Source organism: Agrobacterium sp. MCAB5 (genome assembly GCF_052114365.1).
Lineage (GTDB): Bacteria > Pseudomonadota > Alphaproteobacteria > Rhizobiales > Rhizobiaceae > Agrobacterium > Agrobacterium tumefaciens.
In genome coordinates this window covers 57,672-115,342 of sequence record NZ_JBFREP010000013.1, presented here as the reverse complement: position 1 = coordinate 115,342, position 57,671 = coordinate 57,672, and the positions used below count along the sequence as shown (strand labels likewise).

The 57,671-nt window shown below is 59.2% G+C and carries 49 protein-coding genes (1 of these 49 only partly in view); 22 read left to right on the top strand and 27 right to left on the bottom strand.

The features are described from left to right. Positions 1-213: 213 nt before the first annotated feature. From aztC to aztA, 3 genes are read right to left on the bottom strand one after another with little or no spacing between them, the layout of a single operon-like run. Entirely contained in the window at positions 214-1,197 is a 984-nt protein-coding gene (aztC, locus tag AB4Z23_RS23895; protein ID WP_065661668.1) for a zinc ABC transporter substrate-binding protein AztC, read from the bottom strand. Positions 1,198-1,227: 30 nt separating this feature from the next. Beyond that, the gene (aztB, locus tag AB4Z23_RS23890) at positions 1,228-2,094 is read right to left on the bottom strand and encodes a zinc ABC transporter permease AztB (RefSeq protein ID WP_441360856.1); all 867 of its coding nucleotides are present in this window, start codon (positions 2,092-2,094) and stop codon (positions 1,228-1,230) included. Further along, positions 2,087-2,902 carry a zinc ABC transporter ATP-binding protein AztA gene (gene aztA / locus AB4Z23_RS23885; RefSeq protein WP_076845920.1) on the bottom strand — a complete coding sequence of 272 codons (816 nt, stop codon included), beginning with the start codon at positions 2,900-2,902 and terminating at the stop codon, positions 2,087-2,089. The genes aztB and aztA overlap by 8 nt, the downstream gene beginning before the upstream one ends. A gap of 358 nt (positions 2,903-3,260) precedes the next feature. Here aztA and zigA point away from each other — a divergent pair, with 358 nt between their 5' ends. Then, complete coding sequence (gene zigA, locus AB4Z23_RS23880) at positions 3,261-4,466, top strand: zinc metallochaperone GTPase ZigA (RefSeq protein ID WP_003510636.1); 1,206 nt, start codon at positions 3,261-3,263, stop codon at positions 4,464-4,466. 83 nt (positions 4,467-4,549) lie between these two features. Here the strand turns inward: zigA and AB4Z23_RS23875 are convergent, their stop codons facing one another. The 3 genes from AB4Z23_RS23875 to AB4Z23_RS23865 form a co-directional block, all read right to left on the bottom strand. Continuing rightward, positions 4,550-4,987, bottom strand: a complete 438-nt coding sequence (locus AB4Z23_RS23875) for a YqaA family protein (RefSeq protein ID WP_076845918.1) — start codon at positions 4,985-4,987, stop codon at positions 4,550-4,552. Positions 4,988-5,081: 94 nt separating this feature from the next. Continuing rightward, positions 5,082-5,360, bottom strand: a complete 279-nt coding sequence (locus tag AB4Z23_RS23870) for a hypothetical protein (protein WP_076845917.1) — start codon at positions 5,358-5,360, stop codon at positions 5,082-5,084. Beyond that, the gene (locus tag AB4Z23_RS23865) at positions 5,357-6,463 is read right to left on the bottom strand and encodes a CobW family GTP-binding protein (RefSeq protein ID WP_413373138.1); all 1,107 of its coding nucleotides are present in this window, start codon (positions 6,461-6,463) and stop codon (positions 5,357-5,359) included. The genes AB4Z23_RS23870 and AB4Z23_RS23865 overlap by 4 nt, the downstream gene beginning before the upstream one ends. Positions 6,464-6,818: 355 nt before the next feature. On the opposite strand from AB4Z23_RS23865, the gene ugpB reads away from it, so the two are divergent. The 4 genes from ugpB (at position 6,819) to AB4Z23_RS23845 (ending at position 10,999) form a co-directional block, all read left to right on the top strand. Further along, on the top strand, positions 6,819-8,129 hold the full coding sequence (ugpB, locus tag AB4Z23_RS23860) for a sn-glycerol-3-phosphate ABC transporter substrate-binding protein UgpB (RefSeq protein ID WP_025595901.1): 1,311 nt from the start codon (positions 6,819-6,821) through the stop codon (positions 8,127-8,129). A 68-nt stretch (positions 8,130-8,197) separates the two neighbouring features. Next, positions 8,198-9,079 carry a sn-glycerol-3-phosphate ABC transporter permease UgpA gene (ugpA, locus tag AB4Z23_RS23855; protein WP_003510646.1) on the top strand — a complete coding sequence of 294 codons (882 nt, stop codon included), beginning with the start codon at positions 8,198-8,200 and terminating at the stop codon, positions 9,077-9,079. 10 nt (positions 9,080-9,089) lie between these two features. Further along, a complete protein-coding gene (ugpE, locus tag AB4Z23_RS23850; protein ID WP_003510648.1) occupies positions 9,090-9,938 on the top strand; it encodes a sn-glycerol-3-phosphate ABC transporter permease UgpE in 849 nt (282 codons plus the stop codon). Then, positions 9,938-10,999, top strand: coding sequence for a sn-glycerol-3-phosphate import ATP-binding protein UgpC (locus AB4Z23_RS23845; RefSeq protein WP_013761452.1), 1,062 nt, complete (start codon positions 9,938-9,940; stop codon positions 10,997-10,999). Before ugpE ends, AB4Z23_RS23845 begins: the two co-directional genes overlap by 1 nt. Before the next feature lie 48 nt (positions 11,000-11,047). On the opposite strand, the gene AB4Z23_RS23840 is transcribed toward AB4Z23_RS23845, so the two are convergent. The 7 genes from AB4Z23_RS23840 to odc2 form a co-directional block, all read right to left on the bottom strand. Further along, entirely contained in the window at positions 11,048-11,491 is a 444-nt protein-coding gene (locus AB4Z23_RS23840; protein WP_003510652.1) for a glyoxalase superfamily protein, read from the bottom strand. A 212-nt stretch (positions 11,492-11,703) separates the two neighbouring features. Further along, positions 11,704-12,402, bottom strand: a complete 699-nt coding sequence (locus AB4Z23_RS23835; RefSeq protein ID WP_019564584.1) for an OmpW/AlkL family protein — start codon at positions 12,400-12,402, stop codon at positions 11,704-11,706. A gap of 281 nt (positions 12,403-12,683) precedes the next feature. Beyond that, positions 12,684-13,979 carry an MFS transporter gene (locus tag AB4Z23_RS23830; RefSeq protein ID WP_441360855.1) on the bottom strand — a complete coding sequence of 432 codons (1,296 nt, stop codon included), beginning with the start codon at positions 13,977-13,979 and terminating at the stop codon, positions 12,684-12,686. 91 nt (positions 13,980-14,070) lie between these two features. Continuing rightward, positions 14,071-14,472 (bottom strand): MarR family winged helix-turn-helix transcriptional regulator, encoded by a 402-nt coding sequence (locus AB4Z23_RS23825; protein ID WP_003510658.1) that lies wholly within the window; start codon positions 14,470-14,472, stop codon positions 14,071-14,073. An 88-nt stretch (positions 14,473-14,560) separates the two neighbouring features. Next, positions 14,561-15,802, bottom strand: a complete 1,242-nt coding sequence (locus AB4Z23_RS23820; RefSeq protein WP_111828847.1) for an MFS transporter — start codon at positions 15,800-15,802, stop codon at positions 14,561-14,563. Positions 15,803-16,003: 201 nt separating this feature from the next. Further along, positions 16,004-16,573: a GNAT family N-acetyltransferase gene (locus tag AB4Z23_RS23815; protein ID WP_013761478.1), complete on the bottom strand. Its 570-nt coding sequence runs from the start codon at positions 16,571-16,573 to the stop codon at positions 16,004-16,006. Positions 16,574-16,766: 193 nt separating this feature from the next. After that, complete coding sequence (gene odc2 / locus AB4Z23_RS23810) at positions 16,767-17,900, bottom strand: ornithine/lysine decarboxylase (RefSeq protein WP_003510663.1); 1,134 nt, start codon at positions 17,898-17,900, stop codon at positions 16,767-16,769. A gap of 537 nt (positions 17,901-18,437) precedes the next feature. Between odc2 and AB4Z23_RS23805 the strand changes: the two genes are divergently transcribed. Further along, entirely contained in the window at positions 18,438-19,331 is an 894-nt protein-coding gene (locus AB4Z23_RS23805; RefSeq protein WP_003510664.1) for a LysR family transcriptional regulator, read from the top strand. 207 nt (positions 19,332-19,538) lie between these two features. Here the strand turns inward: AB4Z23_RS23805 and AB4Z23_RS23800 are convergent, their stop codons facing one another. The 6 genes from AB4Z23_RS23800 to AB4Z23_RS23775 form a co-directional block, all read right to left on the bottom strand. After that, the gene (locus AB4Z23_RS23800) at positions 19,539-20,492 is read right to left on the bottom strand and encodes a substrate-binding domain-containing protein (RefSeq protein WP_003510665.1); all 954 of its coding nucleotides are present in this window, start codon (positions 20,490-20,492) and stop codon (positions 19,539-19,541) included. An 89-nt stretch (positions 20,493-20,581) separates the two neighbouring features. Then, a complete protein-coding gene (locus AB4Z23_RS23795) occupies positions 20,582-21,583 on the bottom strand; it encodes an ABC transporter permease (RefSeq protein ID WP_025595778.1) in 1,002 nt (333 codons plus the stop codon). A gap of 51 nt (positions 21,584-21,634) precedes the next feature. Continuing rightward, on the bottom strand, positions 21,635-23,158 hold the full coding sequence (locus tag AB4Z23_RS23790; protein WP_003510667.1) for a sugar ABC transporter ATP-binding protein: 1,524 nt from the start codon (positions 23,156-23,158) through the stop codon (positions 21,635-21,637). A gap of 263 nt (positions 23,159-23,421) precedes the next feature. After that, positions 23,422-24,927, bottom strand: coding sequence for a sensor domain-containing diguanylate cyclase (locus AB4Z23_RS23785; protein ID WP_112674603.1), 1,506 nt, complete (start codon positions 24,925-24,927; stop codon positions 23,422-23,424). A gap of 174 nt (positions 24,928-25,101) precedes the next feature. After that, positions 25,102-25,926, bottom strand: a complete 825-nt coding sequence (locus AB4Z23_RS23780) for a bifunctional allantoicase/(S)-ureidoglycine aminohydrolase (RefSeq protein ID WP_065659479.1) — start codon at positions 25,924-25,926, stop codon at positions 25,102-25,104. A 143-nt stretch (positions 25,927-26,069) separates the two neighbouring features. Next, positions 26,070-27,116 (bottom strand): class I SAM-dependent methyltransferase, encoded by a 1,047-nt coding sequence (locus tag AB4Z23_RS23775; RefSeq protein WP_013761484.1) that lies wholly within the window; start codon positions 27,114-27,116, stop codon positions 26,070-26,072. Between the two features lie 316 nt (positions 27,117-27,432). Between AB4Z23_RS23775 and AB4Z23_RS23770 the strand changes: the two genes are divergently transcribed. Then, complete coding sequence (locus tag AB4Z23_RS23770) at positions 27,433-29,427, top strand: putative bifunctional diguanylate cyclase/phosphodiesterase (protein WP_013761485.1); 1,995 nt, start codon at positions 27,433-27,435, stop codon at positions 29,425-29,427. Positions 29,428-29,471: 44 nt separating this feature from the next. Here the strand turns inward: AB4Z23_RS23770 and AB4Z23_RS23765 are convergent, their stop codons facing one another. Further along, positions 29,472-30,548, bottom strand: coding sequence for an Ldh family oxidoreductase (locus AB4Z23_RS23765; RefSeq protein WP_441360854.1), 1,077 nt, complete (start codon positions 30,546-30,548; stop codon positions 29,472-29,474). Between the two features lie 91 nt (positions 30,549-30,639). Next, complete coding sequence (locus AB4Z23_RS23760; protein ID WP_441360853.1) at positions 30,640-33,348, bottom strand: DNA translocase FtsK; 2,709 nt, start codon at positions 33,346-33,348, stop codon at positions 30,640-30,642. Between the two features lie 375 nt (positions 33,349-33,723). Here AB4Z23_RS23760 and AB4Z23_RS23755 point away from each other — a divergent pair, with 375 nt between their 5' ends. The 7 genes from AB4Z23_RS23755 (at position 33,724) to AB4Z23_RS23725 (ending at position 40,217) form a co-directional block, all read left to right on the top strand. Beyond that, complete coding sequence (locus tag AB4Z23_RS23755) at positions 33,724-35,334, top strand: ABC transporter substrate-binding protein (RefSeq protein WP_065661658.1); 1,611 nt, start codon at positions 33,724-33,726, stop codon at positions 35,332-35,334. A 9-nt stretch (positions 35,335-35,343) separates the two neighbouring features. After that, a complete protein-coding gene (locus tag AB4Z23_RS23750) occupies positions 35,344-36,333 on the top strand; it encodes an ABC transporter permease (protein WP_013761489.1) in 990 nt (329 codons plus the stop codon). Continuing rightward, on the top strand, positions 36,330-37,160 hold the full coding sequence (locus AB4Z23_RS23745; protein ID WP_441360852.1) for an ABC transporter permease: 831 nt from the start codon (positions 36,330-36,332) through the stop codon (positions 37,158-37,160). Before AB4Z23_RS23750 ends, AB4Z23_RS23745 begins: the two co-directional genes overlap by 4 nt. Next, positions 37,157-37,960: an ATP-binding cassette domain-containing protein gene (locus AB4Z23_RS23740; RefSeq protein WP_441360851.1), complete on the top strand. Its 804-nt coding sequence runs from the start codon at positions 37,157-37,159 to the stop codon at positions 37,958-37,960. Before AB4Z23_RS23745 ends, AB4Z23_RS23740 begins: the two co-directional genes overlap by 4 nt. Next, positions 37,957-38,742 carry an ABC transporter ATP-binding protein gene (locus AB4Z23_RS23735; RefSeq protein WP_127966221.1) on the top strand — a complete coding sequence of 262 codons (786 nt, stop codon included), beginning with the start codon at positions 37,957-37,959 and terminating at the stop codon, positions 38,740-38,742. Before AB4Z23_RS23740 ends, AB4Z23_RS23735 begins: the two co-directional genes overlap by 4 nt. A gap of 3 nt (positions 38,743-38,745) precedes the next feature. Further along, complete coding sequence (locus AB4Z23_RS23730; RefSeq protein ID WP_441360850.1) at positions 38,746-39,864, top strand: pyridoxal-phosphate-dependent aminotransferase family protein; 1,119 nt, start codon at positions 38,746-38,748, stop codon at positions 39,862-39,864. 158 nt (positions 39,865-40,022) lie between these two features. Then, positions 40,023-40,217, top strand: coding sequence for a hypothetical protein (locus tag AB4Z23_RS23725; protein ID WP_013761494.1), 195 nt, complete (start codon positions 40,023-40,025; stop codon positions 40,215-40,217). A gap of 270 nt (positions 40,218-40,487) precedes the next feature. On the opposite strand, the gene AB4Z23_RS23720 is transcribed toward AB4Z23_RS23725, so the two are convergent. Further along, on the bottom strand, positions 40,488-42,299 hold the full coding sequence (locus AB4Z23_RS23720) for an IlvD/Edd family dehydratase (RefSeq protein ID WP_003510695.1): 1,812 nt from the start codon (positions 42,297-42,299) through the stop codon (positions 40,488-40,490). Positions 42,300-42,819: 520 nt separating this feature from the next. Here AB4Z23_RS23720 and ytfQ point away from each other — a divergent pair. The 5 genes from ytfQ (at position 42,820) to AB4Z23_RS23695 (ending at position 48,153) form a co-directional block, all read left to right on the top strand. Then, entirely contained in the window at positions 42,820-43,779 is a 960-nt protein-coding gene (gene ytfQ / locus AB4Z23_RS23715; RefSeq protein WP_076845906.1) for a galactofuranose ABC transporter, galactofuranose-binding protein YtfQ, read from the top strand. 78 nt (positions 43,780-43,857) lie between these two features. Next, positions 43,858-45,381: a sugar ABC transporter ATP-binding protein gene (locus tag AB4Z23_RS23710; RefSeq protein WP_013761495.1), complete on the top strand. Its 1,524-nt coding sequence runs from the start codon at positions 43,858-43,860 to the stop codon at positions 45,379-45,381. Then, entirely contained in the window at positions 45,381-46,424 is a 1,044-nt protein-coding gene (locus AB4Z23_RS23705; protein ID WP_162694307.1) for an ABC transporter permease, read from the top strand. The genes AB4Z23_RS23710 and AB4Z23_RS23705 overlap by 1 nt, the downstream gene beginning before the upstream one ends. Next, positions 46,421-47,401: a galactofuranose ABC transporter, permease protein YjfF gene (yjfF, locus tag AB4Z23_RS23700; protein WP_441360849.1), complete on the top strand. Its 981-nt coding sequence runs from the start codon at positions 46,421-46,423 to the stop codon at positions 47,399-47,401. The genes AB4Z23_RS23705 and yjfF overlap by 4 nt, the downstream gene beginning before the upstream one ends. A 17-nt stretch (positions 47,402-47,418) precedes the next feature. Beyond that, entirely contained in the window at positions 47,419-48,153 is a 735-nt protein-coding gene (locus AB4Z23_RS23695; protein WP_013761497.1) for a FadR/GntR family transcriptional regulator, read from the top strand. 131 nt (positions 48,154-48,284) lie between these two features. Here the strand turns inward: AB4Z23_RS23695 and AB4Z23_RS23690 are convergent, their stop codons facing one another. After that, entirely contained in the window at positions 48,285-49,502 is a 1,218-nt protein-coding gene (locus AB4Z23_RS23690) for an MFS transporter (RefSeq protein ID WP_003510707.1), read from the bottom strand. Positions 49,503-49,684: 182 nt separating this feature from the next. On the opposite strand from AB4Z23_RS23690, the gene AB4Z23_RS23685 reads away from it, so the two are divergent. Next, on the top strand, positions 49,685-50,623 hold the full coding sequence (locus tag AB4Z23_RS23685) for an AraC family transcriptional regulator (RefSeq protein WP_013761499.1): 939 nt from the start codon (positions 49,685-49,687) through the stop codon (positions 50,621-50,623). Positions 50,624-50,735: 112 nt separating this feature from the next. On the opposite strand, the gene AB4Z23_RS23680 is transcribed toward AB4Z23_RS23685, so the two are convergent. The 4 genes from AB4Z23_RS23680 to AB4Z23_RS23665 form a co-directional block, all read right to left on the bottom strand. Then, the gene (locus AB4Z23_RS23680) at positions 50,736-54,011 is read right to left on the bottom strand and encodes an error-prone DNA polymerase (protein ID WP_441360848.1); all 3,276 of its coding nucleotides are present in this window, start codon (positions 54,009-54,011) and stop codon (positions 50,736-50,738) included. After that, a complete protein-coding gene (locus tag AB4Z23_RS23675; RefSeq protein ID WP_333711408.1) occupies positions 54,008-55,525 on the bottom strand; it encodes a Y-family DNA polymerase in 1,518 nt (505 codons plus the stop codon). The genes AB4Z23_RS23680 and AB4Z23_RS23675 overlap by 4 nt, the downstream gene beginning before the upstream one ends. Further along, positions 55,440-56,204: an ImuA family protein gene (locus AB4Z23_RS23670; protein WP_035199388.1), complete on the bottom strand. Its 765-nt coding sequence runs from the start codon at positions 56,202-56,204 to the stop codon at positions 55,440-55,442. Before AB4Z23_RS23670 ends, AB4Z23_RS23675 begins: the two co-directional genes overlap by 86 nt. A gap of 69 nt (positions 56,205-56,273) precedes the next feature. After that, positions 56,274-56,447, bottom strand: a complete 174-nt coding sequence (locus AB4Z23_RS23665; protein ID WP_003510714.1) for a hypothetical protein — start codon at positions 56,445-56,447, stop codon at positions 56,274-56,276. On the opposite strand from AB4Z23_RS23665, the gene AB4Z23_RS23660 reads away from it, so the two are divergent. Then, complete coding sequence (locus tag AB4Z23_RS23660; protein WP_076845901.1) at positions 56,434-56,787, top strand: DUF1304 domain-containing protein; 354 nt, start codon at positions 56,434-56,436, stop codon at positions 56,785-56,787. The two genes, AB4Z23_RS23665 and AB4Z23_RS23660, sit on opposite strands and share 14 nt — an antisense overlap. A 4-nt stretch (positions 56,788-56,791) precedes the next feature. Beyond that, positions 56,792-57,671 carry the 5' portion of a glycerate kinase type-2 family protein gene (locus tag AB4Z23_RS23655; RefSeq protein WP_441360847.1) on the top strand. The gene runs 392 nt beyond the window's last position, so only the first 880 of its 1,272 coding nucleotides appear in the window; the start codon lies at positions 56,792-56,794; the stop codon falls past the right edge of the window.

Here is a 57,671-nt window from a genome sequence, read left to right as displayed (position 1 = left end):
TTTGCGAGACGGCACAATCGACCGTGGGGCCTAGGACAGAAGGAAAAAACTTCTCCTCCGTCGCGCTCGGGCCTATCGCGAGCATCTGCCAGCTATTGATTTTACGATACGTGACTGGATCCCCGGAACGGGCCCGAGGATGACATCGAGTGTGGGGATACGTTAGTCAGGTGTCTGAGGGTGGCTGGTGCCACCCTCGCCCGTTTTGTCTTCTTACTGGCTAAGCACGGCCGCCTTGATGGTATCGATGTTGTGGTTGACCATATCGATATAGGTTGCGGCCGGGCCGTCGGCTGTCGAGAGCGCGTCGGAATAAAGCGTTCCGCCAACTTTCAGGCCGGTTTCCTTGGCAATCTGGTCCATCAACCGCTTGTCGGTGATGTTTTCGACGAAGATCGCCGAGGCGTTGTCGTGCTTGATCTGATCCACCAGCTTGGCGACGTCGGCGGCAGACGCTTCGGAATCCGTCGAGATACCTTCCGGCGCCAGGAATTCGAGACCATAGGCATGCTCGAAATAACCGAAGGCATCATGTGAGGTGATGATGTTGCGTTTTTCCGGCGGAATGGCGGCGATCTCGGTCTTCACCTTCTCGTTCAAAGCCGCGAGCTTGGCGATATAGGCCTGTGAATTGGCGGTGTAAGTTGCGCAACCGGCCTTGTCGACCTCGCAAAATGCGCCGGCGATGTTCTTCACGTATATTTCCGCATTCTTGATTGACTGCCAGGCATGCGGATCGAATTCACCGTGATTGTGTCCCTCATGGTCATGCGCTTCCTCTGCCTTGTGGTCGTGACCCGCCTCTTCCTCGGCTTCCGGATGTGCGTGACCGGCTGGCTCGTCGGAAATCCTGAGGGGTTTCACGCCCTTGGTCAGTTCCACCACCGGCGCCTTTGTGCCGCTGGTATCGATCAGCCGCTTCAGGAAGCCTTCGAATGCAAGGCCGTTCACCAGCACAACATCCGCCTTGCTGACAGCAACGGCGTCGGCCGGGCGCGGCTCGTAGACATGCGCGTCGCCGTCAGGTCCGACGATCGTGGTGATTTCGACGCGRTTGCCGCCGACATTCTTCGCGAAGTCGGCAATGATCGAGAAGCTGGCCACGACCTTGAGTTCAGCCGCAGAAGCCTGCGCCATCAGGACCGGGGAAAGGGAGAGAAGGCTTACGCAGGTAGCAAGACGTAGGGTTTGGAACATGAAGGGTTCTCCTTTTTTCAAACGCTGTTTTCAGGCCGTTCTGTGACGACCGGAACCGAGAAGATCGCGAAGCACACCGCGTGTGCCGACGACGATGGACAGGACATAGATGACGCCTGCGGACAGGATGATCGCCGGACCTGATGGCAACGACGCGTGATAGGACAGAAGCAGGCCTGCAAAACACGAGACCATGCCGATGCCGATCGAGATGAAGCACATTGGCGCGACGCGATTGGACCAGAAGCGGCTGGCGGCAGCGGGCAGCATCATCAGGCCAACCGAAAGCAGGGTTCCGAGCGCCTGAAACCCGCCGACCAGATTGAGGACGACGATGGCGAGGAAGAGGAAGTGCACGGGGCTCCCCCAGTTGCTGACCGAGCGCAGAAACAGGGGATCGAGGCATTCCGCCAGCAGCGCGCGCCAGAAAACCATCATCACCGTCAGCGTTACGACGCAGATACCGCCGATGAGGCCGAGCGCTYCATTGTTCAGTGCCAGCACCGTGCCGAAAAGCACATGCATGAGATCGACACTGGAGCCGCGCCAGGAGACGAGCAGCACGCCGAGCGCCAGAGAAATGAGGTAAAAGGCTGCAAGCGAGGCGTCCTCCTTCTGGATGGTGAAGCGCGAAACCGCACCGGCACCCAGTGCCACCAGAAGACCGACGACCAGCCCGCCGATGGTCATCGGCAAAATCTCCAACCCGTAAAACAGAAAGCCCACCGCCGCCCCCGGCAAAATGGCGTGCGACATGGCATCACCCGTCAGGCTCATGCGGCGCAGCATCAGAAACACCCCGACCGGCCCGCAACTGACAGCAAGGATCAAGGCACCGGCAAGCGCACGCTGCATGAAGACATACTGGATGAATGGCTCGATGAAGAAATCAGACATGGATATGCGAATGCGCCTGCGGGTGTTTGGGGAAATCCTGCGGCTTTTCCGCCAGGTCGGCGTTCACCGTCGCTGCTGCGGGTTCGCACCATGGGGCGTCGCCGTCCCATGCCTCGTGAAACCGTCGTGCCTGCTGCATCATTTCGGGCCTTAGAACCTCCCGTGTCGGGCCAAAGCCCACCAACCGTCTGGCAAGCAGAAGTGTTTGTGGAAAATGCTGACGCACCAGCTCGTAGTCATGAAGAACGGCCAGAACCGTGCGCCCCTCGGCAACCCATGCTTTGATCAGCACCATGAGGTCGGCGACGGTGCGCTCATCGACAGCGTTGAAGGGCTCATCCAGCAAAATCAGTTGCGCATCCTGCAACATGGCGCGGGCAAAAAGGGCGCGTTGCATCTGGCCGCCGGAGAGTGAATCGATATTGCGTTTTTCAAAGCCAGAAAGTCCGACCGCTTCCAGCACATGGGCCATGGCCGCCCGGTCCGACTGGCGATGGCGAGCGAGCAGGCCGCGTTTGGGCCAGAGACCAAGCGCGACCAGATCGCGCACCTGTGCCGGAAAGGAACGGTCGAGTTCAGACTGCTGCGGTAGATAGGCGACGGAAACGCCTGGAGTAACCCGGCATTCACCGCCAAGTGGCTTCAAAATGCCGGCGACGCCCTTCATCAGCGTCGATTTTCCCGACCCATTGGCGCCGATCACCGCCGTGAGCGACCCTTTGGCAATATCGCCATCCAGATGATGCACCGCCGCGCGGCCGGCATATCCGAGTGTCAGATTTTTAAAGGCAAGGCACGGATCGTTCATCGATCCCTCCGGGGCATGATGTCATTTGATGACCCCCTCATATGTAATGTTATTACATTCGTCAAACGAATATGTAATGAAATAACATTAACTATCGGAAAGGTAGGTTCCATCTCACATTGGACGAAACCTCCAGGATCACCTCGGGGGTATGGTCGTGCCAGGTTCTGGATTCCCGGGACAAGCCGAAGGAAGCATCCGGCAAGCAATTTTTCTAAAGCCAGTTGACACGCTGCGCTTATGTAATGTTATTACGTTACAAGCAACAAGCGATGTGACCACTAGCCCCGTCGTTCTCTACCGCAAGTCGTGACGACGATGACTCCCACGCTACCACCGCTAATAAAACGAGGCCCGCATGTCGAAAAAACTTCCCGTCACTGTCCTCTCCGGCTTTCTTGGTGCCGGAAAAACAACGCTTCTCAACCATATTCTCGCCAACCGCGACGGTCTGCGGGTCGCGTTGATCGTTAACGACATGAGCGAGATCAATATCGATGCGGCACTTGTGCGAGATGGCGGCGCCAATCTTTCGCGCACCGAGGAACAGCTTGTGGAAATGACCAATGGCTGCATCTGTTGCACGCTGCGCGACGACCTTCTGAATGAGGTACGCGCGCTCGCCGAGCAGGGCCGGTTTGATTATCTGCTGATCGAATCCACCGGCATTGCCGAGCCGCTGCCAGTGGCCGCCACTTTCGATTTTCGCGATGAAAACGGTCGCAGCCTTTCCGATGTCGCGCATCTGGACACGATGGTGACGGTGGTGGATGCCGCCAATCTTCTCAACGACTACGGTTCCTCTGACTTTCTTGCCGACCGTGGTGAGACGGCGGGCGAAGGGGACAACCGAACCATCGTAGACCTCCTGGTCGAGCAGATCGAATTTGCCGATGTCGTCGTCCTCAACAAGATCGGCACTGCCACGCCGGATGAGCGGGACGCCGCCCGCAAGATCATCGTCGGGCTGAACCCGGATGCGAAACTCATTGAGGCCGATTTCGGCAAGGTGGAACTGAAGGAGGTGCTGGGCACCGGCCGCTTCGATTTCGCCAAGGCCGAAGAACACCCGCTGTGGTTCAAGGAGTTGCACGGTTTCAAGGACCACATTCCCGAGACCGAGGAATATGGCATCCGCTCCTTCGTTTACCGCGCCAGGAAGCCTTTCGATCCCGTGCTGTTCCAACGTTTTATCGACCGCGCCTGGCCCGGTGTGGTGCGCGCCAAAGGCTTCTTCTGGCTGGCCACGCGGCCAGCTTATGTCGGGGAGATAAGCCAGGCCGGCGCACTGGTGCGCACCGGCAAGATGGGCCTTTGGTGGTCCGCCGTGCCGAGCGAGCAATGGCCGCGCGAGCAGCAGTTCCTCGACATGATGAAGCCCTATCTCGACCCGGTCTTTGGCGACCGCCGGCAGGAAATCGTCTTCATCGGTTCCGATCCCATGAGCGAAGCGCGCATCCGCGCGCAACTCGATGCGTGCCTGATCGACACAGATGCCTTCACCCCGGACGCATGGCGACACCTGCCCGACCCCTTCGCCAGCTGGGACCGGCAGGCGGCTTGATTGGTTCTCAACTCCGACCTTTTTGACGAGTGGATGCCTCTTTCGCCTTCTCCCCGTCGGGGAGAAGGTATCGGCAACGCAATTCAAAGAAAATTCAGCGTCACCAGCGTCAGCACGAGATAACGCCCAACCTTGGCAATGGTAACAAGCAGAAGAAAAACCGGCAGCGGCTCCTTCATGATGCCGGCCGCAACCGTCAGCGGATCGCCGATCAGCGGCGCCCAGCTGAGCAGCAGCGACCACTTGCCGTAACGCCTGTACCAGTTCTGGGCACGTTGCAGCGCGGCTTCCCCCACAGGAAACCACCGCCGATGCCGGAAGCGTTCGATGCCACGGCCGAGCAGCCAGTTGGCGAGGGATCCGGCGACATTGCCGGCACTGGCAACAGTAACCAACAGCCAGACCGGCTGGGACTTCAAAATAATCAGGCCGGCAAGTGCGGCCTCCGACTGCATGGGCAGGATGGTTGCCGCGACAAAAGCCGTCAGAAACAAACCCGCATATACCGCCAGATCGGCCATTCCGTACCCTTCACATTTAGCGAATCCCGCTGCTCCTGAAGTGCCGGATGACGGCACCTGTCGTCAAGCGCCACGGCGTTCGATACAGATGGCCTTACGGCGGATTGGCGGCGACGGATCTGACGATATCATCACGCTCTATATCCAGCAGCGCCTGGTGAACTGAGAATTGCCGGGTTTCGCCGGATGCGGACAAAACGAGGATTACCGTTTCCTTCGGCGGGCAATCCGGCTGTACGCAGGCAATCTCGTTGACGGAAACGATCTCGTCTTCGCGGAGGGCAAGCAGTTCCCGCGTCCAGTGTTTCACAAGACGGGCCTTAGAGACTATCGCAGAGCCGCTGCGTGCAAGCGGATTTGCTCTTGCCGTCATCGGAAAACCCTTCTTGCTGCCTGCGAGGCCAATGCCTCAAAAAGATCGCGGATCGGCTGCTGCGGCATATCCATGCCGATGAGGACAACACGTGTTGCACGGTTGCCATCCGGCCAGCTTTCCAGACGGCTCAGCGGATAAAGCCGGTGCTGCACGGCATGGGCGACCACTGGACGGTCCGGATCATCCGTCGCACCGAAAATTCCCTTGAGCCGCAGCAGGCCGGAATGCACGTTGCTGGTGACGAGTTCGAGAAAGGTGACGATCGCCTGCGGATCGAAAGCGCCTTCGAACGTCAAATCGAACGCCTCGACCCCCGCACCATGACGATTGATATCGTGCACGTGCGCCGCATGCAGGCTCAGCCTGTCGGCGGCAAGCCAACCCGTTACGTCTTCCGGCTTGTTACGCAAGGAATAATCCGCCGGCGCAAACAGCGACATCAGATTGAAGTCGCGCGCGTTGCGGTCATGCAGACGCGCGGCAGGATTGAGATCGGAGAGGCTCTCACAGCCCCTCGCCGCCCCGTCAGTGAGATCGGTTTTGGTCAAAACAATGTGATCGGCAAAGGCAAGCTGTTTCCAGCCCTCGATGAAACTGTCGAGCATCGCCTGGCCGGAGGTAATGTCGAAAACAGTAACGACACCGGAGAGATGAAAGTGGCGGGCGACGATATGGTCGCGCAGGCCGGCGGCAGGCGTACCACCGGGAATCAGGCTGTTGATGATCGGCGCAGGATCGGCAAGGCCAGTGGTTTCGATGACGACACGCGATATTTCCGGCACCAACCCTTCCAGAAAGGCCAGATGCAACTCGTAAAGCGAGGTGCGGATATCGCTGGTGGCGGTGCAGCAGATGCAGCCGGTCGTGGTCCTGAAATAACGCTCCGAACCGGTGCGGACCAAGCCGTGATCGATGGGCACCGAACCGAATTCGTTGACGATGACGGCGGCACCACGCATTTCCGGTTCGCTCAGAAGCTCGTTYAGAAGCGTGGTCTTGCCCGCCCCCAGAAAGCCGGTAAGCAGTGTGACAGGCACCGTTCCGGTGGATGGGGTGACGGACGAGATGTCTTCTGGTGCAACCGCCTTCTTCCGCTTCATTCCGAACACATCCGCACCTTCAAGCAGCAAATCTTGGAGAGATTTAATACGTAATGTAATAACATATCAATACTTCTTGTTAGAAATTGCTCTTGAACATGGCATCCGCAGACTGCTTCCGGTATCCCGTCCCGAGCCATGCCCACAAGCACACGAAAAAACCAAAGCGGACCCAAAATGGAATAATAAAACCGTTTCGTTCACTTTCGTTTTTTTCGTTCCACCATCTATTGCATTTTCATTAGAGTTCGCTTTAAATCAGGCCGCTAATACAGAAAAGCTCGCCCGCAGCTATATCGAGGAGGATAGGCTGCAATAAGGGGCTGTATCTTTTACTGTTTTTAAAATGGGAGGAATCGCCTTGAAAAAACTCAGCTACCGTCTTGCTGCGGCATCTGCGCTTTCGTTTTTTGTCACATCGAACGCATTCGCCGCGACGGAAATTCAGTGGTGGCATGCCATGACCGGCGCCAATAACGAGGTCGTGGACGCGCTCGCGAAAGAGTTCAACGATAGCCAGACAAACTACAAGATCATGCCCGTCTTCAAGGGCACCTATCCGGAAACCCTGAATGCCGGCATTGCGGCCTTCCGCGCCAAGCAGCCGCCGGCGATCATTCAGGTCTTCGACGCCGGTTCCGGCGTGATGATGGGTGCTGCCGGCGCAATCAAACCGGTGGCGGAAGTACTGAAGGAGGGCGGCTACACCTTCAACAAGGACGAATATCTGGCCGGCATCGTCGCCTATTATTCCAAGCCTGACGGCACCATGCTGTCCTTCCCCTATAATTCGTCCTCACCGATCCTGTATTACAACAAGGACACCTTCCAGAAGGCAGGCCTTGACCCGGCAAATCCGCCGAAGACCTGGCCGGAGGTTTTCGAAGCTGCCAAGAAGATCAAGACAAGCGGCGCTGCCCAATGCGGATTCACCTCAACATGGTTGACCTGGATCCAGACCGAAAACTTTGCCGCATGGAACAACGTCTCCTATGGCAGCAATGAAAACGGGCTGGGCGGCACCGATGTGAAGCTTGCCGTCAACGCGCCGCTCTTCGTCGAACACTTCCAGGCCATTGCCGACCTTGCGAAAGACGGCACCTTCCGTTACGGCGGGCGCACTTCGGAAGCCAAGCAGCTGTTCATGTCCGGCGAATGCGGCATCCTTACCGAATCCTCCGGCGGCCTTGGGGATATCATCAAGACCGGCATGAATTACGGTATCGGCCAGCTTCCCTATTACGAGGGTCATGGTCCGCAGAACACCATTCCCGGTGGCGCGAGCCTCTGGGTCTTCGGCGGCAAGAGCGATGCCGAATATAAAGGTGTGGCCGAGTTCTTCCATTTCCTTTCCCAGACCAAGATCCAGTCTCGTCTGCATCAGGTCTCCGGATACATGCCGGTAACGATCGCGGCCTATGAGGAAACCAAGAAATCCGGCTTCTATGACAAGAATCCCGGCCGCGAAACGCCACTTCTGCAGATGATGGGCAAGCCACCGACAGAAAACTCCAAGGGCGTGCGCCTCGTGAACCTGCCGCAGGTCCGCGACATCATGAACGAAGAGTTCGAGGCGATGCTGGCCGGCAAGCAGGACGCGAAATCCGCACTCGACAAGATTGTCACGCGCGGTGATGCGGCCATCAAGCAGGCAACCGGCAACTAAACGATCCCTGCCCCCGCCCGCATCCTCACCCGGTGCGGGCGGTATTCCCATTTCATCAGGAGATCGCCGTGCAAAGCGTCGTATTCCCCAACAAGATCCTGCCCTATCTGCTGGTCGCGCCACAGATCATCCTGACGGTGATCTTTTTCTTCTGGCCCGCAAGTCAGGCGCTCTACCAGTCGACCATGCGCGAGGATGCCTTCGGGCTGAACAGCAATTTCGTCGGGCTGGCCAATTTTTCCGCCGTACTTTCGGATGAAAGCTATCTGAACGCGCTGCACGTCACGGTCATTTTCAGCGTCCTGACCGCACTCGTCTCGATGGGGCTGGCATTGCTTCTGGCAACGGCGGCAGACCGCGTGGTGCGCGGCAAGGGTTTTTACCGCACCATGATGATCATGCCCTATGCTGTGGCACCCGCCGTCGCTGGCATGCTCTGGCTGTTCATGTTCAATCCGGCCATGGGAACCTTCTCCTATATCCTGCGCCGCAACGGCATCATGTGGGACCCGCTGCTCAACGGCAATCAGGCCATGCTGCTCGTGGTCGCAGCCGCCGCATGGAAGCAGATCAGCTACAATTTCCTGTTTTTTGTCGCAGGCTTGCAGGCAATTCCGAAATCATTGCTGGAGGCGGCCTCCATTGACGGCGCACGCGGTTCGCGGCGCTTCTGGACCATCGTTTTCCCGCTGCTGGCGCCGACAACATTCTTCCTGCTGGTCGTCAACACCGTCTATGCCTTCTTCGATACGTTCGGCATCATCCACGCAGTTACTGGCGGCGGCCCTGCCAAGGCGACAGAAACACTGGTCTACAAGGTCTACAATGATGGCTTCGTTAACCTGAACCTCGGCTCTTCCGCCGCGCAATCCGTCATCCTGATGGTGATCGTCATTGCGTTGACCGCCTTCCAGTTCCGCTTCGTCGAGAAGCGCGTGCACTACGGCTGAGGATTTCCTGATGATTGAAAATCGCCCGGTCGCCCGCGTGATCGCCCATCTGATGCTGGTTCTCGGCATCATCATCGTGGCCTTCCCGATCTACTACACCTTCATCGCGTCATCCATGACGTCGAATGACATCATTCGCCCACCGATGTCGCTGCTGCCCGGCGACCATCTTGGTGAAAACTATACAGATGCCATGGTCGGCGGCGTCGAAAGAGTGGTCGGCGTCAGCCTTGAACGGCTGCTGTTCAACAGCTTCGTGGTGGCGCTCGCCATTGCCATCGGCAAGATCGTCATTTCTTTCCTGTCGGCTTTCGCAATCGTATTTTTCCGTTTTCCATTTCGCATGGGCTTCTTCTGGATGATCTTCATCACGCTCATGCTGCCGGTCGAGGTGCGCATCCTGCCCACATACAAGGTCATCGTCGACCTCGGGCTTATCGATACCTATGCGGGACTGACGCTTCCGCTGATGGCGTCCGCGACGGCGACGTTCCTGTTCCGGCAGTTTTTCCTGACCATTCCCGGCGAAATGGTCGAGGCGGCTCGTATCGACAATGCAGGGCCGTTCCGCTTCATGCGCGATATTCTGCTGCCGCTGTCGAAAACCAATATCGCCGCTCTCTTCGTGATCCTGTTCATCTATGGCTGGACCCAGTATCTCTGGCCGCTGCTCGTGACCAACGACGCCAAGATGAACACGATCATCATCGGCCTCAAGCGCATGGTGGATTTCACCGACGCTTCGACGCCCTGGAATTATGTGATGGTGACGGCGATCCTCGCCATCATCCCCCCGATTATCGTTGTGGTGCTGATGCAGCGCTGGTTCGTCAAAGGTTTGGTGGAGACCGAGAAGTAATGGCAAAAATTGCGCTGAAAGACGTCCGCAAGGTTTACGGCGGCAATGTCGACGCCATCAAGGGCGTATCGATGGATATAGCMGATGGCGAGATGATCGTATTGGTCGGCCCCTCCGGCTGCGGAAAATCAACATTGCTGCGCATGATCGCCGGGCTGGAAAGCATATCGGGCGGTGAGATCGTCATCGGCGACCGCGTCGTCAACGATCTCGAACCGTCAGACCGAGATATTGCCATGGTGTTCCAGAACTACGCGCTTTACCCGCATATGACAGTGCGGCAGAACCTCGCCTATGGCCTCAAGAACCGCAACACGCCGAAGGACGAGATCGACCGGCGTATCACCGAGGCAGCCAAGGCGCTGGAAATCGAACAATATCTGGAGCGCAGGCCGCGCCAGCTCTCGGGTGGCCAGCGCCAGCGCGTGGCGATGGGCCGTGCCATCGTGCGCAAGCCCGCCGCATTCCTGTTCGATGAGCCGCTGTCCAACCTCGATGCCAAGCTGCGCGTGCAGATGCGCGTCGAAATCCGCCGCCTGCAACGTTCTCTCGCCACCACCAGCGTCTACGTAACCCATGATCAGATGGAAGCCATGACGCTGGCCGACCGCCTCGTGGTGCTGAATGCCGGCCGCATCGAGCAGATCGGCACTCCGATCGAGCTTTACGAAAAACCGGCCACCACCTTCGTCGCCACCTTCATCGGTTCGCCCTCCATGAACCTCCTGCCCTACGGCACCCCATCGGCTAACGGTGCATCCGGGTGGTCGGTGAATGGATCAGGCGCGCTGCCGCAAACCACCGCAACACTGGGCATCCGTCCGGAAGACATCACGCTCGCGGAAACAGAAGCTCCCGATGCCGCTTTCACTGGCACCGTGCGGGTGGACGCCGTGGAACTGGTGGGCGCGGAAAGCTACGTGCATGGCTCCTTCACAGACGGCACCACCATCGTCTTCCGCGTTCCCGGCCGCTCGCAGCTTGGTATCGGCGAGAACCTGCGGATTGCCGCCCAGACGAAGGACTTCCATCTGTTCGATGCGGCGGGGAAGCGGATTTAGGGTCTTACGAAGGACAAGGAGACACCCGCCTCTCGGCGGGTGCTCGGACTACCAGACCAGCTCAACCTGTGGCCTACCGTTGGAGGTTTTCTCCACCGTGCGTCCGGACGTATCGATATTGCAGTGGATACGCTGCCTGAAAGCCGAGAAGCTTTCGAAGGTCACCACATCCACGGGATCGTCGAGATGCAGGGTCAGCCGGTAGCGTTCCGGGTCGCCGCCTAGCGTTTGCACGCCCAGAACGGAGGCCACGAAGGGCTGGCCTAGATAGAGGCCTTCCACCCGCGAACCAAGAAGATAGGGATTGAATGCGGGACGGTTTCCCGCCGTGGCATGCAGGGTGTTCCAGTCGCGGAAGCCATATTGCGCGGCGATGAGTTCAAGCGCCTTTGAATGGGTGATTGCCTGCCCCTGCCCTTCAAGGGCGGCGCGCAGCCGTTTTGCCTGCTCTTTCAATCCCTCAAGCGCGGGAAGCGGTTTGGACACGTTCATAACGGTTCTCCAACATGCGCATGCCGTATTTTTCCGAAGGGGTCCGCGTTGCCATCGACGACATGCAAAACATGGGGATGACCGTTATTCCAAAAAGAGCTTCACCAAGGGCGTAAACGCCTGCGGACGGCCGGGGCTCTTCTGCCCGTGGCCGTCCATATAGCTCAGAAAGCGCCGCCCGTCAAAGGCAGCGACGGCGCGAGGCCAAGGGGTCAGAAGCGATAGGTGATACCCGCACCGATCAACCAGGGATCGAGTTTCGCTTTGCCACTGATTGGCGTGCCGCCAAGTTCTGCGGTCCAGTCGGTCTTCAGGAAAATCTTCTTCACGTCGAAGTTCACGCCCCAATGTTCGTCCAGCATATAGTCGAAACCCACCTGCACGGCCGCGCCGAACTTGTTCTTGACATCAAGATTGCTGAAGCCGGGTTTTTCGGACTGGTTGTAGAACATCGAATAGTTCACGCCCGCGCCGATATAGGGCTTGAAGGCGCCGAAATCAGTAAAGTGATATTGCAGGGTCAGCGTCGGCGGCAGCAACCATGTCTTGCCCACCGGCGTGCCGGCCAGCACACCCTCGCCGTTGATCTTGGCGTATGTGGTGCCGAGGATGAGTTCGGCAGCGATATTCGGGGTGAAGAAATAGCTGATGTCGAGTTCAGGAATGACCGTATCCGAATAGGAGAGACCTGCACCCGGCACACCGTCAACGCTGCCGCTGTCATGGGTAATGACCCCGAGACCACGCACGCGCAGCATCCATGGGCTCGCCGCCGCAATCGCCTCTTCAGCGGTGGGGGCTGGTGCCGGCGGGGCCAGATCTGCCGCCATCGCGTTGGCCGACATCAGCATCGCCGCGACGCTCACCGTCACACTGGCAAGCAAGGCGGTTTTTTTCTTCCTGTTCGTCATTCCATCTCTCCTATCGCGCGCCGCAGCCGGGCAAGCCCGGGAAACCGGCTGATGGCGGCGGGCATTCGCGAATCCTCGCTTGCCGCAGCCGCTACGGCCACTATCGCCAAGGGAGAGGTGAGCGGATTGAGATGGATCAAACCGAAAGGCGAACGATAAGCCAGGGCAGCTAGCCGGTGCTTGGTGTGACAAATACGCAACGGATAGCCATGACAACGGTCAAAATAGCGGGCCCGGCAGTCGGAAGTTGGCCTGTTTCACAAGCCTTCTCCTTTGCAATCTCAGGCGGCCTGCGGTGCCAAAGTCGCGGAACCAGGCTTTTTGAGAAGCAGTACCGAGACAGCAGCGATCATGCACATCACGCCGGCAATCTGCAGTGCGGGCATGTATGTGTCGAAGTCGCTCTTGAAGAAACCTGCGCCAAAGGCAGCGGTGGCGGCCCCCAACTGATGCCCCGCAAACACCCAGCCGAAAACCAGGCCCGCTTTTTCGCGGCCGAAACTCTCAGCGGCAAGCTTCACCGTTGGCGGCACGGTTGCCACCCAGTCCAGCCCGTAAAACACGGCGAAGACCGAAAGCTCCACGAAGCTGAAGCCCGAGAAGGAGAGATAGATCAGGGACAGCCCGCGCAGACCGTAAAACCAGAAGAGCAGGAAGCGATTGTCGAAACGGTCAGAGAGCCAGCCGGCAAAAATGGTGCCGAAGAAATCGAAAATGCCGATCACCGCCAGCGTGCCGGCCGCCGTGACCGCCGCCATACCGAAATCACCGCAAATGGAAATCCAGTGTGTCTGGATAAGGCCGTTGGTGGAAAGTCCACAGACGAAGAACGTTCCGAAAAGCACCCAGAAAACCGGGTTTCCGGACACGCTCTTCAACGTCAGTATCGGGGATGCCAGTGTTGCAAGAAACTTGTGGTCCTGTTTCGGCGGTTTTACCACCACCGTCTCGCCATAGGCTGGCAGGCCGACWTCGGCGGGATGGTCACGCATCAAGAGCAGCACGAGAATCATGGCGATCGCAATCACCGCAACGGATAGCGTCAGCGCGGTGCGCCAGCCATAGGCCTCCGTCAGTGCCGCGAGCAAAGGCAGAAAAACCAGCTGGCCGGTAGCGTTACTGGCCGTCATCAGGCCGATCACCAGTCCCCGGCGCTTTGAAAACCAGCGCGATGCCACGGTCGCGCCCAGCACCAGTGCCGTCATGCCGGTGCCAACACCGATCACCACGCCCCATAACAGCAACAGCTGCCACACCTCAGTCATGAAGAACGAGGCGACGATGCCGCCCATGATCAGCGCAAGGGCCGTCGACACGACCTGGCGAATACCGAAATGGTTCATGAAGGCAGCGGCAAAGGGCCCGAGCAGGCCGAAGAGCACCAGCCTGACCGCCATGGCAGATGAAATATCGGCAATATCCCAGCCGAACTCCTGATGCAGCGGCTGGATCATCACCCCGGCCGATCCCATCGCGCCGGCGGTTGCCAGCATCGTCAAAAAGGTGGTTGCGGCAACAAGCCAGCCATAATGTATGTTTCTGTTGGCCATCCAGCTGGCAAGGCGTGTGGAGAGCATGTTCAAAATCCCTTTCCAGCGGCCAGCGGCCGAAATTTTACGGGTATATACCCTATATTGCGGGCAGATACCCGTTTTATCATCAAAAAAATTACAGGGCTGCGAGTAGTTCCTGCAATTGAGCGGTCTTTTCCGGGCCAAGCCTGGCCTCGATTTCGTCCTGTACTCCGTCCCAGAGGGGCGCGCCTGTTTTCAGTATCTCCTGCCCCTGCTCCGTCACGGTCAGCATCGCTTCGCGCTGATCCTCGCCATGGCCGATGGCCACCAGCCCCATCCGGGCCAGCACCTTGGTATTGCGGCCAACGGTAGAGCGGTCCAGTTCCACCCGCGCGGCGAGATCGGTGAGCGACACCGGCGCCATGCGGTTGATGTTCCGCAACAGGCTGAACTGGCCGATATTGACGCCAAGCGGCGCCAGCGCCTCATCGTAGTAGGACGAGACCTTACGGGATGCTTTGCGCAGCAGGATGCAGTGACAACTATCGTTTGGCATTTTCCGGGTATATACCCGCAAAATGCCAAATGCAAGAGGCACTATAAGATCATGCAGGGACAATGACCGACTACAGCGCCGCGGCACCTCAGAAACGCAGCCGGAGAAGACCGTAGACCGCCAGAACCGCACAAACAGCGGCTCCAATCAGATAGGGCATATGCAGCGCCTCGATGCGGCCGAAGGCCGGTTCGGCAATGGTGACCAGAACGCCAGCGGCAAATGCGCCGAACGACATCGCACCCCAACCGAAAAACCGATAGACGGAATTGACGCGTCCAAGCAACTCGTCCGGAATGAGCCGTTGCCTGTAGCTCACGGTCACCACATTCCACAACATACCCGCCGCAGCCTCGAGAAATAGGCCGACTGCTACCAGTGGCGCGGAACTCGAAAGGCCGAGCACCAGATTGAACAGCGCAAATGTGCATAGCGCCAGAACGAGGCTTGTCCTCGCGCCCAGTCTACGGGCGAACCACGGCGAAGCCAGCCCGCCAAGAACACCGCCAACCGCGCCGCACGTCAACAGCACGCCATAGGCTGTCGCGGAAAGATCGAGCACCTCCTGCGCATAGAGAACGAGGACCGTCATTCCTCCAACGAATACGGCGTTGACTGCCCCCAGCATGATGGCAAGCCGCAGGATCATCGTATTGCGCCGCATCCAGCCAAACCCCTCTCGCAATGCGGGCCAGAAAGAGGCTATGCTGGACGGTTTGCGTGGAGGCAGCACGATAAGCCAAACCAATGCCGCCGAAACCGCGTAAAAACTGGCATCCAGACCAAAGGGAATGGCAATGCCCGCGGCAATCAGCAAGCCTGCCAGTGGCGGGCCGATGAATTGGCCAGTGACCTCTTCGGCGCTCCACATCTGACCATTAGCATGTTCGAGATCGCTCGGTGCGACAAGTGAAGGCAATATCGTCTGGGCTGCATTGTCCCGCACGACCTCAGCGCAACCGAGAAGGAAAGCGATTACCGCCAGTGAAAAAATAGCCGCCGATCCCGATTCTGCCGGTGACGGCAGGTTTGCAGTGGTGGAGATCATGCCGACCGCGCAGATCATCAGCGCAAGCCGAACCACATCGGCCCGCACCATAAGCAGGCGCCGGTCACTTCGATCCGTCCAGACACCGACGGGAAGCGCGAACAGCAGCCAGGGCAGCCGTTGCGCCACCGCAATCATAGAGATCAAGAGCGGATCGCTGGTCAGCAGGGTTGCAAGCCAAGGTATCGCCACCATCGAAATGCCATCGGCAAGATTGGATACGGCGCTCGCGGAAAACAGAAGACGGTAGTCACGGTTCGTTCTGAGTAAAGCTGCCTGCATAGCTGATCTCCGCTTTTGAAATCACGCGGGTGCAGACATATCCGATGCAATGTCCAAAAAAGCCAAATGCAACTTTGTCGCCGCCCGAACCGGTATCACGTCCGAACCCGCAGCTTTGCATAAAAGAACATTTTGCAGCAATCCAATTTCAGCCGGATCAACCCCGGCCGTTCAGCCGGGGCATTAGATACGGATATCGTCTCAGGCAGAGAGCCTGCGGCCGCTTGCAACCAGCATACCAGCCGCACCTTCCAGCCAGCCGGCTTTGAGTTCAAGCGCCAGAAAACGGCTGCGCTCGAACGGGCCGGGCATGATCAGGTGCTGGGCCTTATCGGCAAAAAAGCCGAAGCGCTCATAATAGGCGGCGTCGCCCACCAGAAGAATGCCACCATGGCCACGTTTGGTTGCCTCGGAGATTGCCGCACGCATCAGCGCCGAACCGATGCCCTTGCCTTCATGGGCAGCATCAACCGCAAGCGGGCCAAGCAACAGCGCTTCGACAGCGCGGCCTTCGCGCGAAATGCCAGCTTCGACATTCCACAGGCGCACCGTGCCGATGACATGGCCGTCCTCGTCACGGGCAACGAGCGCCAGACCTTCCGCTGGGACGCGGCCGGCGCGCAGCTTTTCGGAAGACTTGCGGCGGCGGCCAGCGCCCATGGCGCGATCGAGCAGGTTTTCACGGGCAACGACATCGCCCGGATTTTCCTGATCGACATGAAATGTCTGCGGGGTGAAAAATGCACGTACCGAATTCAGAAGAGCGGCCATCTCTCGGCCCTCCATCACACAACCGCCCACACGCGGCCCTTGATCAAAAATGGTGGAGCCGTTCCGGCCCGCCGACACGCTTTCCTCGGCTGGAAGAGGAGCAGCAAGCAGGGATTTGCGCAACAGCACAATCGGCAAAGCCGGAACGGAAGCTTGTTCGAGACGCCGCCTTACTCAGCGGGCGGCGTTCGGATCAGATGACGTAGGCTTTCAGCGGCTCGAAACCGTTGAAGGCAACCGCCGAATAGGTCGTCGTATAGGCACCTGCGCCTTCGATCAGAACCTCGTCGCCGATGGTCAGAGAGACCGGCAACGGGTACATGTTCTTTTCGTACAGCACGTCGGCGCTGTCGCAGGTCGGACCGGCCAGAACGCAAGGCTCCATCTCGTCCTGATCGCGCTCGGTGCGGATCGGGTAGCGGATAGCCTCATCCATCGTCTCGGCGAGACCGCCGAACTTGCCGATGTCGAGGAACACCCAGCGATGGTTGTCGTTGTCGGACTTGCGCGACACGAGAACAACTTCCGCCTTGATGACGCCAGCGTTACCCACCATGCCACGGCCCGGCTCGATGATCGTCTTCGGGATCTGGTTGCCGAAGTGCTTGCGCAGCGCCGTGTCGATAGCCTGGCCGTATTCTTCGGCAGCAGGAACGTCGCGCAGGTACTTGGTCGGGAAACCACCGCCCATATTAACCATCTGCAGGTGAATACCCTGCTTGGACAGCGAAGCGAAAACGCGCTTGGCATCGCCCAGCGCTGCATCCCATGCGTCGAGATTCATCATCTGCGAACCGACATGGAAGGAAACGCCGTAGGATTCGAGGCCCAGCTGATGTGCGTAGACCAGAACATCAACAGCCATCTGCGGTACGCAGCCGAACTTGCGCGACAGCGGCCATTCGGCACCTTCACCGTCCGTCAGCACGCGGCAGAAGACGCGTGCGCCGGGAGCGGCACGGGCAACCTTCTCGACTTCCTCATGGCTGTCGACGGCGAAGAGATCGATGCCGAGCGCGTAAGCGCGGGCGACATCGCGTTCCTTCTTGATGGTGTTGCCGAACGAGATCCGGTCGGACGTTGCACCTGCATCAAGCGCCATCTGGATTTCAGCCACGGAGGCGCAATCGAAGTTCGAGCCGAGCGAAGCAAGCAGCTTCAGGATTTCGGGAGCCGGGTTTGCCTTGACCGCATAGTAGATCGCGCTGTTCGGCAGGGAATGCCGGAACGCGTTGAAATTGTCGCGCACGACGTCGAGGTCGACGACGAGGCAAGGGCCTTCGGGACGTCGGGTCTTGATGAAATCGAGAATGCGTGCAGTCGTCATCGATATATTCCCTATAAAACCGGCTCCGGAAAATCCGGAGGACAAAGGACGCTCGAGATATGCATACGAATCAGCCGGTGGAGGCGCAGAATCGATAGCATACGCTCAAGGCGCAAATATGAATGACGCCCTGCCAGAGCATCATTCGGCTTTGTCTGCCATCGATTGGAGGGAATGACCCGACCGCACTTCAGGCAATGATGGTGTGCCTCTTCAGTACCCCGGCTGATGGAAAGCCGGCAGAGAACCAGAAAGGCCCGCACCGTCGTTGCTTCATATGTCCTCGCATTTCCCGGTTGGCCGGAATAGCGACTGGAGGGGTTAGTTCCAGGTACCTTACCGAACTCCTCACCACATCGAGGACTCGGCGGACACACATGGGCACGTGCGACTTTGGGCAGCACGGGAGATAAGAATATTCGCCGTCATAATCAAGAGGATTTTTTCACCATATAGCGGATTTTTTCGGCAACCATTTTACGGGTTGAACAGTCGCGCCTCAGCGTTCAATTATATGGAACGAACCGGAGGATTTTCATGGACACGCTCACCCGCATCCGCGCCTTTATCGACGTTGTCGAAGCGGAGGGTTTTTCCGCCGCTGCCCGCAAGACTGGGCGTTCCAAGGCGCTTTTGTCCAAATATGTCCGGGAACTGGAAGATGATCTCGGTGCACTGCTTCTCAACCGCACCACCCGGCAATTCTCGCTGACGGAGGCCGGCCATACATATTACCGCACCGCCTCCGACATTTTGAAGGAGATCGACAACCTCGCCGATCTGGTGCGCGAGAAGAATGCCGATCTGAAGGGCAAGCTCAGAATATCCGTTCCGCGCACCTTCATCGACGCCGATGTTGGCCAGAGCCTCATCGATTTCGCCAAGGAAAATCCGGAACTGTCTCTGGAAATCGTCGCCGATGACCGATTCGTCGATCTGATCGAGGAAGGGTTCGACCTTGCGATTCGCATAACGCGTCTGGAAGATTCAGGCCTCATCGCCCGCAAGATCTCCGATTTCCGGGTCTATGCAGTAGCAACGGCGGATTTTGTCGCCAGACACGGCCCGCTCAATGGTCCGCAGGACTTTTCCCGCGTGCCCTTCATCATCGACACCAACACCCGCTTCCACAACACCGTGCGTTATCTTGAAGCGGATGGCGGCTCGAACTCCGTTACCATCAGTGGACCGATCGAGGTGAACAGCCCGCAGGCGACACTCCGGGCCGCCCGCGCAGGGCTTGGCATCGCCATGGTGCCGGACTTCATTGCAAGACCCTTCATCCAGTCCGGCGAGCTTGTGACCCTGTTCGACGACTATATTTCCAAAGACCGCGGCATATACGCCGTCTACCCCCACCGCCGTTACCTTCCCGCGAAAGTGCGCAGCTTCGTGGATTATCTCTCGGCGTGGTTCAGGAAAAATGGATGAAGAGCGGGGGAGCGGTATAGTTTCCGCCGACCTTCCCCTCGTCATGCCGTATTTAATCCGGCATCGAGCCGCGGCGCGCCCGCGCTATGAAGGACTCTATCGCGATCAACGACCTGATCGCGCTGCACCCCGAATCTGGTCCGGGGTGCAGGAGTGCGGATGCAACGCCTGCCTTTCAGCGGGCGTTGCTTAGCCGGAAACGGCTTATCAGAACGGCGAATCCGGGAAGTAGAACTGCTTGGCATTGTCCTTGGTGATGAGCGTAGCGTCGAGAATATACTCGCCAGCAACCGGCACCTGATCGTAAAAATGACCAGCCGTAAGCTGCATGGCGGTCGCCACCATCGCCGGCGGATAGAGCACGTCGACCGGAATTAGCTTGTCGCCGTCCATTACGCGCTTGATCATGTCCTTGGAACCGGCGCCAGCAACGATATACTTGATATCGGTGCGTTTCGCCTGCTGGATTGCCTCCAGCACGCCAACCGCCATGTCGTCGTCCTGACACCAGACCACGTCGATCTTCTTGTATTTGGTCAGGTAGTCCTGCATCACGCGGAAGGCGTCGTCGCGGTTCCAGTTGCCGTACTGGCGGTCGAGAACCTTGACGCTGGAACCGGCAATTCCCTTGTCGAAACCATCCTGGCGCTGCTGGTCRATCGGGATCGGCAGACCGCGAATGACCACCACTTCCGCATCAGGCGTGGTTTTCTTGATGTATTCGCCTGCCACTTGTCCGAGTGCCGGATTGTTACCCGCAACGTAGAGATCGCGGATCGAATTGTCGTTGACGCTCGGCGCGCGGTCGACGAGCGCGACAAAGGTGCCCTTGTCCTTGATCTCCTTGATGGCGTTGACGAGCGGATCGGGATCAGACGGCAGCACGACCAGTGCGTCCAGCCCCTGCACGGCAAGATCCTGAAGCGCGTTTGCCTGGTTGGCGGCATCCGGCGAGGTCTTGACGATGACGTTCAGACCCGGATGCTCCTTCATCAGAAGCTTTGCCACCCGTTCGGCATGGTAAACGACGCCCGCCGTCCAGCCGTGGTCGGCCGCCGGAATGGATACCCCGATCGTTACCTTCTTCTCCTGCGCATGGGCAGAACCCGCAAGAACGGCAGCCAGCGCGACAAATGCCACGCCGATRAATTTTCTACGCATAGTCTCTTCCTCCCAAGACCGGGGCGTTCCTCCTGTTTAAACCGCGCATGCCCCAGATTGCGCGGCCAGATGTCTCATCGATCGTCCGGCTATCTGCGGCTGAGCGAACGCTGCACCAGCATGGCGATGATGATGATCGCGCCCTGAATGGCACCGATCAGATATTCGCTGACGAAGTTCGACAGGATCATGATGTTGCCAACGATCTCCAGAATGAAGGCGCCGCAAATCGTACCCCAGATGCGGCCCACACCACCCCGTAGCGCCGTGCCACCGACGACAACGGCGGTGATGGCCTGCAACTCCCACAACATGCCTGTAGTGGCCGAGGTGGAGGCAAGACGCGGTACGTAAAGCAGGACGGCAACGGCGACGCAAAGCCCCTGAACCACATAGGCAATCGTGCGGACGCGAACGACCGAGATACCGGAGTAACGCGCCACATCCTCGCTGGAACCCACCGCCGTCAGATGCCTGCCGTAACGGGTACGGTAAAGCACGAAAGCGGCGATGGCGGCAGTGACGAAGATGACAATGACCGGCACCGGCACACCGATCACATTGCCGAAATAGACCGGGCGATAAAGCGTCTGGATTTCCGGGTTGCGCAGCGTGATCGCGCCACCCTGCGACAGCCAGGTGGTCAGCCCACGATAAATGCCCATGGTGCCAAGCGTGGCGATGAAGGGCTCGATGCGGCCGATGGTGGTGATGAGGCCGTTTGCAAGCCCGCAAGCGGCACCGATGGCGATAGCCAGCGCCATGGCGGCCAGTAGCATCACCAGCGGATTGGCAATAACGCCACTGTTCATGAACAGGATCATCAGGCTGGCAACGAAAGCCACCATCGCGCCGACGGAGAGATCAAGTCCGCCGGATGTGATGACATAGGTGGCGCCGAGCGCAATGATGGCGATGAAGGCGCTGCGGGTAACCACGTTCAGCAGATTGTCGATACCGATGAAATTCGGATTGGCGACGGCGCCGAGAACCAGCAGCAAAGCCAGCGCCACAAAGGGCGCAACGGCGCGCAGGTCCCAGTCTTTCGAGGTCTTCGGCGTTTTGCCGTTATCAAGTGCGGCCTCAGTCATATTTCCCCTCAATTGTCTTTTCTTCAGGCCAACCTGCCGGGACATCAGCCCTCAGGCAAATTCCTGCGTGTGCACGCCAGTCGCGAGTGCCACGATATCGTTTTCGGTCATGCGTTCCCCCGTCACTTCGCCGACGATCCTGCCGGAGCGCATTACAAGGACGCGGTCGCAGATGCCGATCAGTTCCGGCATCTCCGAGGACACGACGATGATCGACCTGCCCTCGTCTGCRAGCTTTGCTATGAAACGGTAGATCTGTTCCTTGGTGCCGATATCGATGCCGCGTGTTGGCTCGTCGATGATGACGATCGATGGATCGAGCAGCATCATCTTGGCGAGCAGCAGCTTTTGCTGGTTACCGCCGGACAGCTGGCCCGCGAGCAAGTCCTTACTTCCCGTGCGAATATCGAAATCACGCACCGCATCATCGAGCGCTGCCTTCTCTCGACGGATATCGATCTGGAACAGGCGGCTGAATTTCCTCAGCGAGGCGAGTGTGAGATTGACCCGCAAGTCCTTCGTCAGCAGCAATCCCTTGCCCTTCCGATCCTCGCTCAGATAAACGATACCGGCCTTCAGACTGTCTTCCGCCTTTGCAAAATGCACAGGCTTTCCGAGATGGCGGATCGTCCCCCGCCCTGGACGCAGGCCAAGCACGCCCTCCATAAGCTCCGTTCTGCCCGCGCCGACGAGACCAGCAAAACCGAGGATTTCGCCCTTTCGCAGGCTGAAACCGGCATCCTGCGCATAACCGGGAACGGTGAAATGCTCCACCTGTAAGACAGGCTCGTGCTCGCCGCCGGCGTTCCTGTCCGGATAGAGCTTGGCGACATCGCGTCCCACCATCAACCGCGCCATATCGGCGGGCTCAAGCGCCGATATTGGGTGGGAGCCGACCAACCTGCCATCGCGCAGAACGGTCACACGGTCGGCAATCTCCTTCACCTCCGGCAGGCGGTGCGAAATATAGAGCACGGCCACGCCCTTTGCCCTTATGTCCCTGATAACGTTCAACAGCGCATCGGTTTCAATGGGCGTGAGGCTTGCGGTCGGCTCGTCGAAAATGACGACGCGATGCGGCACGAGCAGAACGCGGGCTATCTGCACCAGCTGGCGCTGGGCAATCGACAGGCTGCCGACGACGGCATCGGGATCGATCGTACCGCCGAGATCGGCGATAGCCCTCAGGGCGCCGGCACGCATGGCGCGGTCGTCCATCATCGGGCCTTTGCACAATTCGCGGCCCAGATAGATGTTCTGAGCCACCGTCAGATCCGGGGCCAGCAATATTTCCTGATGCACGAGAACGATGCCGCGATGTTCGGCGTCGACAGGTCCGCTCAGCGTAACTGCCTCGCCATCGATCCTGATTTCCCCACTTGAAGGCTTCTCATTGCCCGCAAGCAGTTTCATCAACGTCGATTTACCAGCCCCGTTCTCGCCAATGATGGCGTGAACTTCACCGGCGCGCACAGCAATCTCTATATCCTTCAGAACCTGGACGGGACCGAAAGACTTGGACAACCCGACAGTCCGTATAAGGACCTGATCTGGAGATTCCTCAGCAAAAGCCATGTGTMGTCACCGGTACCCGGTGCGAATGAACGGATCTTGCCCCTCGATTTTACTTGAAATCATCATGCRCGAACTCCTCCCAAAGCTCTTGGGAAGAAGCTAACGTCCGTTTTGAGGTACGTAAAGCAAATTTCGCTGGTCTTTTAGAATACACTCAAATTTGACCAGGACRATGGYGCCTAAAGGCTAAAAAATAGGCGGCCATGGTCCCGCAGAGCGTTGGAAATCCTCAGTGAGGCAAGGCACCAACGAGATGCCTGTAGCTAGAGAAGGCGCTTCAGTGAGCTGGCTTCCGGTTGCGGGGAGGCCTTCGTTGTATCGCTGTTGTCGGCAGACCTGTTGCGCATCGCGGCGTAATAGGCGTTTTTCTGCTCGTACATATGCATGTCGGCACGGCGCACCAGCGATTCCATYGTCTCKCCGGCYTCGCTGGTTGCCACGCCCAGCGAAAGACTAAGCGGCGCATTGGAGTAGAACTGGTTGTTGATCTTCAGCAGTTCGTAAATSGTATCCACCATCGCCGCGGCGATCTGCTTGTCTGCGCCGGGCAAAAGGATGGCGAATTCATCACCGCCAATGCGCGCAGCATGGTTCGGCGCGGTAACGACACCGTTCAGGACTTCGCCAAGGCGCCGCAACAGCGCGTCGCCTGCGTCGTGCCCGAGCTTGTCATTGGCGTCCTTGAGGCCATTGAGATCGATGACGATGGCCGAAACGGGCCGGATCGTGCTGCGTTCCAGCCTGTTCATTTCGTCCGAATAGAAGGCGCGATTGTGCAGCTTGGTCAGCACATCGTGCTTGCCGAGATATTCGAGATAGGCTTCCGCCTTTTTCCGCGCCGTAATATCAGTCAGCGCCACCTGCACCAGTGACCAGTCGCGTTCGTGGCCCGGAAAAACGGAGAAATGCAGCAGCACGTGCCGCTCTGAACCATCCAGCGCGTAGTTCACCACTTCGCGATGATGGTTRAGATTGCCGTTCCACAGCTCCATCAGCTGTTCGCGGAAGGGCTTTTCCATTTCACCMCGGAAAATATCGCCAAGCCGCTGCAACAGAACCTGACGGTCCGGTGCACAAAACAGGTCCAGTGTCGCCCGGTTGACGTCGATCACGCGGATTTCGCTCATACATTGGCGCACGAATTCGGGATGCACATCCATGAACACCCGGAAGTCGATGATGCCGCGTTCCCTGACCTCCTCGATCAGACGCCGAACCCGGCTGAAATCCTCCACCCASAGGGAAACGGGCGAATGTTGGAACATGCCTTCAGCATAACGGCGGTTGAAAAGCTCCTTGCGGCGAGCCTCCTCACGTTCCGTCACATCCTCTGTGGTCAGCAGCAACCGCCCGAGTGTCTGTTCGTAGCCGGGTATGACCGCACCGCGCAGCTGGATATCCAGCCGCTTTCCGCCAATCGAGTAATTGACGGCGTTGCTGATGAATTCGGTTTTTCCAGCCCAAAGCTCGGAAAGCTCGTTCACATGGCTTTCAAGCATGTCATCGCGGAAAATCCGGTACAGATTATCGATCAGATGCGCCTTGTCCCGCGCTTCGAACAGTTCAAGTGTCTTGGCATTAACCTGCACGACGCGGATTTTCTGCGAGCACGCCGCCACCCGCGACAGATCTGCCAGCAAAAACGCCCGGATATCCTCGACGCCCTGCGCCCGCCAGATATCGAACTGGCTTTTCACCTCGCTGAAATCCTCGATCCACATCGCCACAGGGGCAAGATTGAAGATATTGGTATCGATCGTTTCAATCATACGGGCAGTCTTCTTCAGGATAATAAGGGCGGATGCCGAATGCCGAAATCGTGCGAGACAGCGATGACTGACCGCATATCTGGATTTATTAGGGATATTCGATCCAACGCAAGCCTTTATCGCGCAAGCCAACGGATTGCGCGATAAATCTCGGTTTCGCCAAGATTCCGCCCGTTACCAGAGCTTCACGTGGCGGTTCACATCCTTGTAGAGCAGGTAGCGGAAACGGCCCGGCCCKCCTGCATAGCAAGCCTGCGGGCAAAAAGCGCGCAGCCACATGAAATCACCCGCCTGCACTTCCACCCAATCCTCGTTCAGCCGGTAAACCGCCTTTCCTTCCAGCACGTAAAGACCGTGCTCCATGACATGAGTTTCCATGAAAGGAATGGTAGCGCCCGGCTCCAGGCTGACGATGTTGAGGTGCATGTCGTAACGCACGTCGTCGGGATCGATAAACCGGGTGGTCGCCCATTTGCCGTCCGTATCGGGCATCGCCGACAGAGCGTGTTCATCTTCATGCGTGAAGATCGCCGGCGGCGGCTCCAGCCCGTCCACCGCCTGAAACGCCTTGCGGACCCAGTGGAACTTGACCGGTGCCGTGCCGGAATTGCGCAGCTGCCAGCGCGAGCCGGCGGGCAGGAAGGCGAAGGAGCCGGTCCGCAATGCATGCTGCACGCCCTCAAACTCCACGGTCATTTCACCATCAACGACAAAGATCGCCGCTTGCGCCCTTGCGTCCGGCTCCGGCCGCTCGCTGCCGCCGCCGGGCTGCACTTCAACGATATATTGCGCAAAAGTCTCGGCAAAACCGGTCATCGGTCGGGCGATGATCCAGGCCCGCGTCCCGGTCCAGTGCGGGAGCACGCTCGTCACGATATCGGACATGACGGTTTTGGGGATGACCGCATAGGCAGTCTTGAAAACAGCCTTGCTCGACAGCAGTTCCGTCTGCCCCGGCAGACCGCCCATATCCGAATAATATTTCTTCATTTCAGCCATTCCATTCTGCAACGCATTTCGCGCGAATTCTTAGGCCTGTAGCGACGTTTAATCAAATAATTATTGGCGTGCACAGGGCTTGCCGCCCGCATGGTAAAATGCAGGCGGCCTATTTCGCGCGGACATGCGAAACGAGGTTGGACTCAGGCCTTTTTGCGCATCGTGGCATAGACGATATTGTGGTTTTCGCCGAAAAATACCTCCGCCTCGATACTTGCGGGATCGGCGCTGGCGTTGACGATCCGCCACATATCCGCCTTCGAACGCAACAGCAGCGCCCAGTTCATGAAGGTCTCCATGTAGCCATCGACCACAATGTCTTCGGAGAAGTTGGCGAAGAGGAACATTCCGCCGGGCTTCAGCATCTCCATGCAGCGCCGCGTGAGCTTGATCGCCACCTTGTCGTTCAGGTAATCGTAAAGACCGGCCGCATATACCAGATCGAATTTGCCGAGCTCGTGCGAACGCAGGACGATGTCACGCACCGAACCGTCAATCGCCTCGATGCAGCTGCCGTTGAAATCGCGGGCAACGGAACCGACACTCAGGGGATCTTGATCAAGCGCCACCCAGCGCCGGATCTTGCCCTCTTTCAAGGCCACGGATGCATCCGCCTCGCGCAGATGTCCCGATGCAATGGTGAGGATTTCCGTTTCGCTTCCATGCCGGGCCGCAGCCTCGTCAACAAACCGGGTCAGCAAATCCCGCCGCTCGCGGACAGCGACCGAGGAACTGGCGTCCTTCGTATAATCATAGAGAGCCGCGCCAAGCGGCGTTGCGTTCTTCACCTTATCGGCAACGCTGTCGTGACCGTAGATGAAGTCGAGAAGCTGCGCATCGCCCGAATAGCCCCGCGGCTTTTCGAACGACCAGCGCGTGAAGGGATCTTCCAGAAAATAGTCCGACACGGAGTGATTCTGCACCAGAGGAATTAGTTCAGCCCACACGCTTGAGTGGAGCTTTTCGCGCAGGCCATGCAGTGCGCCTGCCGTTCGATGTATTATCTCATGTGCTGAAACACCATTTTCGAACTGCTGTTGTGCCAATTCGAGAATGATCGCGATCTCTGCTTTCGCAACTGCGAAATGCTCATCGAACGCTTCCGTTTTCCGTGCAAAAATCTCTTTTGCGACAGTATCAGGAGTGATCAGACTTGCCCCGTCCAGATTTCTTTTCTTTACCTGCCTCACTTCAGCCTCCAGTATTAACACATTGTTAACTATACGTTTCTGGGAGACGGAAGGCCACTCGCTTTCGATTTTTGAGCAGTGTAGGGATACATTAGTTTATTAGCGTATTTTTTTGGTCACACTCGTGGACCGGAGGAGAAAGCGGATACGCGATTTAGTGAAACTTAATGTTGCGAGCGTATGATGCGCTCTTGCTTTTCATGTTTCCGCCCGCATGGAGAGAAATCGGCAGGAAATCGCGCTTAGCGTGAAAGTACACGCAAAGGTCGAATAAGCAGTTACTTGATAAAGTATACGCAACACTATGGGAAAGTGCATGAAGCACACGTTAGGCGAGGTGAGTGGACAGCAAGAATATCGGCGGCCGGACGCCCGGTTTTCTGATGAACTTCTTGCCCTTTACCAGCAGGAAGGTGAGCGTAGCCGCCGGGGTTCGATCAGGCGGGGCCTGTGGACGGCTGTTTTCATCTATCTGCTATTTGCCATTACCGACATCATTCTGGTGCCCGACGTCGCCTTTTACACCATAATCGCAAGAGTTATCGTCGTCCTGACGTCCCTGCTGACGCTCGAAATTCAATTGCGCATGGGCGCGAGCACCGCCGCACTTGACCTCACCTGCGCCACTGCGCTCGTCATGGGCTATATTGGCTGGCTTGTGCCCTCGCTCTTGACCGACAATCTCGAAAACATGTCCTATTACATGGTTTTCGGGGCGATCTTCATGATGGGCGCCAATCTGTTTTTCACCTTCCGYTTCCATCTTTCGCTCGTGTCATCGGGCATCATTCTTGTCACCTACTTTCTGGCGGCGACGCAGTTTCCCGAAGATGCGTTCTACAAGCTCGCTTTCGGCACCTTCTATATCTCCTGCTTCGTCTTCACCTCTTACGTGAACTGGAACCTGAACCGGGAACGCTACCACGTCTTTCTCAACGCACTGGAAGCCAAGGCCCAGCAGAAAGCGGCGGACGAGCGCGGGCAGGCGCTGTTGCGGCTTTCAAATACCGATTCCCTGACAGGCCTGCAGAACCGCCGCGCCATCGACCAGCATCTGCGCCTGTTGTGGGACAATTGGAGCAAGAAGGGGGAAGGTTTCGCCGTCTTTCTGATCGACGTGGATTTCTTCAAGAAATACAATGATCGCTACGGCCACCAGGAAGGCGACAAGTGCCTCGTGACAGTGGGCAACGCCCTGCAGGACGCGATCATCGACCATGGCGCCTCCATCGGCCGTTATGGCGGTGAGGAGTTCATCGTACTCGCTCCGTTCAAGTCCAGACAGCAGGTGGGCGAGCTTGCCGAAACCATCCGCCACACCGTCGAAGACCTGTCGCTTTCGCACGAYCAGCGCCGGGACGGAACCTTCATCGTCACCGTCAGCATTGGCGCGTCTTTCACCCGTCCCAATCCGGATGGCAAGCTCGAAAAGATCATCAACGAGGCCGACCGGGCGCTTTATATYGCCAAGGCCAATGGCCGCAATTGCATGAAGCTGTTCGATCCGGACGATCCGCAGACCAGCGACGAAACCGAAAATATCGCCGCACTTCTGAAAATCGCTGTCGCGGAAAACCTCGTTTCTCTCGTCTATCAGCCGATCCTCAACATATCGACCAACGAGACGGCGGGAGCCGAAGCGTTGATGCGGCTTCGCCTGCTCGACGGTGGCTCCGTTTCGCCCGGCACCTTTATCCCGATTGCCGAACGCACCGGCACGATAATGGAGCTCGGTCTCTGGACCATAAAGACCGCCTGCCGGCAGATACTGGCCGATGACAAGGTATCGGTGGTCAGCGTCAACGTATCGCCGATGCAGCTGAAGAACCCTGGTTTTGCCACTTCGGTCGCAGCGATCCTCGTTGAGGCGGGGATTGCCGGCGGCAGGCTGGCCTTCGAGATCACCGAGGGTCTGGATATGGAGATGCATTCGGATGTATTACGCTGTCTGAACGATCTGAAGACGCTCGGCATCAATATATGGCTGGATGATTTCGGAACCGGATTTGCGGGCCTTTCCTGGCTGCGGATGACGGATTTYGATACCGTRAAGATTGACCGCTCCTTCCTGCATGACAGCAAGACACCCCGCGGCCGGGCGATGTTGCAGGACATGATCCGTCTCATCCGCAATCGCGGCCACAAGATCCTGATCGAAGGCGTGGAGACGGAAGAGCAGCTGAGGCTCGTGCGCCAGCTAGAGATCGATTATGCGCAGGGTTATTATATCGGACGCCCGGTCGTCGCCGAAAGGCTGAACGTGGCGACTACCCCCTACCCGCAGCCCAAAATGCTACAGCGCCCCGCCTGACGATGCGATGGCGGCGGCAAGCGCCGTCACCGACACGCCCCCTCTTAGTGATATGCGGGCGGAATGATCGAGAATTTTGCCGCAAGTTCCGAAAACGCAGCACGCGTGACGGGATCGACAGGTGCGCCTTCCCTCTCCCGCTTTGCCGCTACCGCCCATTCCCGATCGCCCGGCGCCATGACCTTGCAGTCCTCCCGCGCTGGCGATCCCCGCAGTACCTCGAGATAGCGTTTCATGCCCTCGTCGAACACTTCGCGTTCAAGAAAGGCTTCCGGCTTCAACGCCAGGACGAAGGCCCCAAGCCCGCGCGGCTTGGAAAAATCTGGCCCCGACATTGGGGCGATATCGAAACTGAGCTTCATGCCGCTGAGAACGGCGCTAAAGATTTCCACCATTCCCGCAAGCGCCGCTCCCTTGAAACCAAAGGCACCGCCCAGCGGAGCCAGCATTTCAACGGCATTGGGGTTCTGCGTGTCGATACCGTCGCCATCAGACGCAACTCCTTCCGGCAATTGCTGTTCCAGGCTGCGGTAAAGCAGAACCCGGTTATAGGGCACGGCGCTGGTGGCCATGTCCAGAAGCCAGGGCATGTCATCGGCTGCCGGCACGCCGACTGCAATGGGGTTGGTGCCGTGGAAACGCATCGCGCCGTCATGCAGGCGCACGAAACTGTCGGAGTTGCAAAAGGCAATGCCGATATACCCCTGCCGCGCCGCCTCCAGCACGTAAGCGCCGGCCGGGCCGAAATGAGAGGAATTCCTGATCGCAACGGCGCCGATGCCGAATTTCCCAGCAAGCGCCATGGCGCTGTCCATGGCCGCATAGGTAGCGCGGGCGCCATGAGCATGGTCGGCATCGATCGTCTCCACTGCGCCGAAGCCGGACACGCGGCTGATCTGCGGCCGCGGATTGAGACGCCCGCCTTCAAGTCCTGCGATGTAGTGAGCAAGAAGCCGAACGCCGTGGCTGTCTACGCCCAGCCGTGTGCCATGCATCATGGCGCGGGTCGCCGCATCGGCGGTTTCATCATCGGTGCCGACAGCCAGGAAAACGGAACGGCAAAACCGCTCCATTTCATCCAGCCTTGCGAGGACRGTGATATTTTCATTGCYGTGCGACATCAGGGGAACCTCCCGATTCCAGAATCCATGCCGCACAAGCTARTCACGGGGCGCGTTTTTGCAATCGAATATCGCGCCCCGAATGGATCAATCAGTCGTCGCCGCCAATCGCCTCGTATGTGTCGCGCTCACCGGCGATGATGGCGCGCTTGCCGACATGGTTGGCGGGACCGACAATGCCTTCCTGCTCCATGCGCTCGACCAGGGAGGCGGCACGATTGTATCCGATCGACAGGCGGCGCTGGATATAGGAGGTGGAGCATTTCTTGTCGCGCATCACCACCTTAACGGCCTTTTCATAGAGATCGTCGCTATCGTCGTCGCCCATCGATGTCTTGTCGAAGACCGCCGTTTCCTCTTCCGCCTCGTCGTCAGCCTCGTCGGCGTCTTCCGTAACGGTGCCGAGATATTCAGGCCGACCTTGGGTCTTCAGATGCGCCACGACCTTTTCCACTTCCTCGTCCGACACGAACGGACCGTGGACACGGGAGATGCGGCCGCCACCCATCATGTGCAGCATGTCGCCCTGGCCGAGCAGATGTTCGGCACCCTGTTCGCCAAGGATGGTGCGGCTGTCGATCTTCGAGGTCACCTGGAAGGAAATGCGGGTGGGGAAGTTGGCCTTGATCGTGCCGGTGATGACATCGACCGAGGGGCGTTGGGTGGCCATGATGAGATGGATACCGGCAGCGCGCGCCATCTGCGCAAGACGCTGGATCGCACCTTCGATCTCCTTGCCTGCGACCATCATCAGGTCGGCCATCTCGTCGACGATGACGACGATATAGGGCATGGCGGTGAGGTCCATTTCCTCCTGCTCGTAGACAGCTTCGCCGGTTGCGCGGTCGAAGCCGGTCTGCACGTTGCAGAACACCGTCTCCCCTTTGGCGCGGGCGGCAGCGGCCCTTGCGTTGTAACCGTCGATATTGCGCACACCGAGACGCGACATCTTGCGATAGCGGTCTTCCATTTCGCGTACGGCCCATTTCAGTGCCATGACCGCCTTCTTCGGATCGGTGACGACAGGGGTCAGAAGATGCGGAATGCCGTCATAGACCGAAAGCTCGAGCATCTTGGGATCGACCATGATCAGCCGGCATTCCTCCGGCTTCAACCGGTAGAGCAGCGACAGGATCATGGTGTTGATGGCGACCGACTTGCCCGAACCGGTGGTACCGGCAACGAGCAGATGCGGCATCTTCGCCAGTTCGGCGATGACAGGTTCGCCACCAATGGTCTTGCCAAGGCAAAGGGCTAGCTTCTGGCGGGTCTCGCTGTAATCGGTCGCTTCGATAAGCTCGCGCAGATAGACCGTCTCGCGCACCGGATTGGGAAGCTCGATACCGATGACATTGCGGCCGGGCACGACGGCGACACGCGCCGAGAGCGCCGACATCGAGCGGGCGATATCGTCCGACAGGCCGATAACGCGCGAGGACTTCACGCCGGGGGCGGGCTCGAATTCGTAAAGCGTCACAACTGGGCCGGGGCGCACATCGATGATCTCGCCCTTGATGCCGAAATCCTCCAGCACGCTTTCCAGCAGGCCGGCGCTTTGCTCGAGCGCCTCCGGCGTCATGGTCGTGGTCTGCTGGACGCGRGCCTGYTGCAGAAGATCGATGGAGGGGTATTCATATTCGCCGTCTGCAAAGACCGGCGCTTCCCGGAACATMGGCTGCGAGGCCTGGATGGGCGCGCGGGGCGTGAAACGCGGCTCGGCAACGACTCTTTCCGCCAGCTGAACCTGCTCAACAGGCCTCTGCGGCTCAGCAACCGCGACCGTCTCCACGACCGGCTGCGGAGCGAYCTCTGGTTCAACGACCTGAGTTGGGRCTGGAATTGCAGGATGATGCACGCCGATTTCGCGGTAAAGCCTGATCGCTGAACCACCCGGAATCCTGATRACGGGCGGTACGGCCGAAAGCCGGATWGCCGAAGCGACCGGAGATGCGGATGCCAGCGTCGGGGCAATCGCAGGCGCTGTCAGCAACGGGTTTGCGAGAACGGTGCGCGCAGATGCGGGAAGGCCTTCGCCGGCGTCATCCGGCAGATCGAGAGTCATGACTTCCCAGAAAAGCTCATCCGGCAGATGGGCGGCAAAGGCGGGAATGGATGCCTGCGGCGTTGCAACCTGTTCGACAGATGCAAACGACGCGGCGGGCAGCGGCTGAACAGGTGAATCGGTTCCCGGTACCGGCGCTTCGAAGACGGCGGCTACATCAACTGGCTGAGGCGGCATCAGCGCTGCTGCAGCGGCTTCTTCCGCCTGTTTGCGCGCAAGCTCCAGTCGCAATTTGTAGGTCAGCGCCCTTGCGCCCCGCGCATCCGGCGGCTGCGGCAGAAACGGCATGCGTGGCGGTTGAATGCGCGGCTCCGGCGACTTTACGACCGTCGCAATTGCAGGCTCCTGTACAGTAGCCTCCGGCTGCACGACCATCTCAGGCTCGGCAGTTTCAGACAGGATGTCGGCGGGTGCCTCCTCTTCCGCAAGATGCGGCGTCTCGACCGGCATGCGCCGGCTAAAGGCGCTTTCCGGCGTGCGGGTGAAACGCACATTCGGGCCAAGCACGAAAGCATTCTGCCAGCCCGGCATTTCAGCGCGGCCTTCGATGGCGTCGGCAGCACTGACATCGGCATTCGGCCGGGGCACAACACCCGCCTTCATTGCCGCGGCCTGCTCCTGACCGGCAACGGCCTTGCCGCCGGCATGACGAGCCTTATCGCTCCCCTCCCCTACGCTATTGGACGAATTCTGGAATCTGGATCGGGAGAAGCTCATGGCAGCGTGCACACTCATCATAAACGTACATATTTCGGTCTCCCTGAAATAGAAAATAAAGGTTAATTACCCCTTTCCAAACCGGGTCACGCAGGCAGAATTTCGCTTTAGGCACAGGTGAGACGTGACATGCACCAGCAAGGAATCGGCACTCCAAGCCTCTATATTTATTGCGTTAAATCAGTTTTTCATCGCCGTTTTACGGCAACGGGCGCGGCTTAAGAAAAGGGGAGTGGTGCCTTGAAGCATATTGTTTCCGCAAGCGGTCGCGCAACGTAAAATCATTGCTGTAAAGCCCGTGAATTAACGTGGACACTGCTGCGGTTGCAGTCTTAAGATCGGGCAGGCCGCGGCCCAGCGGAAAGGCCCGCCCGCCCTCATTCCGGAGTGAACCTCATGTCGCCTGTCCACCTGTCCCGCCGCTCGCTTCTCAAGACCTCGCTCCTTCTTGCCGCAACCACCGGACTTGCGGGCATTGCCGCCGCGCAGCAGTCAAAGCCCGGTGGGCGGTTGATCGTTGCGGCCGATTCGGAGCCGAAGAACCTCAATCCGGCCATCGTTGCCTCCAACGGCGTGTTCTATATCTCGAGCAAGATCGTTGAGCCGCTGGCGGAAGCCTCCTTCAATGGCAGGGACGGGCTGGAACCAAGGCTTGCGACGGAATGGCATGGATCGGAGGACGGTTTGAGTGCCACGTTCAAGCTGCGCGAAGGCGTGACCTGGCATGACGGCAAACCCTTCACCTCCGCAGATGTGGCCTTTTCAGCACTTTCGGTTTGGAAGCCGCTGCAAAACCTTGGGCGGCTGGTCTTTGCCAATCTTGAAAAAGTGGATACGCCTGATGACCACACGGCCATTTTCCGCTTCTCCAAGCCGACACCCTTCCAGCTCATCCGCAACGCTTTGCCGGTTGTCACCAGCGTCGTGCCGAAACACCTTTATGAAGGCAGCGATATCGCTACCAATCCGGCCAATACGAAACCAGTCGGCACCGGACCTTTCGTTTTTGCGGAATATAAGCCCGGCGAATATTACCGCCTGACCCGCAATCCCAATTACTGGGGCAAGAACCAGCCGCAACTCGATGAGATCATCTATCGCGTTCTGCCCGACCGGGCGGGCGCCGCTTCTGCGCTTGAAGCCGAAGAAATCCACCTCGCAGCCTTTTCCGCCGTGCCGCTTGCCGATCTTGCCCGCATCGCGAAGGAGCCGGGCATCAAGGTCATCCCGGAGGGTTACGAAGCCCTCACCTATCAGCTCGTCGTGGAGATCAACCACCGCCGCAAGGAGCTGACCGACCTCAAGGTCAGGAAGGCGATCGCCCACGCCATCGACAAGAAATTCGTCATCGACAAGGTCTTCCTCGGTTACGCCACAGCATCGACCGGCCCCGTACCGAAAAATGCACCCCAGTTTTACACGGGAGACGTTGAAACATACGATTTCGACGTCGCCAAGGCGAACGCCCTGCTGGACGAGGCGGGTTATGCACGCGGAGCGAACGGAACGCGATTTTCACTGAAGCTTCTGCCGGCGCCTTACTTCAATGAAACCAAGCAATTCGGTTCCTATCTTCGCCAGGCGCTACAGGAAATCGGCATCGATGCTGAGCTGGTCAACAATGATGCCGCCGCGCACCAGAAGGCCGTCTATACCGACCATGCCTTCGATCTCGCCATCGCGCCGCCGGTCTTCCGTGGCGATCCGGCGATCTCCACCACCATTCTCGTGCGCTCCGGCATTCCAGCCGGCGTCGGCTTCTCCAATCAGGGAGGCTATGAGAACAAGGCGCTCGATGCACTGATCGACAAGGCGGCGGAAACCGTGGATACGGCAGCCCGCACGGTACTCTACAAGGATTTCCAGAAGCAGGTCGCCGCCGATCTGCCGCTGATCAATGTCGCCGAATGGGGTTTCATCACGGTTGCGCGCGATACTGTCAAACACGTCGCGAGCAATCCACGCTGGGCCGTTTCCAACTGGGCGGATACGGTGGTCGGCACCTGAGGAAGCGCCGTGAGGCGCGCGGCGACATTGCTACGGCGAAGGGTGATCAGCGCCATTCCAGTGCTGCTGATCGTTCTGGTCTTCACCTTCGTGCTGCTTGAAAACGCATCCGGTGACGCGGTTGACGCCTATCTCGTCTCCATCGGCGGCGGCGACGCCGGACTGCGGGACGCCCTGCGCGAGCAATATGGTCTGAACGGTTCGGTGTTAGCCCGCTTCTGGCTTTACGCCAGCTCGGTGCTGCGACTTGATTTCGGCTGGTCGCTTGCGTTTGACCGACCGGTGCTGGGGCTAATCCTCGAACGGCTGCCGAACACGCTGCTCCTGATGGGTAGTGCCACCGCACTTGCTTTCATCATCGGCACCGCGCTCGGCATCCTGGCGGGCGCCCGTCCCGGCGGGTTGACCGACCGGGTACTCTCGGCCCTGTCGCTGGCGCTTTACGCCACGCCGGGCTTCTGGCTCGGCCTTGTGCTCGCCATCGTCTTTGCCGTGCAACTGAGGTGGCTGCCAACATCCGGCATCGAAACCATCGCATCCGGAAAACAGGGATTTGTACGGGCGCTCGATATTGCCCGCCATCTTGTCCTGCCGGTCGCCAGTCTCGGGCTGATCTATCTGGCGCTTTTCCTGCGCGTCATGCGTACTGCCATGGCGGCGGTCTGGCCGCTGGATTTCGTGCTCTTCGCCAAGGCCAAGGGGCTTTCGAGACGGCGGATCGTGCTGCGCCATGTCGCACGCAACGCCGCACTGCCCCTCGTCACCGTGCTTGGCCTGCAAGCGGCAACCATGCTCGGCGGCAGCGTGGTGATCGAGAGCGTTTTTGCCATTCCCGGTTTTGGCCGGCTTGCRCAGGAAGCCGTCAGCGGCCGCGACACACCGCTCTTGATGGGCATTATTCTGACAAGCGCCGTTTTCGTTATCCTKATCAATCTCGTCGTTGATATTCTCTATGCCGTGTTCGATCCGCGCATCGGCAGCGGGGAGCAACAGACATGAGTTTCACCCTCCGGCTCCTGCGCAGTTTCGAAGGTGYGGCAGGTGCCATCATCCTGACACTGCTAGCTGTGACRGCGCTCGCCGCTCCCCTYCTGTTTCCCGGTGACCCGCTGTCGATCGTCGGTGAGCCGCTCATCGCGCCCTTCTCCGACGCCGCCTCCCCCCTCGGCACCGACCGGTTGGGCCGCGATGTACTGGCGGGACTTGCCCACGGTGCGCAGGCATCCCTGCTCGTCGGCATCGGCGCTGCCGCTGCCGCCCTCATGATCGGCACCGTCGTCGGCACAATTGCCGGATTTGCCGGTGGCCTSGTGGATGAGGCGCTGATGCGTGTTACCGACGCCTTCCAGATCGTGCCGAATTTCCTTCTGGCGCTCGCCTTCGTCAGCACCATCGGTCCATCCATGCCCATCGTCATCCTTGCGATTGCACTTGGCGCCTGGGCGGATCCAGCGCGGTTGATGCGGGCGCAGGTGTTGAGTATCCGCGAGCGGGATTACGTGCAGTCCGCCCGCGCCATCGGGATGCATCCGCTGGAGATCGCGTTTCGGCAAATACTTCCCAATGCGCTGCCGCCGGTTCTGGCGCTCGCCGCCATCATCGTCGCCGCCGCCATCCTCACCGAGGCGGCATTGTCCTTCCTCGGCCTTGGCGATCCGAATATCGTCACATGGGGTTCGATGATCGCGGAAGGACGCAACGTCCTGCGCTCGGCGGCGTTTCTCTCCGTCATCCCCGGCATCGGTCTTCTGGTCACGGTTCTCGGCGTTTATCTTCTCGCGGAGGGAATCAACAAAGCGATGGCGACGAGGAAAGAAACGCCATGAGCGGCAATGCACTCTGCAGGATCGACGATCTCAGCGTCCGCTATGCGGCCGGCGACGGACCGGCGCTGCAGGATATTTCGCTGACRATCCGGCAGGGACAAAGGYTGGCGATCATCGGCGAAAGCGGTTCKGGCAAATCGACGCTCGCCAAGGCRATTGCCGGGCTTCTGCCTGTGAGCGCACGGGTTTCCGGCGATATTTCCTGGAGCCGCGACAGCGGTCTTTTCACAGACAGGCCGCAGCCGGGYCGCGATATCGGCTATATTTTYCAGGATACCGGTGCGACGCTGAACCCGGTTCTCACCATCGGTGAACAGGTGGCGGAAGGCGCTGTGCGGCATCTGGGCCTTTCATGGAAGCAGGCACGAGATCTTGCCCGCGAYCTTCTGGAACGGGTGCGTTTGCCGCATCCCACCCGTCTCCTCGGCGCCTATCCGCACCAGCTTTCCGGCGGGCAAAGACAGCGTGTGGCGATTGCAGCCGCCATTGCCGCGCACCCCGCAATCCTGATCGCCGACGAGGCGACAAGCGCGCTSGACACGGTAAGCCAGGCCGCCATTGCCGCACTGCTGGATGGGCTGGTGCGTGAAGAAGAAAGAACGCTGGTCTTCATCACCCATGATATTGGTCTTGCTTCCGGCCTTGCCGACGAGATCGCCGTTCTGCATGCCGGACGSCTGGTGGAGCACGGCACCACCAGGCGGGTGTTAKCCGCGCCTGCGCACGACTATACGCGCGCACTGCTCTCCGACTATCTCGACCTTTCGACACCGCCTCTGATCAATGAGGCCGCATCATGAACGAAGCCCTTCTGAGCGTCGAAAACCTCTCGAAAACCTACCGGACCGGCGCACGCACGGTGGAAGCACTGTCCGATATATCCTTTTCGCTTCAGCCCGGCGAGACGCTTGGGCTTGCCGGCCCCTCCGGTTGCGGAAAATCGACACTGGCACGCATCCTGATGCGGCTGATCCCGGCCGACGAAGGCACGGTCCGTTTTGAAACTCGCGACTGGCTGGCGCTTGATGGCGGCGAACTGCGCGCGGCGCGGCGGCATATGCAGATGGTGTTTCAGGATACGCATGGCGCGTTCAACCCGCGCGCCAGCGTCGAGGATGCCATAGGCGAACCGCTGCGTATTCATCGCATCGTCGAACGACGCGAACGCCCGGCAGAAATCCGCCGCCTTCTCGAGCGAGTCGGGCTGCCCGCCAGCTATACTGACCGCTCGGTGTTCGAGCTTTCCGGCGGCCAGCGGCAGCGCGTGGCAATTGCCAGAGCCATCGCGCTCAAACCATCCCTTCTCATTCTGGACGAGGCCGTTTCAGCGCTCGATGTCTCCGTACGCAGGCAAATTCTCGAACTGCTGGTCGAAATACAGCGAGAGACGGCCGTCGCCTGTATTTTCGTTTCCCACGACCTCGCGGTCATCCGCGCCGTCTGCCACCGCGTCGCCATCATGGAGGCGGGTCGGATCGTCGAGATCGGCAGGACAGCAAACATCGTTTCCACGCCGCAATCCTCGACYGCCAGAACCCTGATCGAGGCTGCGCCGCGCCTGACCACCACCACGCAAGGATAAGACATGCCCCCCCCGGATTACGCATTGCTGCTCGACCCGCCCGCCTTTCCAGCAGACCGTTACGCCGCTCTCGCCGACCGGCTGGCGGCGCTGATGGGCACGAATAACGATGTGCTTCTGGTACAGGCGGAAGCAGTGCTTGCGCTTGAAGCTGCGGCCACCAGCCTCGCGCGGCCTGGTCTGAGAGCGCTCAATATCGTCACTAGTCCCTATGGCGCGTGGTTTGGGGGCTGGCTGGAGCGTGGCGGCGCAACGGTTCGCAACCTGACCACCGCTCCGGCAAAGCCGATATCACTTCACGAGGTCGAGAGAGCGTTGGACGAAGGGCCAGGTTTTGATCTTCTCGCTATCGTGCACGCGGAATCCGCAAGCGGCATTCTCAACCCCCTGCCCGCCATTGCCGCGCTCGCCAAAGACAGAGGCATCGTCACGGTCGTCGATGCCGTCGCTTCCATCGGCGGCCATGCCTTCGAGGTTGACCAGCTCGGCATAGATATTGCRGTCATCGGCCCGCAAAAGGCGCTGGCAGGMCCGGCGGGCTTATCCGCCATCTCCGTCAGCGAAAGTGCCTGGAAACTTCTTTCACATGGAAATGCACCTGAGAACTCCATGCTTTCACTTCTCGACCAGAAGAAACTCTGGCTCGATACCGGCCGCGGCGCGCTCCCTGGAACACCTGCGCCGCTGGAATTCTATGCGCTGGAGGCGGCGCTCGACCGGATAGAGGCAGAGGGTCTGGCATCCGCCAATGAACGCCACGAACGAGCGGCGACAGCCACTCGTAACGGCATCAGGGCCCTTGGTATACCGACGTGGGTGGAGGAGACTGACGCGTCTGCTCTGGTTTCGACAGCGATCTTGCCGGACACGGTGGATRCCGGCGCATTTCTGGCGGCTGCGTCMAGGGAGCAAGGTGCGGATGTCTCGGGCGGTGTCGGTCCCGGTGCGGAACGGCTGATAAGGCTYAATCACACCGGCCGGCGCGCCAACCCGGATTCGGTGCAAGCCAATATAACCGCTGTTTCAAGCGCCCTGAGAAGCCTCGGCCATGCCGCAGATACCGATTCCGCGCTGGACGCGGCCGAAAAGAGCTATTCCGGCACCTCCTCGAAGGGTCTCTAACAGCGCCGATAAACGTTCGTTGCGCGAAATCGGGTGCTGGCGGAACGTCAGTCACGCCATTGTTGTTAAAAATGGTAGACAAATTCCTTGGCCAATCTTGACGAAATCATGGCAACGCGCGAAACTTAACGCACTGTTAACTCGCGTGAAGAAGGGAAATGGCCATGGTAGCAGGGTTCAACATGCTCTCCTTTGACCTCTTTGGCATCGGCCGAAGAACGCCCGCCATAAACGAGCGGGTCGAGAAGGATTTGCAGGACAGGACGCCACGCAGACCGGACGACCAGTCCAACGATGACGACCGTGATCAGGAATACGAACTGTTCTTCTGGTCCCTTTATCCTGTGATTTAAKTTTTTAAGCGCAGGCTGACGGGGCGGTTGAAACGTCGTTTTCCCGTCCTGCGRCCTTGAGCCGAAATGTGTTCAGCGTAGCCTCARACACGGTGAAACAGTCGATCCGTGACGTACACTTTAAACATATGCGACGTCATCCTCGGGCTTAACCCGAGGATTTACAAAATCTCGAAGAATCAAATATCTGCAGATGCTCTGGACAAAGCCCGGGCATGACGATGGAAAGGGCAAAGCCCTTTCCATCAAAGAGCCGTAAACGRCCCTGCCTTAGTGGTTGTCGCGCGGCAGACCCTTGGTCTGGGCAATGCGCTGATACTTCACGGCCGGTTCCAGAACCGCGCCGGTTTCCATCTGGCTGACGATGCCGCGCTGGATTTCCTGCCATGGCGTCTGGTGATCGGGGTACTTGAAGCCGCCCTCGGCGGAGAGCGTTTCGTAACGCTTGGCCAGTTCCTCGCCGGAAATAAGGATGTCGGCCTTGCCACGACCCACATCGATACGAACGCGGTCACCCGTCTGCAAGATGGCCAGACCACCGCCTGCCGCTGCTTCCGGAGAAGCGTTGAGGATGGACGGGCTGCCAGACGTGCCGGACTGGCGGCCGTCACCGATGCAGGGCAGCGAGTTGACGCCTTCCTTCAAGAGATAGTCAGGCGCACGCATGTTCACCACTTCTGCCGCACCCGGATAACCGATCGGACCGGCACCGCGCATAAAGAGAACGGTGTTGGCGTCGATCTTCAGCGATGGATCGTCGATGCGGTGATGGTAATCTTCCGGACCGTCGAACACCACGGCACGGCCTTCGAAGGCTTCCGGGTCGTTCGGGTTGGAGAGATAACGCTTGCGGAATTCTTCCGAGATCACGCTCGTCTTCATGATGGCAGAGGAGAACAGRTTGCCGCGCAGAACACGGAAACCGGCSCGCTCCTTGAGCGGCTGGTCATAGGGACGGATGACCTTTTCGTCTTCGATGATGGCACCACGGCAATTGTCGCCGATGGTTTTGCCATTCACGGTCATGGCGTCTTCCATGATGAGCCCCTGGGTCATCAGCTGGTTGACGACAGCCGGAACGCCGCCGGCATGGTAATAATCCTCGCCGAGATATTCACCGGCCGGCTGCAGGTTGACGAGCAGCGGCACGTCTTCACCGTAGGTCTGCCAGTCATCGACCGTAAGTTCAACGCCGACATGGCGTGCAAGGCCGTTCAGATGGATCGGCGCGTTGGTGGAGCCACCGATGGCCGAGTTGACGCGGATGGCGTTGATGAAGGCATCCTTGGTCATGATGTCGGAAGGCTTAAGGTCTTCCTTGACCATTTCGACGATGCGAAGGCCGGTGAGATAGGAGATTTCCTGACGGTCGCGGTAAGGSGCCGGAATRGCGGCCGAGCCGGGCAGCTGCATGCCGAGTGCTTCGGCAAGCGAGTTCATCGTCGTCGCCGTGCCCATGGTGTTGCAATAGCCGGTGGAAGGTGCGGAAGAAGCGACGAGCTTGACGAAGCCYTGATAATCGATCTCGCCCTTGGCCAGCAGTTCACGCGCTTTCCAGACGATGGTGCCGGAACCGGTGCGCTCGCCACGGAACCAGCCGTTCAGCATGGGGCCGACGGAAAGGGCGATGGCCGGAATGTTGACGGTGGCCGCCGCCATAAGACAGGCAGGCGTGGTCTTGTCGCAGCCGATGGTCAGAACAACGCCGTCGAGCGGATAGCCGTAAAGCACTTCCACGAGGCCGAGATAGGCGAGGTTGCGATCGAGACCCGCCGTCGGGCGCTTGCCGGTTTCCTGGATCGGATGCACCGGAAATTCAATGGCAATGCCGCCCGCTTCACGAATGCCTTCGCGCAGGCGATGCGCCAGCTCCAGATGGTGGCGATTGCAGGGCGAAAGGTCCGAGCCGGTCTGCGCGATGCCGATGATAGGGCGATCGGACTGAAGCTCGGCCTGGCTGAGACCGAAGTTCATGTAACGCTCGAGATAAAGCGCGGTCATATCAGCGTTTGCGGGGTTATCGAACCACGCGCGCGAACGAAGCTTGCCTTGGGTTGCGGGCAGATTGTCGGATTTGGTCATGATGCGGTCTCCAGCCGGAAGTGGCCAACGGTAAAATATTACGAAATGCGACAAGCTTATGTTGTGCGCAAGGAAAATGGAATCAGCTTCTCGKAAGCACGCATAACCGACAGACGAGCGCCAGACGAGTGACCTGGAGCCGTTCTTCAGCTTTAGCCGAATATTTTTCGGTGTTTACGACCATACCGACGTTGCGCAATGGCCTCTTCCCTCCCTGCCTTGCCGGATTGTAACTGACCCGAGGCCCCACATTCCGTCACGACCTGACTTGCTTATTTGTATTACTATTAGATAGCGGCGCGGCCTGTCAAGCCGGATCAGACTATATTGCGGGCGAGTTTTGCACGGCGCAGAAATTAGAACACACGCAATAAACCATTGATTTCTAATAATTTAATGCTGCACCTCCATAAAATCGGCATGACGCGAATTGGAGATCCGCTAAAAAACCCCTTTTCAAGAGTATTACTATATGCTCATAGTGACGTCGTCACGCTGACATCATTTCTGGGAGGATAAGATGAGAAAAGCTCTTGCGGCAATCACTGTCGCCGTTTCCGCATGCCTTGCATCCAGTGTTTCCGCACAATCGCTGACCGTCGGCTTCTCGCAGATCGGCTCCGAATCCGGATGGCGCGCCGCTGAAACCACTGTCACCAAGCAGCAGGCCGAAAAGCGCGGCGTTACGCTGAAATTCGCCGACGCACAGCAGAAGCAGGAAAACCAGATCAAGGCCGTTCGCGGCTTCATCGCGCAGGGCGTCGATGCGATCCTGATCGCACCTGTCGTCGCAACCGGCTGGGACGCCGTGCTGAAGGAAGCAAAGGAAGAAAAAATCCCTGTCATCTTGCTCGATCGCCAGATCGAAGCGCCGGATGATCTTTACCTGACCGCGGTCACCTCGGATCAGGTTCACGAAGGCAAGGTTGCCGGCGACTGGCTCGTCAAGGATGTCGGCGCGAAGGACTGCAAGGTTGTCGAATTGCAGGGCACGACCGGCTCTTCGCCCGCCATCAACCGTAAGAAGGGCTTCGAAGAAGCCATCGCTTCGCACAAGAACATCAAGATCGTGCGCTCGCAGACGGGWGACTTCACCCGTACCAAGGGCAAGGAAGTGATGGAAAGCTTCATCAAGGCCGAAAGCGGCGGCAAGGATATCTGTGCCGTGTACGCTCACAATGACGACATGGCCGTCGGCGCGATCCAGGCGATCAAGGAAGCCGGCCTGAAGCCGGGATCCGACATCAAGGTCGTGTCCATCGATGCCGTGCCTGACATCTTCAAGGCCATGGCCGCCGGTGAAGCCAATGCGACGGTGGAACTGACACCTGACATGGCCGGTCCTGCCTTCGACGCTCTCGAAGCCTATCTGAAAGACAAAAAGGCACCGGCGAAGTGGATTCAGACCGAATCCAAGCTCTACACGGCGTCTGACGACCCGATGAAGGTCTACGAGGCGAAGAAGGGTCTGGGTTACTAATAGACCCCTTATCTTCGGAAGGAGCGGCATGTCATGCGTGCCGCTCCGTCACAGCTTCTTTCATGCAGGGCCTGCGCAATGTCCGAAACGGCACCACTTCTGGAAGCACGCGCCATCGGTAAATCCTTTCTCGGGATAACGGCGCTGGACGGCGTCGATTTTTCGCTCGGGCGCGGTGAAATTCACGCGCTTCTCGGCGAAAACGGCGCAGGGAAATCAACACTCATCAAGATACTGACCGGCGTTTACCACCGCGACAGCGGCTCCATCTTTCTGGAAGGTAGCGAGATATCGCCCACCAATGTCGGCGAAGCGCAGGCCCTCGGTATCGGCACCGTCTATCAGGAAGTAAACCTTCTCGAAAATCTGACYGTTGCYGAAAACCTCTTTCTCGGCCGCCAACCGCATCGCTTCGGGCTCATTGACAGAGCCTCGATGCAGAGACAATCGCAGGCGCTGCTGTCCCAATACGGGCTTTCGATCGACGTCAACGCCCTGCTTTCCAGCTATTCCGTGGCTATCCGCCAGATCATCGCCATTGCCCGCGCCGTCGATCTTTCGGGCAAGGTGCTGGTGCTGGACGAGCCGACCGCCAGCCTCGATGCCCATGAGGTCGAGATGCTGTTCGGCGTGCTGCGAAAATTGCGCGCCCGCGGCATCGGCATCGTCATCATCACCCACTTCCTAAACCAGGTCTACGATATCGCAGACCGGGTGACGGTTTTGCGCAACGGCCGCCTCGTTGGCACGCGCGACATCGGCAACCTGCCGAGGTCCGAACTCATCGCCATGATGCTGGGCCGCGAGCTTCAGCACATCACCCACGAGCATCAGGCCACTGACGACACGGTTGCCGAGGGCGAACCGCCGATCCGTTTCGAGGGGTACGGCAAACGCGGCAGCATCGCCCCCTTCGACCTCGGCATTCGTCCGGGAGAGATCGTCGGCGTCGCCGGTCTTTTGGGGTCGGGACGAACGGAAACGGCTTTCCTGCTGTTCGGCATCGACAAGCCCGATACCGGCAAGGCCACGATAGACGGAAAGACCATCGCTCTTTCTTCGCCTGAGGCCGCAATCACGGCCGGGTTCGGTTTTTGCCCGGAGGAGCGCAAGACTGACGGTATCATCGGCGACTTTTCCGTGACCGACAATATTGCTCTGGCTCTCCAGGCCCGCCAGGGGTGGGCGCGGCCGCTTTCGCGCCGGCAGAAGGCGGAACTAGCCGAAAGCTTCATCAAATCGCTGGACATCCGCCCGGCCGATCCTGACCGGCCGATAAAATTCCTGTCCGGCGGCAACCAGCAGAAAGCCATTCTGGCGCGCTGGCTTGCAACCCATCCCCGGCTTCTGATCCTCGATGAGCCGACCCGTGGTATCGATATCGGCGCCCATGCGGAAATCCTCAAAATGATCGAAAAACTCTGCACCGAGGGCATGTCGCTCGTCGTCATCTCGTCCGAACTGGAAGAACTGACCGCCGTTGCCCACCGGGTCGTCGTGCTGTCCGACCGCCGGCATGTCAGCGAATTGAAGGGCGGCGAGGTGACGGCCGACAACATCATGCGGGCAATTGCGGATGCGGCCAGAACGGAGGCGGCATGATGGTGGCTGTGACAAGGCGCCTGAAAAGGCTTGCTCCCCAACTGATCGCCCTCTTCGTCATTCTGGCAGCGATTACAATCGTTTCGCCGGGCTTCCTGCATGTTTCGTTCCAGAACGGCAGGCTTTACGGCAGTCTGATGGATATTCTCGTGCGTGCCGCACCCGTGGCGCTCCTGACCATTGGCATGACGCTGGTGATCGCTACCAAGGGCATCGATCTGTCGATCGGTGCTGTTATCGCCATTTGTGGCGCGGTGGCGGCAACACTCATCAGCAACGGCCATTCCATCCCAACCGTCATCGCCATCTCGCTTGCTGTCGGCATTGCCTGCGGCCTGTGGAACGGGGTGCTGGTCGCCCTTCTCGACATCCAGCCGATCATCGCCACGCTGATCCTGATGGTGGCGGGGCGCGGCATCGCCCAGCTCATCACCGAAGGCGTCATTCTCACCTTCAACGACGACAGCTTTTCCGCCATCGGCTCCGGCTCCTTCGCAGGCATTCCCCTGCCCGTCATCATCTGGATGGCGGCGGCGCTGGTAATCGGCCTTCTGGTGCGCAAGAGCGCGCTCGGTTTTCTGATCGAGGCAACCGGCATCAATCGCCGCGCGGCGGCACTTGCCGGTGTGCGGGCACGGTTCCTGCTGTTTTTCGTCTACGCCATTTCCGGTCTCTGCGCGGCCATCGCCGGGATGATCGTGACCGCCGACATTCGCGGCGCGGATGCCAACAATGCCGGGCTGTGGCTGGAACTGGACGCCATATTGGCGGTGGTGATCGGTGGTACATCGCTGAATGGCGGCCGCTTCTCCATCACCGCATCGCTGATCGGCGCGCTCATCATCCAGACCATCAATACCGGCATTCTGGTCTCCGGTTTCCCGCCGGAATTCAACCTCATCATCAAGGCTGGCATCATCATGGTGGTACTGACGCTGCAATCGCCGGCAATCATGGCGGTCCTGGGCTTTGTCAAAACGCCAAAGCCACACGCAAAACCGGCCACGGCTAACGGAATGACCAAGGAAGGTACCGCGCGATGATCCACAGCCGCAATCTTCCGTTCCTCACCACACTGACGATCTTCCTCATCGCCTATCTTCTGTGCGTGCTGCAATATCCAGYGATCCTGTCGACACGGGTGATCGGCAATCTATTGACCGACAATGCCTTTCTCGGCATCGCTGCCGTTGGCATGACTTTCGTGATCCTGTCGGGTGGCATCGATCTGTCCATCGGCTCCGTCATCGCCTTCACCAGCGTTTTCGTGGCTGTCATGGTCGGCACCTATAATATTCACCCGCTGCTGGCCTTCGCCATCGTGCTCGTGATCTCAACGCTGTTCGGCTGCTTGATGGGGGCGATGATACGCTTCCTGTCGATCCCGCCATTCGTGGTGACGTTGGCGGGTATGTTCCTGGCGCGTGGCGCGGCCTATCTGATCTCGACGCAATCCGTGCCGATCTCGCATCCCTTCATCGATGCGATACAGGGATTTTATTTCCGCTTTCCCGGCGGCGGCAGGCTGACAGCACTTGCTATTGTCATGCTTCTCGTCTTTGCCGCCGGCATGCTGATTGCCAGCCGCACCCGCTTCGGCGCCAATGTCTACGCACTTGGCGGTAACCCGCAATCGGCCGAACTGATGGGGGTGCCGATCGGTACAACGACAATCGGCATCTACGCACTTTCCGGGTTCCTGTCCGGCCTCGCCGGCATCGTCTACACACTCTACACCTCATCGGGTTATTCCTTGGCGACGGTGGGCGTGGAGCTGGACGCTATTGCAGCTGTTGTCATTGGCGGAACGCTTCTGACGGGTGGAATGGGGCTGGTGGCGGGAACCTTCGTCGGACTGCTGATCCAGGGGTTGATCCAGACCTACATCGTTTTTGACGGAACCCTGTCATCCTGGTGGACCAAAATCGTTATTGGCGTGCTGCTTTTTGTCTTCATCGTGTTGCAGCGCGCAATCATCTGGTATTCAAACAGGAGACTGGCCGGACCACATCCGGCATAACCAACACGGAGGCTTTATTGGGGCTGCTCGAAACGACGATAAGCGGGCGAAAACGCCGGAACAGCCACGCGCATGTGGTCTCCGAACTCGGCAGCGCCATCGTCTCGGGCAGGATTGCGGAAGGATCCTTGCTGCCTAACGATGCCGAACTGTCTCTCCGTTTCGGGGTCTCGCGCACCGTATTGCGCGAGACGATGAAGACGCTGGCGGCCAAGCGGCTGGTCGAACCCAAGGCAAAGGTCGGCACCCGCGTCCTCGACCGTTCGAGCTGGAACTTCTTTGACCCGGATGTGCTGGGCTGGCGCTGCGAAGCCGGGATAGACCAGGAATTCGTTACACATCTGGCGGAAATCCGCCTCGCGCTCGAACCGGCGGCGGCGGCGGCTGCCGCGCTTCAGGCATCGAATGACGATATCGTTTCCCTTTATGTGATTGCCGCCAAATTCGACAATCCACAGCATACGCCAGAAACCATCGCCAAGGTCGATCTCGAATTCCACCTCGCCGTGGCGCACATGTCCGGCAATCCCTTCATGCGTTCGGCAAGCGGGCTGATCGAGGCCGCCCTTGCGATCTCATTCCAGCTTTCATCCCCGGCCTCGTCGCCCGGAACCATCGCCGAGATCGCCGCAAACCATCTGCGGATCGTGCACGCCATCGCCGCCCGTGATGCGGACGCCGCCGTGAAAGCCATGCGCCATGTAATCGAGGTCGGCAAGGACCGGACGCGAAAGGCAATCAAGACGCCTTGAAGGCGAAAGGCCTATCGACATCCCTTCTGTCACCCCGGGCCTGATGCCGGCATGACGGAGGCGGGGTTTGCTTTTTCATCATAAAATTCGGGCCCGCACGGATGCGGGCCCTTTTTCTTCCGGCAACTATCTTACCCCTGCGACGCTTCAATCTGCGGCACCACGCCACGGCGCGATGCCATGAGCGATGCGCCGAGGAGTGCTGCAATGCTGACGAAAACGAAGACCATCGTCGCACCCTGAAGGTCGATCAGCAGTCCGCCCAGAACAGCGCCGCTGGAAATGGCGATCTGGAAGGTGGTGAGCAGCAACGCGCCCGCACTTTCGGCCTCGTCTGAGGCGACGCGGGTGATGAAGCTCTGCACGCTGACAGGAAGCGCACCGAAGGCGAAACCCCAGGAGGCAATGGCAAAGCCAGCGACAACGGGAGATGCACCGGCAATCACCAGCACGGAAGCGGATGCGGCAATCAGGGTGGCGGCAAATGTCACGGCCCATGCCGTGTTCTTCTCGGCGAGGAAGCCGCCGAAGAGATTACCGAAAAAACCGCCCACGCCGTAAGCCAGAAGAACGAGCGAGATCGCTTCGACGCCAAGCTGCGGCACGTCTTCGAGGAAGGGGCGAACATAGGTGAAGCCGGCGAAGTGACCCGCGACGATGAATAGCGTCGTCAGAAGGCCGATCCTGACCTGCGGGCGCTGCAATAGCCGGAACATGGTGGACAGGCCGGGCGCACCGGCCGGCGGCAGCGAGGGAACGGTGAGCAACTGCACGACAAGTGCGATGACACCCAGCACGCCGGCGACGGCAAAGGCCGCACGCCAGCCAAGCGTCGCGCCGATCCACGCTCCGACAGGGGCTGCGCAAACGGTGGCAACCGAAACGCCGGTTAGGATGATGGCCATGGCGCGCGGCATCTTATCCAGCGGAACAAGCCTTAGCGCCAGCGCCGCCGACATGGCCCAAAAGCCGCCGAGGCCGATGCCGAGCAAAACGCGCGATGTAAACAGCATGAAAAGACCGTTGGCAAAAGCGGCCAATGTGCTGGAAATGATCAGCAACGTCGTGAGGCCAAGCAGGGTCCACCGGCGATCAATGCTGCGCGTGCCGATGACGACGCCGGGACCGGCAACCGCTGCGACCAGTGCCGTGACGGTGATGGATTGGCCGGCAATGCCGGAGCTGATGGAGAGATCGGTCGACAGTGGCGTCAGAAGGCTGACCGGCAGGAATTCCGCCGTTACCAGCCCGAAGACACCAAGCGAAAGCGAAACCACCGCCGCCCACTTCGCATCCGGCTCTTGTCTGTGTGGCGCATATTCAAGTTCGTTGATTGTTCGGTTATTCATGAAAATCTCCTGATGCGCATTCTGGGAACGAGCCCTGAAACGGAATGGCAAAACGATGAAGCCGGTGGGAGCCCGGTGCGTCGCCTCACAAATCGATGGTCGTAAGCTACGCGTGACAGCTCGGCGTTTCCATGCTAAAAAATCCGCATTCCTTAACCAAACGTCCGAATTTGTGAGTTGCCATGAATGATGCATTGACGGAAATGCTGCGTGGTCTGCGGCTTGACGGCGTGGAATATGGCCGCTGCCGCATGGCAACGCCCTGGGCGACGGCCTTTCCCGAGCAGGAGGCGGCGCGGTTTCATTTTATTGGCGTGGGCCAGGCAAAATTACGCAAACCTTCCGGAGAATGGCTGACGCTTACGTGCGGCGATGCAGTGCTTCTTCCCCGTGGCCACGCCCATGTGCTGGGCAGCGGCGAGGATGTAACACCTGCCCTCTTCGACCGGTTCGGTAAAAAGGAAGTATGTCAGGGCATTTTCGACATGGAATGTGCCGGTGCCGGCGGCGACACGGTAGCGTTTACCGCCTCGATGCGTTTCAACATGGATAATCTGCATCCGCTTTTGCAACTGATGCCGGATGTGATGCTGACCAGCGATCTCGCCAAAAGCGATCCGGCCATTCCGCATCTCCTGGAAGCCATGGCGCGCGAAGTGGAACTGAACCGTGTTGGTGCCGGTGGCATTCTGGCGCGGCTTGCCGATGTCTTGACGGCAACACTGATCCGCACATGGGTAGAATATGGTTGCGGCGATTCCAGCGGCTGGCTTGCCGCCGTGCGCAATCCCGAACTCGGACGGGTGCTTGCAGCGATCCACCTTACCCCCGAGAAAGACTGGAGCGTGGAAGAGCTTGCCTCCCTGATGGGTGCATCCCGCTCGAGTTTTGCAGAACGCTTCACCCGTGTGGTGGGTGAAAGCCCAGCCCGTTATGTCGTTCGCATACGCATGCATCAGGCGCGACTGTGGCTGCGCGAGGGTATGCGTGTCACGTTGGCGGCGGAAAAGCTCGGCTACGATTCCGAGGCATCCTTCAGCCGCGCCTTCAAACGCGTGATCGGCGCGCCGCCCAGCCAGTTCCGCAGGAAGGATACCTCTGGTCTGGAAGATGCGGCATAGAGCGCATCTTAGAGCACGTCCGGTTTAAACAGGAACTTTTGACGCGCTCTATCTCTTTGTTTTTACGCATTTTCTGGACGTAAAACCGCTACGCACTTTTACTGGAAATGCTCTAATGGAAATTGCGGGAAATGACCTTTATCCTCTCCAACTCATCTCCATAGTGGGTAGCAGGCGGTGGACGTTTCCTGATGTTGCGATGATCGTCCGGCGGAATACCGTGGTGGAACTCGTCGCCGCGCCCATGCGGCAGAGGAAAGGGGTGGTTGCGCTCACCCACGCTTGCCAGCGCCTCTGACAGATCGGTCAGCCGGTGGGCGACCAGATGCACCACCTCGCCTTCCCGTTGGATCTTGCCGTAAATACCGACCATGCCGGCGGAAAGCACCACGCGCCGGTATTTTTCGAAGGTCTTGACCCACAGAACCGCATTGGCAATACCTGTCTCATCCTCCAGAGTCATGAAGATCACTCCCTTTGCCGAGCCTGGGCGCTGGCGCACCAGAACCAGCCCCGCCGTTTCCAGCCACGTKCCATCACGGACGCGCACCGCCTCCGCGCAGCTGACGATGCGCCGGCGGGAAAGATCGCGCCGCAGGAAGGACATGGGGTGTTCGCGCAGGGTCAGCCCCACATGGCCATAATCCTGCACCACCTCGCCGCCATCAGTCATGGGCCGCAGCGCGACGGAGGGTTCGGAAAGCTCATCCACCACAGCGTTTTCCCGACTGGCAGCGGCAGCAAAAAGCGGCAGCGGCTCATCCCKCAAMGCCTTGATGGCCCACAGCGCCTCGCGTCTGGAAAGCGACAGCGACGGCAGAAAGGCATCGGCTTCGGCGAGACAGACTAGGGCAGCGGCGGGAACACCTGCCCTCCGCCAGAGATCGTCCACGGAAACGAAATCGCGATCCTGACGGCAGGCGACGATTTTTGCTGCATGATCGTTGGAAAGCCCCTTCACCATGCGCAGGCCAAGCCGCACGGCGTAGCGCTCTTTACCATTCGCATTCTTCTTGCCCGTGGGCTCCAGCGTGCAATCAAACCGGCTGTTGTTGACGCAAACCGGGCGCACCTCCACGCCATGATCGCGCGCATCACGCACAATCTGCGCCGGGGCGTAAAACCCCATGGGTTGCGAATTGAGAAGCGCCGTACAGAAAATATCGGGATGATGGCATTTCAGCCATGAGGAGGCATAGGCGATCAGCGCGAAGGAGGCCGCATGGCTTTCTGGAAAACCATAACTGCCGAACCCTTCCAGCTGCTTGAAGATGCGTTCGGCGAATTCTTGCTCATAACCACGATCCACCATGCCATCGATCATATCCTGACGGAATTTGGAGATGGTGCCGACATTCTTGAAGGTCGCCATGGCGCGACGCAACTGATCCGCCTTACCGGGTGAAAAACCGGCGCATTCGATGGCGACGCGCATCGCCTGCTCCTGAAACAGCGGTACACCCAGCGTTTTGCCCAGCACGCCTCTCAGCTCCTCTTTGGGATAATGTTCTTCTTCTTTTTTGTCACGGCGACGAAGATAGGGGTGCACCATATCGCCCTGAATGGGACCGGGACGAACGATGGCGACCTGAATGACGAGATCGTAAAATATCTTTGGCTTCAACCGCGGCAGCATGGACATCTGCGCCCGGCTTTCAATCTGGAAGGTACCCAGCGTGTCGGCTTTCTGGATCATGGCATAGGTAGGGTCATCATCCTGTGGGACAGTGGCGAGATCGTATTTAACGCCCGTGCGCTCCTCCAGCATGTTGAAACCGCGTCTCATGCAGGAGAGCATGCCGAGCGCCAGGCAATCCATCTTCATGAATTTGACGATATCTATGTCGTCTTTGTCCCATTCGATGATCTGCCGGTCGTCCATGGCGGCGGGTTCGATCGGCACCAACTCGTCCAGCCGGTCATGGGTCAGAACGAAGCCGCCCGGATGCTGGCTGTGATGGCGCGGYGTGCCGACAAGCTGGTTGGCCAGCTCGAAGGCGAGCTTCAGGCGGCGGTCCTCCATATTGAGGTTCAGTTCCTGCACCTGYTTTTCGCCCACCCCTTCGCTCCAGCGCCAGACCTGCGAGGACAGAAGTTTGGTCAAATCTTCCGGCAGGCCCAGAACCTTGCCGACATCGCGCAGCGCCCCGCGCCCGCGATAACGGGTGACGACCGAGCACAGCGCGGCCTTGTCGCGACCATAAGTGTTATAAACCCACTGGATGACCTCCTCGCGCCTTTGATGCTCAAAATCCACGTCGATATCAGGCGGCTCGCGCCGTTCTTCCGAAACGAAACGTTCGAACAGTAGATCAACCTTGAGAGGATCGATGGCGGTGATGCCGAGCACATAACATACCACCGAATTGGCGGCTGAGCCGCGCCCCTGACAGAGAATATTTTCCCCCCGTGCAAATTGGACGATGGCATTTACCGTCAGAAAATAGGGTGCATATTCCAGCCTGCCGATAAGCCCCAACTCATGATGCAGCGCCTTTTCAACCTTCTCCGGCAGACCATCCGGATAACGCCCCGGCGCCGCTTCCCAGACGAGCTTTTCCAACGCCTGTTGCGCCGTCAGCCCCGGCAGGCTGCGCTCTTCAGGATATTGATAGACCAGCTCCTTCAGCGAAAAGGTGCAACGCTTCGCGATTTCGAGGCTGCGGACCAGTGCTTCCGGGTAGCGGGCAAACAGCCGGTGCATTTCCTGAGGCGGCTTCATATAGCGGTCGGCATGTCGCTCGCGCCGGAAACCCGCCTCGTCAATGGTGCAATTGTGCCGGATGCAGGTAACGACATCCTGCAGCATGCGACGCTCGGGCACATGAAACAGCACGTCATTGGTAACAACAGTCGGCACATCAGCGGCTGCAGCCATATTCGACAATTCGAAAAGCCGCATCTGGTCGTTGGGTCGTCTTCGCAGGCTCAGCGCCATATAGGCCCGGTCAGCAAAAGCAGCTTTCAACCGGCGCAGGCGAAGCGCGCAGAGATCGTCAGCCAGATCGGCGAGCAGCACCACGATAAGGCCTTCGCCATAAGCTACGAGATCGTCCCATGTGAGCCGACACTTACCCTTGCCACCCYTCTTCTTGCCGACGGAAAGCAGCCGGCAAAGCCGCCCGTAAGCCGGGCGATCCATGGGATAGACAAGCACGGAAAGATCGTCATCCAGATCGAGCCGGCAGCCGATGACGAGCCGGATGCCATGATTATCGGCCGCTTCATAAGCGCGGGGAATGGCCGCAAGGCTATTGCGATCGACGATGCCGAGTGCCTCGATACCGAGATTTTTTGCCTGTTCGAACAGTTCATCACAGGAACTTGCACCGCGCAGGAAGGAGAAATGCGTGGTCACCTGAAGCTCGGCATAGCGCGGCGTGCTCATGCGAAGACCCCATGGATGAACCAGCCCTGTGAGCCCGTCTCGGTATGTTCGCCATCACCKGAGCGGAAAATCCAGAAGCGCTCGCCGCTTTCGTTTTCGACAGTGAAATAATCGCGCACGGCGGCCTTTTCGCGGTCGCGTTTCCACCATTCGCCAAACACCCGTTCCGGCCCATCAGCGCGCCGCACATTATGGCGCACGCCTTTCCAGATRAAATAACGCGGCGGATGATCCGGAAGCAGCGCCAGAGTTTCGATGGGTTCCGGCCTTGCAAAAAGCCTGACCGGGCGCGGCCAGTGGCAAGGCCAGCCGAGGGTATCCTCAGGTGCCAGCGCCGAAACGCTGGCAAGAGAACGTTCCGGCACGTCGCTTGCCACCGCCGCATAACGATAGACCCTGTGGCCACGATTGAGGATGACATCGACCGTATCGGCGATTTCCGCACGCCCTTCCTCCAGAAGCGAGGACCGGGCCTGCGCGGCGACAAGCGGCTCGGCATGGGTGGCGGTCAGCACCATCAACTCGATGCCGAAGCCGGGATCGATGGTGTCGATCCGGTCGGTCAGAAGCCGGACAAGCTGTTTGACATCACGCACCGGTCTGGAGGTGCCGGCCCGCACGGCCTGCAAGCCGCTATCCACCCGGTGCAGCAGCAGATCGACGCGACGTGCGCCAAGGCCGCGCTTTTCCAGCGAGACGCAAAGCTCAGCAACCAGCTTTTGCACATAGCGGGCAATTGTCTCCGCCGCCGCGATCGGCTCGGGAAAGGCGCGGCGCACCTCCACCAGTTCGGCAATGCGCACCGGCTCGATAGGTTCGCCAGTCTCGCCAAAAGCCTGAGTGAGCCGCCTGACCACTTCCGGGCCGAAACGCAGGGTCAACGGCGCCCGTGGAGCCTCGGCAAGTTCGCCTATGGTGCGAAAACCGAGCACCTTCAATCCGGAAACGATACGCTCCTCCAGCCTGAGCGCCGCCAGCGGCAGCCCGCTGATCGCCGCCCGCTGCCCGCCCGGCGATACGATGCCGATCTCCTCACGGCCAAACCGGGCAAGCGCATGGGCCGCCCCCCAGCTATCGGCAATGGCAGCGCGGGCGGCGAAGCCTGCGGCATGCAGGCGGTTCACCATGCCGCTCAACATCAGCGTCTCATTGCCGTGCAGATGGTCCGCACCTGCCGTATCCAGAACCAGCCCATCAGGCGGATCTGCGGCGACGATCGGGGCATAGATACGCAGGAAATGAAAAGCGAGTTGTTGCAAGGCGCGGGCATCCGCCGCCGCATCCAGATCCTCGACGACGAGACCCGGCACCAAAGCCTGCGCCTTGCTGACGGGTGTGCCGGGCCGGATGCCCGCCGCCTTTGCTGCCTTGTTCAGCGCCAGCACCAGGCGGCGGCTGCCCTGACGGCCGATCATGACCAGCGGCTTTTCAACCGGCGGCGCGTTCTGCCCCGAAAGACGCCGGTAGCGATCCGTCGGCCATGTCGGCAGGTAAAGCGAGACGACCCTTTGCATCACAGGCTTCCACTTCAAATGCAGCGCTTTCGCCGCCGCGACATCGCAAAAGTTCCAGAAACCAGCGTGGCCTGCCCACCCCCGGCACCGGCAGGGGCGAAGATGGCCGGACAGAGACACGCCAGCGGGTGACAGCGGCCGTCGGCTCGCCAAACAACGCCGCATCGGCGGGGCGCCGGAAGCGGCGGATGGCGATGCCCGTGACACCAGAGGTTTCCGCCGCCAGTTGCAACCGTCGCGAGGCATTCATCGGCAACTTCGCAAGCTCGCCCATCACGGCGCCAAAACCGTTGCAGCGCAAGCCTTCCTCGAAACAGTCGAGCACGCCTTTCTCATCGCGGCATTCGACGATGATGACCCGGTTCTGCGACAGGCCCGCCTGCGTCAATCCCGGCATGAACAGATCCCTGCGGGTGACACACCATAAGACCTTGCCGGACAGCCTTGCTGCCACACCGGCCGCAAAAAGCGCCGCTGCCGCACCATCGGCGGCACCATTGCCGCCGCCGCTCACCTCATGCAGGCAACCGAGCTTCAGCCCGCCTCCAGGCAAATGGTGATCGATGGCATCTACGCCGAAAGGCAAGGCCTCGTGCAGGCGGTGAGGACCGCCACCGATCCTTTCCAGCCTTTCACGCAGCTCTTCGACAACGAGCAACTGTTCCGCGCGCTTTTGCATGGCATGACAGGTTTCAATTCCGGTTTTTCAGTTTTATTGTTCCTGTTTTGTTCTTATTTCAGCAAAGAGTCAAGCAATGCTGTGCGGCTCTTCAACAGGTTTGCGCGGGAAGAGAGGGATTATGGCCTTGCGGCCATGTGTGCCACCGTTAAAACGGATTATCCGGTCGGCCTCTCCCTTTTTGCGGATAATTGACGCGCCGGACATCAGGGTTTGGAGGAAACCGCCGATGATCGCCAGCATTCTGATTGCCGTGGTTGCGGCCATCCATGTTTACATCACCATTCTGGAAATGCTGCTGTGGGAAAAGCCGACCGGCCGCAAGGCCTTCGGCCTCTCTGAGGATTTTGCGCGACAGACGAAGGTGCTTGCCGCCAATCAGGGGCTTTACAATGGTTTTCTGGCAGCCGGATTGATCTATGGGCTCACGCAGGGCGATGAAGGACTGAGTTTCAAGGTCTTCTTCCTCACCTGTGTCCTGATAGCCGGCATTTTCGGCGCCATTACCGCCAATATGAAAATCCTGTTCATTCAGGCTTTGCCGGCATTGTTTGCGCTCGGCTTCCTCTGGATCGGAGTATGAACCTATGACCGCATGGAACGATCTCCGCGCAAAAGACGCCCTCAACCGCATATTTATGGCGGCAGTGGCGAGTGCCGATCCCGCAAAGGTGCTGCAACATCATCTTCCTTCCCCGCCCAAGGGCAGGTGCGTGGTGGTCGGCGCGGGCAAGGCCTCGGCTGCCATGGCCGCAGCGCTTGATAAGGCCTGGGCGGATGTGAACCTCTCCGGTATCGTCGTAACCCGTTACGGTCATGCCGTTCCGGCCGGGCGCATCGAAATCATCGAGGCCTCCCATCCCGTGCCCGACGACATGAGTGCCGAAGCGGCAAGACGCATTCTTGCCTCCTTTGAAGGGCTGACCGCAGACGACATGGTGATCGCGCTAATTTCCGGCGGCGGTTCGGCACTGATGGTCGCACCTGCCGAAGGCATGACGCTTGCGGACAAGATGGCCGTCAACCGCGCACTTCTTGCCAGCGGTGCGACGATTTCCGAGATGAATGCCGTGCGCAAGCACCTCTCCCGCATCAAGGGCGGACGACTGGCGCTGGCCGCCAAACCGGCCAGAGTGGTTTCGCTGTTGATTTCAGACGTACCGGGCGACGATCCCTCCGAAATCGCTTCCGGCCCCACGGTTGCCGATCCGAGCGATATCAACAATGTGCGGGAAATCGTCTCCCGTTATGCGCTCGATCTTCCCGAGAATGTGCGCAAAGTGCTGGAAAAGGGCGAGGAAACGCCGAAGGCAGGCGATATAGAAGAGGACATCAGGCTGACCGCGACACCCTCGCTCGCCCTACAGGCGGCGGCGGACGAGGCGGTGAAGCTTGGCCTTACGCCGCTCATCCTCGGGGATTCGCTGGAGGGCGAGTCAAAGGATGTCGGCGCGGTGATGGCGGGTA

Excerpts from the sequence above, each read along its gene's own strand:
- AB4Z23_RS23815 (WP_013761478.1), bottom strand. The coding sequence starts at position 16,573 with ATGGCCGCTCTTCTGAATTCGGTACGTGCATTTTTCACCCCGCAGACA.
- ugpE (WP_003510648.1), top strand. The coding sequence starts at position 9,090 with ATGATTGAAAATCGCCCGGTCGCCCGCGTGATCGCCCATCTGATGCTG.
- AB4Z23_RS23690 (WP_003510707.1), bottom strand. The coding sequence starts at position 49,502 with ATGAATAACCGAACAATCAACGAACTTGAATATGCGCCACACAGACAA.
- AB4Z23_RS23705 (WP_162694307.1), top strand. The coding sequence starts at position 45,381 with ATGGTGGCTGTGACAAGGCGCCTGAAAAGGCTTGCTCCCCAACTGATC.
- AB4Z23_RS23840 (WP_003510652.1), bottom strand. The coding sequence starts at position 11,491 with ATGAACGTGTCCAAACCGCTTCCCGCGCTTGAGGGATTGAAAGAGCAG.
- AB4Z23_RS23665 (WP_003510714.1), bottom strand. The coding sequence starts at position 56,447 with ATGCTGGCGATCATCGGCGGTTTCCTCCAAACCCTGATGTCCGGCGCG.
- AB4Z23_RS23875 (WP_076845918.1), bottom strand. The coding sequence starts at position 4,987 with ATGGCCGATCTGGCGGTATATGCGGGTTTGTTTCTGACGGCTTTTGTC.
- AB4Z23_RS23835 (WP_019564584.1), bottom strand. The coding sequence starts at position 12,402 with ATGACGAACAGGAAGAAAAAAACCGCCTTGCTTGCCAGTGTGACGGTG.
- AB4Z23_RS23685 (WP_013761499.1), top strand. The coding sequence starts at position 49,685 with ATGAATGATGCATTGACGGAAATGCTGCGTGGTCTGCGGCTTGACGGC.
- AB4Z23_RS23725 (WP_013761494.1), top strand. The coding sequence starts at position 40,023 with ATGGCCATGGTAGCAGGGTTCAACATGCTCTCCTTTGACCTCTTTGGC.
- AB4Z23_RS23870 (WP_076845917.1), bottom strand. The coding sequence starts at position 5,360 with ATGACGGCAAGAGCAAATCCGCTTGCACGCAGCGGCTCTGCGATAGTC.
- zigA (WP_003510636.1), top strand. The coding sequence starts at position 3,261 with ATGTCGAAAAAACTTCCCGTCACTGTCCTCTCCGGCTTTCTTGGTGCC.
- AB4Z23_RS23660 (WP_076845901.1), top strand. The coding sequence starts at position 56,434 with ATGATCGCCAGCATTCTGATTGCCGTGGTTGCGGCCATCCATGTTTAC.
- AB4Z23_RS23795 (WP_025595778.1), bottom strand. The coding sequence starts at position 21,583 with ATGACTGAGGCCGCACTTGATAACGGCAAAACGCCGAAGACCTCGAAA.
- AB4Z23_RS23805 (WP_003510664.1), top strand. The coding sequence starts at position 18,438 with ATGGACACGCTCACCCGCATCCGCGCCTTTATCGACGTTGTCGAAGCG.
- AB4Z23_RS23820 (WP_111828847.1), bottom strand. The coding sequence starts at position 15,802 with ATGCAGGCAGCTTTACTCAGAACGAACCGTGACTACCGTCTTCTGTTT.
- AB4Z23_RS23670 (WP_035199388.1), bottom strand. The coding sequence starts at position 56,204 with ATGCAAAAGCGCGCGGAACAGTTGCTCGTTGTCGAAGAGCTGCGTGAA.
- AB4Z23_RS23825 (WP_003510658.1), bottom strand. The coding sequence starts at position 14,472 with ATGCCAAACGATAGTTGTCACTGCATCCTGCTGCGCAAAGCATCCCGT.
- odc2 (WP_003510663.1), bottom strand. The coding sequence starts at position 17,900 with ATGACGACTGCACGCATTCTCGATTTCATCAAGACCCGACGTCCCGAA.
- aztA (WP_076845920.1), bottom strand. The coding sequence starts at position 2,902 with ATGAACGATCCGTGCCTTGCCTTTAAAAATCTGACACTCGGATATGCC.
- AB4Z23_RS23755 (WP_065661658.1), top strand. The coding sequence starts at position 33,724 with ATGTCGCCTGTCCACCTGTCCCGCCGCTCGCTTCTCAAGACCTCGCTC.